49 protein-coding genes and 3 pseudogenes are annotated in these 51102 nt (G+C 72.3%); 26 read left to right on the forward strand and 26 right to left on the reverse strand.

Going from position 1 to position 51102, the window contains the following annotated elements; genetic code table 11:
* The first annotated feature begins 262 nt into the window (after nucleotides 1-262).
* Nucleotides 263-994 carry a leucine-rich repeat domain-containing protein gene (locus tag ACIRYZ_RS38505; RefSeq protein WP_402953215.1) on the forward strand — a complete coding sequence of 244 codons (732 nt, stop codon included), beginning with the start codon at nucleotides 263-265 and terminating at the stop codon, nucleotides 992-994.
* Between the two features lie 259 nt (nucleotides 995-1253).
* Nucleotides 1254-2543: a threonine--tRNA ligase gene (thrS, locus tag ACIRYZ_RS38510; RefSeq protein WP_402953216.1), complete on the forward strand. Its 1290-nt coding sequence runs from the start codon at nucleotides 1254-1256 to the stop codon at nucleotides 2541-2543.
* Between the two features lie 166 nt (nucleotides 2544-2709).
* On the opposite strand, the gene ACIRYZ_RS38515 is transcribed toward thrS, so the two are convergent.
* Nucleotides 2710-3120, reverse strand: a complete 411-nt coding sequence (locus tag ACIRYZ_RS38515) for a VOC family protein (protein ID WP_402953218.1) — start codon at nucleotides 3118-3120, stop codon at nucleotides 2710-2712.
* Nucleotides 3121-3227: 107 nt separating this feature from the next.
* Here ACIRYZ_RS38515 and ACIRYZ_RS38520 point away from each other — a divergent pair, with 107 nt between their 5' ends.
* Nucleotides 3228-3704: a MarR family winged helix-turn-helix transcriptional regulator gene (locus tag ACIRYZ_RS38520; protein ID WP_402953220.1), complete on the forward strand. Its 477-nt coding sequence runs from the start codon at nucleotides 3228-3230 to the stop codon at nucleotides 3702-3704.
* A gap of 2 nt (nucleotides 3705-3706) precedes the next feature.
* Here the strand turns inward: ACIRYZ_RS38520 and ACIRYZ_RS38525 are convergent, their stop codons facing one another.
* Entirely contained in the window at nucleotides 3707-4333 is a 627-nt protein-coding gene (locus ACIRYZ_RS38525) for a C40 family peptidase (protein WP_402953222.1), read from the reverse strand.
* 250 nt (nucleotides 4334-4583) lie between these two features.
* Here ACIRYZ_RS38525 and ACIRYZ_RS38530 point away from each other — a divergent pair, with 250 nt between their 5' ends.
* The 3 genes from ACIRYZ_RS38530 to ACIRYZ_RS38540 all read left to right on the forward strand — a co-directional run bounded on the left by ACIRYZ_RS38530 (nucleotide 4584) and on the right by ACIRYZ_RS38540 (nucleotide 7363).
* Nucleotides 4584-4988 (forward strand): RidA family protein, encoded by a 405-nt coding sequence (locus ACIRYZ_RS38530; RefSeq protein ID WP_393038921.1) that lies wholly within the window; start codon nucleotides 4584-4586, stop codon nucleotides 4986-4988.
* Between the two features lie 355 nt (nucleotides 4989-5343).
* Nucleotides 5344-6069: a ScbR family autoregulator-binding transcription factor gene (locus ACIRYZ_RS38535; protein ID WP_402953224.1), complete on the forward strand. Its 726-nt coding sequence runs from the start codon at nucleotides 5344-5346 to the stop codon at nucleotides 6067-6069.
* A gap of 502 nt (nucleotides 6070-6571) precedes the next feature.
* A complete protein-coding gene (locus ACIRYZ_RS38540) occupies nucleotides 6572-7363 on the forward strand; it encodes a putative protein N(5)-glutamine methyltransferase (RefSeq protein ID WP_402953226.1) in 792 nt (263 codons plus the stop codon).
* A gap of 126 nt (nucleotides 7364-7489) precedes the next feature.
* Here the strand turns inward: ACIRYZ_RS38540 and ACIRYZ_RS38545 are convergent, their stop codons facing one another.
* The 3 genes from ACIRYZ_RS38545 to ACIRYZ_RS38555 form a co-directional block, all read right to left on the reverse strand.
* Complete coding sequence (locus ACIRYZ_RS38545) at nucleotides 7490-7918, reverse strand: PPOX class F420-dependent oxidoreductase (RefSeq protein ID WP_402953228.1); 429 nt, start codon at nucleotides 7916-7918, stop codon at nucleotides 7490-7492.
* Nucleotides 7919-8517: 599 nt separating this feature from the next.
* On the reverse strand, nucleotides 8518-9141 hold the full coding sequence (locus tag ACIRYZ_RS38550) for a DUF4360 domain-containing protein (RefSeq protein ID WP_402953230.1): 624 nt from the start codon (nucleotides 9139-9141) through the stop codon (nucleotides 8518-8520).
* Nucleotides 9142-9490: 349 nt separating this feature from the next.
* A complete protein-coding gene (locus ACIRYZ_RS38555) occupies nucleotides 9491-9955 on the reverse strand; it encodes a hypothetical protein (RefSeq protein ID WP_402953231.1) in 465 nt (154 codons plus the stop codon).
* Between the two features lie 126 nt (nucleotides 9956-10081).
* Here ACIRYZ_RS38555 and ACIRYZ_RS38560 point away from each other — a divergent pair, with 126 nt between their 5' ends.
* Entirely contained in the window at nucleotides 10082-10858 is a 777-nt protein-coding gene (locus ACIRYZ_RS38560) for a hypothetical protein (RefSeq protein ID WP_402953233.1), read from the forward strand.
* 74 nt (nucleotides 10859-10932) lie between these two features.
* Here the strand turns inward: ACIRYZ_RS38560 and ACIRYZ_RS38565 are convergent, their stop codons facing one another.
* Together ACIRYZ_RS38565 and ACIRYZ_RS38570 are read right to left on the reverse strand one after the other, a co-directional pair.
* A complete protein-coding gene (locus ACIRYZ_RS38565) occupies nucleotides 10933-11064 on the reverse strand; it encodes a hypothetical protein (protein ID WP_402953234.1) in 132 nt (43 codons plus the stop codon).
* Entirely contained in the window at nucleotides 11061-11189 is a 129-nt protein-coding gene (locus tag ACIRYZ_RS38570) for a hypothetical protein (RefSeq protein ID WP_402953235.1), read from the reverse strand. Before ACIRYZ_RS38570 ends, ACIRYZ_RS38565 begins: the two co-directional genes overlap by 4 nt.
* Nucleotides 11190-11455: 266 nt before the next feature.
* On the opposite strand from ACIRYZ_RS38570, the gene ACIRYZ_RS38575 reads away from it, so the two are divergent.
* Nucleotides 11456-12268 carry a class I SAM-dependent methyltransferase gene (locus tag ACIRYZ_RS38575; RefSeq protein ID WP_402953289.1) on the forward strand — a complete coding sequence of 271 codons (813 nt, stop codon included), beginning with the start codon at nucleotides 11456-11458 and terminating at the stop codon, nucleotides 12266-12268.
* Nucleotides 12269-12368: 100 nt separating this feature from the next.
* Here ACIRYZ_RS38575 and ACIRYZ_RS38580 read toward each other — a convergent pair whose 3' ends face one another.
* Nucleotides 12369-12962 carry a TetR/AcrR family transcriptional regulator gene (locus tag ACIRYZ_RS38580; protein WP_402953237.1) on the reverse strand — a complete coding sequence of 198 codons (594 nt, stop codon included), beginning with the start codon at nucleotides 12960-12962 and terminating at the stop codon, nucleotides 12369-12371.
* Between the two features lie 167 nt (nucleotides 12963-13129).
* Between ACIRYZ_RS38580 and ACIRYZ_RS38585 the strand changes: the two genes are divergently transcribed.
* Entirely contained in the window at nucleotides 13130-14077 is a 948-nt protein-coding gene (locus ACIRYZ_RS38585; protein WP_402953239.1) for an alpha/beta hydrolase family protein, read from the forward strand.
* A 630-nt stretch (nucleotides 14078-14707) separates the two neighbouring features.
* Here the strand turns inward: ACIRYZ_RS38585 and ACIRYZ_RS38590 are convergent.
* The 3 genes from ACIRYZ_RS38590 to ACIRYZ_RS38600 form a co-directional block, all read right to left on the reverse strand.
* The gene (locus ACIRYZ_RS38590) at nucleotides 14708-15535 is read right to left on the reverse strand and encodes a beta-propeller fold lactonase family protein (protein ID WP_402953240.1); all 828 of its coding nucleotides are present in this window, start codon (nucleotides 15533-15535) and stop codon (nucleotides 14708-14710) included.
* 327 nt (nucleotides 15536-15862) lie between these two features.
* Nucleotides 15863-16192, reverse strand: a complete 330-nt coding sequence (locus tag ACIRYZ_RS38595; RefSeq protein ID WP_402953242.1) for a hypothetical protein — start codon at nucleotides 16190-16192, stop codon at nucleotides 15863-15865.
* Between the two features lie 290 nt (nucleotides 16193-16482).
* Nucleotides 16483-17274: an alpha/beta fold hydrolase gene (locus tag ACIRYZ_RS38600; protein WP_402953244.1), complete on the reverse strand. Its 792-nt coding sequence runs from the start codon at nucleotides 17272-17274 to the stop codon at nucleotides 16483-16485.
* Between the two features lie 115 nt (nucleotides 17275-17389).
* On the opposite strand from ACIRYZ_RS38600, the gene ACIRYZ_RS38605 reads away from it, so the two are divergent.
* The 3 genes from ACIRYZ_RS38605 to ACIRYZ_RS38615 all read left to right on the forward strand — a co-directional run bounded on the left by ACIRYZ_RS38605 (nucleotide 17390) and on the right by ACIRYZ_RS38615 (nucleotide 20040).
* Complete coding sequence (locus tag ACIRYZ_RS38605; RefSeq protein ID WP_402953245.1) at nucleotides 17390-17833, forward strand: MarR family winged helix-turn-helix transcriptional regulator; 444 nt, start codon at nucleotides 17390-17392, stop codon at nucleotides 17831-17833.
* A gap of 80 nt (nucleotides 17834-17913) precedes the next feature.
* Nucleotides 17914-18981, forward strand: coding sequence for a zinc-binding dehydrogenase (locus tag ACIRYZ_RS38610; protein ID WP_402953247.1), 1068 nt, complete (start codon nucleotides 17914-17916; stop codon nucleotides 18979-18981).
* Nucleotides 18982-19491: 510 nt separating this feature from the next.
* Complete coding sequence (locus ACIRYZ_RS38615; protein ID WP_402953249.1) at nucleotides 19492-20040, forward strand: YceI family protein; 549 nt, start codon at nucleotides 19492-19494, stop codon at nucleotides 20038-20040.
* Nucleotides 20041-20145: 105 nt separating this feature from the next.
* Here ACIRYZ_RS38615 and ACIRYZ_RS38620 read toward each other — a convergent pair.
* Nucleotides 20146-20574: pseudogene (locus tag ACIRYZ_RS38620) on the reverse strand (TetR/AcrR family transcriptional regulator); the annotation flags it as partial.
* A gap of 77 nt (nucleotides 20575-20651) precedes the next feature.
* Between ACIRYZ_RS38620 and ACIRYZ_RS38625 the strand changes: the two are divergent.
* Nucleotides 20652-21068, forward strand: a complete 417-nt coding sequence (locus ACIRYZ_RS38625; protein WP_402953251.1) for a hypothetical protein — start codon at nucleotides 20652-20654, stop codon at nucleotides 21066-21068.
* Nucleotides 21069-21167: 99 nt separating this feature from the next.
* On the opposite strand, the gene ACIRYZ_RS38630 is transcribed toward ACIRYZ_RS38625, so the two are convergent.
* Nucleotides 21168-22562 (reverse strand): MFS transporter, encoded by a 1395-nt coding sequence (locus tag ACIRYZ_RS38630; RefSeq protein WP_402953253.1) that lies wholly within the window; start codon nucleotides 22560-22562, stop codon nucleotides 21168-21170.
* 64 nt (nucleotides 22563-22626) lie between these two features.
* On the opposite strand from ACIRYZ_RS38630, the gene ACIRYZ_RS38635 reads away from it, so the two are divergent.
* Together ACIRYZ_RS38635 and ACIRYZ_RS38640 are read left to right on the forward strand one after the other, a co-directional pair.
* Nucleotides 22627-23421, forward strand: coding sequence for an ArsR/SmtB family transcription factor (locus tag ACIRYZ_RS38635; RefSeq protein WP_402953254.1), 795 nt, complete (start codon nucleotides 22627-22629; stop codon nucleotides 23419-23421).
* 31 nt (nucleotides 23422-23452) lie between these two features.
* Nucleotides 23453-23905, forward strand: coding sequence for a hypothetical protein (locus ACIRYZ_RS38640; RefSeq protein ID WP_402953256.1), 453 nt, complete (start codon nucleotides 23453-23455; stop codon nucleotides 23903-23905).
* Nucleotides 23906-23962: 57 nt separating this feature from the next.
* Here ACIRYZ_RS38640 and ACIRYZ_RS38645 read toward each other — a convergent pair whose 3' ends face one another.
* From ACIRYZ_RS38645 to ACIRYZ_RS38665, 5 genes are all read right to left on the reverse strand, one after another.
* Nucleotides 23963-25393: a pyridoxal phosphate-dependent decarboxylase family protein gene (locus tag ACIRYZ_RS38645; protein WP_402953258.1), complete on the reverse strand. Its 1431-nt coding sequence runs from the start codon at nucleotides 25391-25393 to the stop codon at nucleotides 23963-23965.
* A gap of 134 nt (nucleotides 25394-25527) precedes the next feature.
* Nucleotides 25528-26859, reverse strand: coding sequence for an RNA polymerase sigma factor (locus ACIRYZ_RS38650; RefSeq protein WP_402953259.1), 1332 nt, complete (start codon nucleotides 26857-26859; stop codon nucleotides 25528-25530).
* On the reverse strand, nucleotides 26832-27251 hold the full coding sequence (locus ACIRYZ_RS38655; RefSeq protein ID WP_393040592.1) for a YciI family protein: 420 nt from the start codon (nucleotides 27249-27251) through the stop codon (nucleotides 26832-26834). Before ACIRYZ_RS38655 ends, ACIRYZ_RS38650 begins: the two co-directional genes overlap by 28 nt.
* Before the next feature lie 205 nt (nucleotides 27252-27456).
* Nucleotides 27457-28713 (reverse strand): MFS transporter, encoded by a 1257-nt coding sequence (locus tag ACIRYZ_RS38660; protein ID WP_402953261.1) that lies wholly within the window; start codon nucleotides 28711-28713, stop codon nucleotides 27457-27459.
* 41 nt (nucleotides 28714-28754) lie between these two features.
* Nucleotides 28755-29348, reverse strand: a complete 594-nt coding sequence (locus ACIRYZ_RS38665; RefSeq protein WP_402953263.1) for an ArsR/SmtB family transcription factor — start codon at nucleotides 29346-29348, stop codon at nucleotides 28755-28757.
* A 308-nt stretch (nucleotides 29349-29656) separates the two neighbouring features.
* Here ACIRYZ_RS38665 and ACIRYZ_RS38670 point away from each other — a divergent pair, with 308 nt between their 5' ends.
* The 3 genes and pseudogenes from ACIRYZ_RS38670 to ACIRYZ_RS38680 form a co-directional block, all read left to right on the forward strand.
* Entirely contained in the window at nucleotides 29657-30157 is a 501-nt protein-coding gene (locus tag ACIRYZ_RS38670; protein ID WP_402953265.1) for a hypothetical protein, read from the forward strand.
* A 155-nt stretch (nucleotides 30158-30312) separates the two neighbouring features.
* Nucleotides 30313-31497 carry a transposase gene (locus ACIRYZ_RS38675; protein WP_402953267.1) on the forward strand — a complete coding sequence of 395 codons (1185 nt, stop codon included), beginning with the start codon at nucleotides 30313-30315 and terminating at the stop codon, nucleotides 31495-31497.
* Nucleotides 31452-32171: pseudogene (locus ACIRYZ_RS38680) on the forward strand (RNA-guided endonuclease InsQ/TnpB family protein); the annotation flags it as partial. The gene ACIRYZ_RS38675 and the pseudogene ACIRYZ_RS38680, both read left to right, overlap by 46 nt.
* A gap of 164 nt (nucleotides 32172-32335) precedes the next feature.
* Here the strand turns inward: ACIRYZ_RS38680 and ACIRYZ_RS38685 are convergent.
* Complete coding sequence (locus tag ACIRYZ_RS38685; RefSeq protein WP_402953268.1) at nucleotides 32336-32731, reverse strand: helix-turn-helix domain-containing protein; 396 nt, start codon at nucleotides 32729-32731, stop codon at nucleotides 32336-32338.
* Nucleotides 32732-32855: 124 nt separating this feature from the next.
* Between ACIRYZ_RS38685 and ACIRYZ_RS38690 the strand changes: the two are divergent.
* Nucleotides 32856-33445 (forward strand): annotated as a pseudogene (locus tag ACIRYZ_RS38690) (HD domain-containing protein).
* 110 nt (nucleotides 33446-33555) lie between these two features.
* Here ACIRYZ_RS38690 and ACIRYZ_RS38695 read toward each other — a convergent pair.
* The 5 genes from ACIRYZ_RS38695 to ACIRYZ_RS38715 all read right to left on the reverse strand — a co-directional run bounded on the left by ACIRYZ_RS38695 (nucleotide 33556) and on the right by ACIRYZ_RS38715 (nucleotide 41194).
* A complete protein-coding gene (locus ACIRYZ_RS38695; protein ID WP_402953270.1) occupies nucleotides 33556-36381 on the reverse strand; it encodes an RNA repair domain-containing protein in 2826 nt (941 codons plus the stop codon).
* Nucleotides 36381-38114 carry an RNA ligase family protein gene (locus ACIRYZ_RS38700; protein WP_402953271.1) on the reverse strand — a complete coding sequence of 578 codons (1734 nt, stop codon included), beginning with the start codon at nucleotides 38112-38114 and terminating at the stop codon, nucleotides 36381-36383. The genes ACIRYZ_RS38695 and ACIRYZ_RS38700 overlap by 1 nt, the downstream gene beginning before the upstream one ends.
* A gap of 88 nt (nucleotides 38115-38202) precedes the next feature.
* The gene (locus ACIRYZ_RS38705) at nucleotides 38203-39528 is read right to left on the reverse strand and encodes a M1 family metallopeptidase (protein WP_402953273.1); all 1326 of its coding nucleotides are present in this window, start codon (nucleotides 39526-39528) and stop codon (nucleotides 38203-38205) included.
* A gap of 41 nt (nucleotides 39529-39569) precedes the next feature.
* Nucleotides 39570-39902: a hypothetical protein gene (locus ACIRYZ_RS38710; protein WP_402953291.1), complete on the reverse strand. Its 333-nt coding sequence runs from the start codon at nucleotides 39900-39902 to the stop codon at nucleotides 39570-39572.
* 89 nt (nucleotides 39903-39991) lie between these two features.
* Nucleotides 39992-41194, reverse strand: coding sequence for a hydroxymethylcytosylglucuronate/cytosylglucuronate synthase (locus tag ACIRYZ_RS38715; RefSeq protein ID WP_402953275.1), 1203 nt, complete (start codon nucleotides 41192-41194; stop codon nucleotides 39992-39994).
* Between the two features lie 295 nt (nucleotides 41195-41489).
* Between ACIRYZ_RS38715 and ACIRYZ_RS38720 the strand changes: the two genes are divergently transcribed.
* Entirely contained in the window at nucleotides 41490-42272 is a 783-nt protein-coding gene (locus tag ACIRYZ_RS38720) for a class I SAM-dependent methyltransferase (RefSeq protein ID WP_402953277.1), read from the forward strand.
* A gap of 179 nt (nucleotides 42273-42451) precedes the next feature.
* On the opposite strand, the gene ACIRYZ_RS38725 is transcribed toward ACIRYZ_RS38720, so the two are convergent.
* Entirely contained in the window at nucleotides 42452-42958 is a 507-nt protein-coding gene (locus tag ACIRYZ_RS38725) for a nuclear transport factor 2 family protein (protein WP_402953279.1), read from the reverse strand.
* A 139-nt stretch (nucleotides 42959-43097) separates the two neighbouring features.
* Between ACIRYZ_RS38725 and ACIRYZ_RS38730 the strand changes: the two genes are divergently transcribed.
* Both ACIRYZ_RS38730 and ACIRYZ_RS38735 read left to right on the forward strand, forming a co-directional pair.
* Nucleotides 43098-43970: a LysR family transcriptional regulator gene (locus ACIRYZ_RS38730; protein ID WP_402953280.1), complete on the forward strand. Its 873-nt coding sequence runs from the start codon at nucleotides 43098-43100 to the stop codon at nucleotides 43968-43970.
* 219 nt (nucleotides 43971-44189) lie between these two features.
* Nucleotides 44190-45602 carry an amidase gene (locus tag ACIRYZ_RS38735; RefSeq protein WP_402953281.1) on the forward strand — a complete coding sequence of 471 codons (1413 nt, stop codon included), beginning with the start codon at nucleotides 44190-44192 and terminating at the stop codon, nucleotides 45600-45602.
* Nucleotides 45603-45730: 128 nt separating this feature from the next.
* Here ACIRYZ_RS38735 and ACIRYZ_RS38740 read toward each other — a convergent pair whose 3' ends face one another.
* Entirely contained in the window at nucleotides 45731-46840 is a 1110-nt protein-coding gene (locus ACIRYZ_RS38740; protein WP_402953283.1) for a mechanosensitive ion channel family protein, read from the reverse strand.
* 534 nt (nucleotides 46841-47374) lie between these two features.
* On the opposite strand from ACIRYZ_RS38740, the gene ACIRYZ_RS38745 reads away from it, so the two are divergent.
* The 4 genes from ACIRYZ_RS38745 (at nucleotide 47375) to ACIRYZ_RS38760 (ending at nucleotide 50710) form a co-directional block, all read left to right on the forward strand.
* Nucleotides 47375-48274, forward strand: a complete 900-nt coding sequence (locus tag ACIRYZ_RS38745; RefSeq protein ID WP_402953284.1) for a SigB/SigF/SigG family RNA polymerase sigma factor — start codon at nucleotides 47375-47377, stop codon at nucleotides 48272-48274.
* Nucleotides 48275-48392: 118 nt separating this feature from the next.
* Nucleotides 48393-48836: an STAS domain-containing protein gene (locus ACIRYZ_RS38750; RefSeq protein WP_393039786.1), complete on the forward strand. Its 444-nt coding sequence runs from the start codon at nucleotides 48393-48395 to the stop codon at nucleotides 48834-48836.
* Nucleotides 48837-48934: 98 nt separating this feature from the next.
* A complete protein-coding gene (locus ACIRYZ_RS38755) occupies nucleotides 48935-49405 on the forward strand; it encodes an ATP-binding protein (protein WP_402953285.1) in 471 nt (156 codons plus the stop codon).
* 216 nt (nucleotides 49406-49621) lie between these two features.
* Nucleotides 49622-50710 carry a WD40 repeat domain-containing protein gene (locus ACIRYZ_RS38760; RefSeq protein WP_402953287.1) on the forward strand — a complete coding sequence of 363 codons (1089 nt, stop codon included), beginning with the start codon at nucleotides 49622-49624 and terminating at the stop codon, nucleotides 50708-50710.
* Nucleotides 50711-51102: the final 392 nt, after the last annotated feature.

The following is a 51102-nucleotide window of genomic DNA, read 5'->3' on the forward strand; positions in this document are numbered from 1 at the left end:
GCCCCGACGAACCCCCTCCGCTGGACCTGCGGACGCCCTCCGGTCGTCGGCTGCACTACTGAGTGGCGCGCATCCGCTCCTCGATCCGTCGGCGAGCTGTCCGACGGTGCCGGCGGCATCCTCGGCCGGCAGCTCGGACTGGGCCGGGGCTGCCCGGCGCCACCGAGGAGGCCCGCGGTACGCTCGCCGAGTTCCCGGAGGACCTCCTCCACCGCTTTGTGGACGGGCTGTTCCACCCCGCATCGACCCGAGGGGCGCAGGAATGACGGACGTGACGCTCAACCTCTGGAAGCAGCCGCTCGGCGAAGTGCCGCCGGAGCTGTGGGACCGCACCGAGCTGACCGTGCTCATCCTCGCCGAGACCGGGATCGCCGAACTACCGCCCGGCATCGGCCGGTTGGCCCGGCTGCGCACCCTCGACCTCGGGCACAACCGACTGGCCGAGGTGCCCGCCGAACTGGGCGGACTCGCCGCGCTCGGGGACTTCCTCTACCTGCACGACAACGCGCTGACCGCCCTGCCGGAGGCGCTCGGGCAGCTCACCGCGCTGCGCTACCTCAACGTCGGCGAGAACCGGCTCACCGAACTGCCCTCCACCATCGGCGAGATGGCGGCCCTGGTCGAACTGCGCGCCCAGCGGAACCGGCTCACCGCCCTGCCGGAGTCGATCGGCGGTCTCGGCGTGTTGCGTGAACTCTGGCTGCGTGGAAACGAGTTGACCGCGCTGCCGGACTCCGTCGCCCGGCTCGCCGAACTGCGGGAGCTGGAACTGCGGGAGAACGCCTTCGCCGAGCTTCCGGCCGCGCTGGCCGGGCTGCCGCGGCTGCGCCGGCTGGACCTGCGCGGCAACCGGATCGCCGAACTGCCGGACTGGCTGGCCGATCCGACCGCGCTGCCCGCGCTGGAGAAGCTCGACCTGCGGTGGAACGAGGTACGGCCGCCGGCCCGACTGCTGGACGCGCTCGCCGCGCGCGGGTGCGTGGTGCTGCTCTGAGGCCGGTTCCGGTGCGGAGGGGTACGGGCGGGGAGCCGACGGGGAACCGGCGGAGAAGTGCGGCGGGGAAAAGATCAACAAGACCGCCGCAGGCCTGCTACCGTGGACGACATGAAGCGCGCTGCACTCGCCACGACGACGCCGGAGAGAGTCCCGGCGCGCTGACTGCTGACCTAGTCCGAAGCCCCGGGGCGAGTGCCCCGGGGCTTCGTCGTCTCCGGATCCACTCGCCCGCGGAACCAGAGTGGAGACGACCCCCATGAACAACCAGTCCCCGAACAGCCAGCCCCTGCACGACCAGCCGAAGCACGACCAGCCGAAGCACGACCACCGCAAGCTCGGTCGCGAACTCGACCTGTTCGACACCGACCCGCTGATGGGCTCCGGCCTGCCGTACTGGCTGCCCGACGGCGCCGCGATCCGGCACACCCTGGAGGAGTTCATCCGCGGCCGCGAGCGCCGGGCCGGCTACCGCCACGTGTACTCCCCGGTGCTCGGCAAGCGGGAGCTGTACGAGATCTCCGGACACTGGGACCACTACCGCGAGGACATGTTCCCACCCATGGAACTCGGCTCGGAGGAGATGGTGCTGCGCCCGAGCCTCTGCCCGCACCACGCGCTGATCTTCCGCTCCCGTCCCCACAGCTACCGGGAACTCCCGCTGCGGATGGCCGAGTTGGGCGGCATGTACCGCTCCGAGCTGTCCGGTGTGCTCGGCGGGCTGACCAGGGTCCGGGCGATCCAGCTGAACGACGCGCACGTCTTCTGCACCCCCGAGCAGGCCGCCGACGAGGCCGTCGCCGCACTGGAGTTGATCCGCGAGGCGCACCGCGCGCTCGGCATCGTGCCGGTCCGCTACCGGCTCTCGCTGCCCGGCGAGGGCGGCAAGTACGTTGCCGACCCGGCCCTCTGGAAGCGTGCCACCGCGCTGCTGACCGATGTGCTGGAGCGCTCCGGGGTGCCGTTCGAGGCGGCGGAGGGCGAGGCCGCGTTCTACGGTCCCAAGATCGACGTGCAGATCGCCGACGGCGCCGGGCGCGAGTTCACCCTCTCCACCGTCCAGATCGACTTCCACCAGCCCGAGCGCTTCAACCTGCACTACATCGGCCCGGACGGCGCCAAGCACCGCCCGGTGATGGTGCACCGCAGCGTGATCGGCAGCGTCGAGCGGGTGGTCGCCCACTTGATCGAGCTCTACGGCGGGGCGTTCCCGGCCTGGCTCGCGCCGGCCCAGGTCGTACTGCTGCCGATCTCCGACGCCGAAGTCCCGCAGGCCGAGCGGCTGCGGCAGCGCTGCCTGGACCTCGGACTGCGCGCCGAGATCGCCGGACCGGAGCACGGCAGCCTCGGCGCCCGGATCCGCGAGGCCCGGCTGGTGCCGTACCAGGCGGTGATCGGGGCCAAGGAGGCGGTGGACGACCGGGTCGCGCTGCGGCTGCGGGACGGTCGCCGACTGGAGCCGATGGCGGCCGAGGAGGCCTGGGCGCGGATCGGCGCGCTGGTCGCCGGGTGCAGTGCCGAGCTGTGGGAGAAGGAGTCCGCCGGGTGAACCGGCGGCATGCGTACGAGTAGTGCGGTGCGCGGGGTGTCGGCGGCACCGTGGGCGGCGGCCGTCCGTCGAATGGGTGCGGCGGCCGAGGTCCGCGGCCGCCGCCGGCCTCTCGCGGCTGAGCGATTCGAGGGCGGAGGTTCAGGGGCTGCCCGGCCCCCGGCCGTCAGTAGGACTGCAGCTCGATCAGGTGACCCTCCGGGTCGCGCAGATGGGCGCTGCGCAGGTTCGGGCCCCACTCCGGGCGGTCGGTGGCCGGGGCGGCGAGGGTTCCGCCGTGGTCGAGGCAGTGGGCGAGGGCCTTGTCCACGTCGTCGACCCGGAAGACCAGCATCGCGGAATCCTGGGCGGGTGCGGCGGGGCGGGCGGGCAGGTCGGTGGTGCCGAGGGTGGCGGCCATCGCGGAGCGGTCGAAGAGCACCAGGACGGCCTGGTCCTCGACGTCCCAGTTGGCGTACGGGCCCTCGGGCGTGCCCTTGATGAGGGTGGCGCCGGCGAGCTCGGGCAGGACCGCGCGGTAGAAGTCGAAGCACTCGGCGAAGCGGGTGACGAGCAGGCGGGGGTACAGGGCGTCCACGGCAGGAACTCCTGGGGTCGGAATGTGCGGGGCGATGAGGTGGTTCAAGTGGCGGGGCAAATTAGTGGGTCGAGACCCACTATAGGTACGGACCCTAGAATGCCGCCATGGCCTCCGATGACCCCACCCCGTCCGGCGGGCTGCCACCGACCCTGCTGGACCTCAGTACCTTCCTGCTCGCCCGGATCGGCCGGACCGCGCGCGGTCGGCTCGCCGAGCAGCTGGCCGAACGCGATCTGCGGCTCTGGGACTTGGCGGTGCTCGCCGCGCTGGCCGACTTCGGGCCGCAGGCGCAGCGGGACCTGGTGCAGCGGCTGGGCATCGACCCGAGCGACCTGGCGAAGGTCGTCGACCAGCTCGGTGCGGCCGGGCACGTCGAGCGCACCCGGGACCAGCGGGACCGGCGACGGGTCTCGGTGTCGGTCACCCCGGCCGGGCGGGCGCTGCTGGCCGAGCTGGCGGGGCAGGCACGGGCGGTGCAGGACGAACTGCTGGCGCCGTTGGGCGCGGGGGAGCGGCGGACACTGCGGGAGCTACTGCTGCGGGTGCACCACGGGCTGGAGGAGCGGCGCGGCGTCCTCTGACCTCAGGCGCTCGGTGGCCCCGGACGGCGGGCGCCGGCGAACTCGCCCGCCCAGCGCGGGACGTCGAGGACGTGCTCGACCCGGGCGATCAGCGTGCCGGTGCGCTCGGCGTGGATCATCGCGCCGTCGCCCGCGTAGATGCCGACGTGGTGCAGGGGCGCGTCGGGGCGGGAGAAGAACAGCAGGTCGCCGGGGGCCAGGTCGTCGCGCTCGACGGGTGCGCCGAGGTGGAACTGGGCGACGGTGTAGTGCCCGAGCTCGACGGTGCCGTGGCTGGCCCGGTACCAGCAGTAGAGGGACAGTCCGCTGCAGTCGAAGCCGATCGTGGTCTCGCCCAGACACTTGCCGTTGAGGTAGCCGTTCGCGTCGTCGCAGAAGCCGAGGCTCGGGCCCAGCCGGTCGCCGCCGCCCCAGGCGTACGGGACGCCGATCTGGGCCTCGGCCACGGCGGCGACCCGTTGGCCGAGGGCGGCGACGGGCTCGGACGGCGGTGCGGCCTGGGCGGCATGGGCCGCTGCTTCGGCCGTCGGGGTGAGGGCCGGGACGAGACCCGCTCCGAGGGCGAGGCCGAGCATCCGGCGCCGTCCGACTCCGGAGGCCTGGTCGCGGTTGGGCGGTTGGGACTCCATCGGTCGACTCCCCGGTGCTGCTGCGGTGTTGGTTTGGTGTGGTCGTCCGTGTGGGCGGGTGCGGCGGGGCGCACGTCGGACGGGCACCAGGATCGCGGTCCGGCGGGCCCGGGCGCCATCACCCGCAACGGTGAATCGTGAGCACAGGGGCCCTGGCGCCGCTGGGAGTTCGCCGTAAATGCGTTTGACCACCGTTTGTGAGGGGCCAACGATGAGCGCGAACGTTCGGCCACAACCATCGGAGGAACCCGTGAACAGCGCCGTCAAGCTGGTCCGTAACACGCGCCTGACCCCGGCCGTCGACTACGCCTACGCGGCGGCGGTCGACGCCCCGGCCCGCTCGCTGTGGCTGGCCGGGGCCTGCCCGCTGGACGAGGAGGGGCGTACGGTCGCCGTCGGCGACTACGAGGGGCAGGCCCACCAGGTGATGCGCAATCTGATAACCGTGCTGGAGGACACGGGTGCGGGGCTCTCCGACATCGCGCGGACCACCGTGTACGTGGCCTCCAGTGACCGGGCGGACCTGGTGAAGGTGTGGAACGTGTACCGGGAGTACATGGGGGAGCACGACGCCCCCAGCACGCTGCTCGGCGTCGCGGTGCTCGGCTACACCGACCAGCTGGTCGAGGTGGAGGCGGTGGCCGTGCTGCCGTGACGTGCCCCGGGGCGCCCGGGTTCAGGAGCGTGCGAGCAGGGCGACCAGCTGAGGCTCGATCCAGACGCGGAACACCCACTCTTGGAGGGGGAGTCGACTGAAAGAAACCGATCGTCCGGTTTCAAGGTGGAGATGGAGGGTGGAGGGAGGGCCCGCCGTCGGATCAGTGGCAGGCTCCGCATCGGCCCGTGCTGCCGGGATCTGACAGGTCGTGGGGAGAAATGGACAGGTGGGTGGGGGAAGAGGGGAGGTTGAGTCGATTCGCCGTCGTCGTCTTGTCGCCCGTGGGTCGCCCGCAGCTAAGATACGGGGTGTTTGGTTTTGTTTTGCGGGAGCTCAGGGCGGGGTGGTTGCGGTGGTGCGGCAGGAGCGTGCGCTTCGGACGCGTCGGCTGATCCTGGAGGCCGCGGCGTCGGTCTTCGACGAGTTCGGCTACGAGGGTGCCACCATCGGGGAGGTGGTCTCCCGGGCGGGCGTGACGCGGGGCGCGGTGTACTTCCATTTCGCCTCGAAGCGGGATCTCGCGCAAGGCGTCGTGGCGGAGCAGTTCGCCCAGGACGGTGTGCCCGAACGGAGCTGCAAGCTCCAGGAGTTCGTCGACACCGGGATGGTGGTCGCGCACCTGATGCCGCGTGACCCGCTGCTCAGCGCGGGCGCCCGGCTCTCGCTCGGCCAGGACGTGTTCGACGACATCGGCGGCGGCGCGATCCCCGGCTGGATCAGCCAGATGGAGAGGCTGTTGGTCGCTGCCAGTGAGCGCGGCGAGCTGCTCCCGCACGTCGTGCCGGCCGACACCGCGTGGCTGATCACCGCCGCCTGGACGGGCGTGCAGATCCAGTCGCAGAAGCTCTCCGGTCGCGCCGACCTGGAGCAGCGGATGTCCGGGCTGTTCCAGCACCTGATGCCGAGCGTCGCGGTGCCCGGAGTGCTCGGCTCGCTGCGAATGAGCCCGGACCGTGGCGCCCAGGTGGTCGCCGAGGTCGCCGCGGTCCGCGCGGCGGCGGAGGAGGGCGGCGAGGAGCCGGCGGAGCGCCAGGCCGGGGCCGCCGAGGCGGTCGCGAACGGAGTCGGGGTGGGCTGACCGGTTCGGTCCGAGGGGTCTGCGGCCCGACGGAAGTATCCCCGCGAAATAGGCAGTCGTGACGATCGGGATCGGTAGGAGAAGGGCGAACGCCGTCAGCGGGAGCGCGAAGACGGCGGCGCCCACGGCGACGCAGACCAGGGGGTGGCGTACGGGCAGCCGGGAGGCTCCGAGCGGGTCAAGGCGGAGGAGCTCGGTGCGCTGATCACCACGAGGGAGGAATTCGTGGCCCTGGTGGCCGACTTCCTCGGCTGAGTTGGTCCAGGGCGGTGGGAAAGGCTTGATCGCCGACGGCGTCGGTGCGGTAGGGTGGCGGACGCAGAATACGACCGCGACGCAGGGAGGTGAGACCCATTACCGGTATGTCCGAGCGGGTGCTCCCGGAGCGCGGCCGTGCGGGCGGCCCACGCGCGTAGCGCGGGTGCGCCGACGCGGCGTCGGCCCTGGCGGGAGCCCTGACGGAGTCCTCCGTTCTCCTCCTGTCCTGCCCAAGGGGTTCCCTTTGCCGGTCTTCTCCTCCGCCGCTCTCCGTTCCTCGGTCGTCTCCCGGCTGCGCGCCGCCGGTTGCGTGTTCGCCGAGGACGAGGCGCGGATCCTGCTCACCGCCGCCGCCACACCCGCCGATCTGGCCGCCATGGTCCGCGCCCGCGCGGAGGGGCGGCCGCTCGAACACGTCGTCGGCTGGGCCGAGTTCGCCGGTCTGCGGATCGCCGTCGACCCCGGCGTCTTCGTCCCGCGTCGACGCAGCGAGTTCCTGGCCGCCGCTGCCGCCCGACTCACCGGCCCCGGCGCGCTGGTGGTCGACCTGTGCTGCGGCAGCGGCGCACTCGGCGCCGCCGTCACGGCCACCGCCGGACACCCCGTCGAGCTGTACGCCGCCGACCTGGACCCGGCCGCCGTCCGGTGCGCCCGGCGCAACCTGGCCGGAACGGGCGCCCGAATCTTCGAGGGCGACCTGTTCGCCGCCCTGCCCGACGCGGTGCGCGGGCGGGTGGGGGTACTGATCGCCAACGTCCCGTACGTACCGACCGGCGACCTCGAACTGCTGCCGCCCGAGGCCCGGTTGCACGAGGCCCGGCCCGCGCTGGACGGCGGGGCCGACGGACTGGACGTGCTGCGCCGGGTGGCCGCCGAGGCACCGGGGTGGCTGGCGGCGGGCGGCTCGCTGCTGTTCGAGACCAGCGAGCGGCAGGCGGCGGGCGCACTGGCGGTGGCGCTGGCGGCGGGCCTGACGGCGGTGGTGAGCCGGGACGAGGAACTGGACGCGACGGTGGTCACCGCGACCCGACCGTGAACGACGAACGTCCCGGCCACCGCACCCCCGTGCCGGTGGCCGGGACGGGCCGGCATGCCTCGCTCCGCGGACACTGCGGTCGCAGAGCCCGCGTGCTCAGGCCCTGCCCTCTCAGGCCATGTGTTCTCAGATCCTGGTCCCGTACACGTGGTCGACCGGGATGGTGAGCAGCACCCGGCGGTCGGAGACCATCGCCTCGCGGTACTCCGCCCAGTCGGGGTGCTCCCCGGCGGCCCGGCGGTAGTAGTCGACCAGCGCCTCGACTTCGGGCCCGTGCGGGTCGGTGCCCGGCCCGGTGAGGGTGGCGACGCCCTCGGCGGTGACCCAGGACCGCCCGTCCGGTCCGGTCGCCTCCAGGCTGACCCGTGCGTCCCGGCGCAGGTTCGCCGTCTTGGCCAGCCCCTCCCGGGTGGAGATCAGGATGACGTTCGCCTCGCGGTCGTAGTAGGGCATGACGGGGGAGAGCTGGGGGCGGCCGTCCGCCTTGATGGTGGCGAGGATGCCGAGCCGGCTCTGCGCGAGGAGCGCGTACGGGTCGTAAGCAGTGGTGGTCATGAGGGCATCATCGGGCTTCACACGGTGTGAAGGTCAAGGCGCGACAGGCGTGTTGCGCGGCGGGGACGATCGGAGCGAAACGGCGGGGATCTGTGCGATCCGCCGATGGCGGCGGGCGCAGCGGGTTGGGGTCGGGAGGCGACAAGGAGTGATGATTCGTCACCGAGTGCGGGGGCGTTTACGGGGACGGTGCGCACCCGTAAGCCGCTGCGTGCGCCCGTGAGTCGTTGGATGCAAGGAGTTTGACGATCCGTCATGTCGGCGTCGCACATGCGGAAGGACGGGGTGGGTGAGGTGGAGGGGCCGGAGCTCATCCACCTCGCCGCCGAAGCGAGGGTTGGCTCGGCGAGGTCGAAGGACTCCGGATCGGCCTCGCCGGCGTCAATGACAAGCCCGCCCAGATCGACCGTCGGTCACGCCGCGCTGTTGACCTCGGAGTCCCATCCCAGCGAACCCCTCAAGAGACCAGGACCGCCAGTTCGGAGAATCCGCCGGCGCACTCTCCTCCAGTGATCACCGCACAGTGTTGCCACCGATTGCGAGACCCGTTGACCTGGACGCCCCCGCCGATCGCAGCGTCAGGAGATCACGGAAGGAGATCACCGCCGACACTTCTTCCAGGCCAGGTTGTACACGGTTTTGATACTGCCGTCGGTCGAATCCATCTCCAGGAAGCTGGTGGAGCTCGGGCTTGAGGTGCCGGGATCGACCCGCAGTTCGGTGTTGATGTTGAGGGTGCGTTCCTCCCCGCAGGGGGCGAAGACCCGGGCGGCGACGTCCACGGTGTCGGTCGTCTGCCAGTTGCCGGTGAACCCGCCCTTGAAGTGATGGGTCGATCTGGTGGGGCGGGCGTTGCCCAGGAAGTGGTAGCTGGCCCGCTCGGTCCCGGACGCACCCGGCGCCAGAGACGCGAAGCCGCTGTAGCTGGCGGACACGATCGCGTAGGTGTAGCCACCGGGGACGTGCACCAGCAGTTTGAGCTGACAGTCCTTCCGGTTATCGGTCGGCGCCGAGCCGGGCCCCACCTGGGCTAGGTAGTTACTGTAGGTGACGGTGAAGGCGGTGTTGTCAGGGGACACGGCCACGGAGGCCGTCCCCGTCGGGCAGCCGGAACCATTGGCCGTCACGCTGTCGATGACGATCCGTTCCGGCGGCGGGGTCGGGTTGCCGCCGAAGGCGGACGGGCCGAGCAATGATGTGGCGACACCAGCCGCGGCCAGCATGCGGAGCACCATGGGCTTCCCTTCAATCGTTCACGGATCCAGGGCGGGCGTCGCTTTCCGAGCTCGACCTCCGGATTTCACGTGGGCATCGCACCACACGTTGCGTGCCTGCGCACAGAAGGTGACGATCCAGTCACTCGAACAGCCTTCAAGATGGAGACCGCGTCCGACAGGCCGTTGGAGGGAACGCGCCGATCGACCTGGCTGCCCACTGCCCCAAGCGGGTCAGGCTGACGGAGGACTGAACTGTGACGCCGGAGGAGTACGAACGCTGGCACATCCGCACGTGTTCACGCTGCACCCTGGCCGACCGGCTTGCCGGCCTCGTGGGCGATGGCACCGGCCAGGTTCACCCGTCGGCGAGCGTCTGGGAAATCGGGATGTGCCACATCCCGTTGAAGCATGCCGGCGTCCGACGTCCGGCGTCAGCAGAAATTCGACCGTTGCAGTTGGTCTGCTTGTCAAGCGACGTAATGGTTCCGCGGGCCCGGACCTTACTTCCGTCTACCGCGACGACAGGTCCACCACTTTCCCCGTTGATAGAAGCGATATCGTTCGGGTCCGTGTGAACGACCTGGTCAGTGAACTTGCGCCAGACGCCATTAGGGCCTTGAATCTGCCGGTCGACCTGAAGGCCGCGCAGGCCGCAGTGCGCCCGGGCCATGTAATTATCGCTGTACCAGGCATCCCAGTTCTGTTCATCCTGTCCTGCGGTGATGCGGTCGACGACCTCCGGCTTGGCGGCTCCTCGCATTGTGGCCGCGCTGGTGCCACCGGCCGACGGCTTCTTCTTGGGTGCTTGGCTGGGCTGCACCGGAGCCGTAGTGGGTGCGTTACCCCCCGATATGGCGATGGCCGGCCTAACAAGTACCGTTTCCCGGTCCGCTTGACTTCGCACACGGCGTGCCGCAAGCATGGCCGTGACCGCCGGGGAGGGCCCGTGACGCAAAGTACCGTCCGCCAGACGTCGAAGCGCGGACGACGGAATCGCTTGACGGCCATAGCTGCCATAACCGTTCTCGGTGGCGGGTTCGCCATCAACACATGGATCAACCGGGGCCCGGAAACCAAGGTCTACGAAGGCCCCGTGGCCGGCTACCCACTGCTGGTCAGCTCCGACGGCCGGGCCCTGATACTCAGCATCGGCTGGGGCTGCGAGAAGCAACCCGAGCTCGTGGTACGCGAGTCCGCCAACGCGGTGAAGGTCTCCCTGCGGCACACAGTCCCCCCGGGGTTCTGCGACCCGGGCGGCATCGGACAGATCACCACCCACCTGAACAAGCCGCTCGGGACCAGGGCGCTGAACGACGCCGCAGGCAAGCCCGTCATCCACTTCGACGAGCGCAACCTCCTCCGGCCCGCGTTCCTGCCGGAGAACTACTACCCCGCCCCAGCAGGCAAGATGGTCTACCTGTCCGGTGTGGCCCCACTGTCGACCGACACCCCCGCCTGGGCCATCGGGTATACGCTGGGCACGGAGCCCGACGTACACGGGTACCTGATCATCAGTCAGACCCTCGGGAGCAGCACGCCACCGGACGGCCGGGTCGCCACAGTCAAGGGTCACCCCGCGACCATCACGCAACCGGACCCCAACGGCGGTCCCCGTTCGCTGACGTGGTCGGACGGGACCTATACCTTTATCGTCGCCACCGGCGCCCCACCACGGCTCTCGGACGCGGAACTCATCCACGTCGCCGAGAGCCTCGGCGGCTGACACTACAAGGACGACGTCCGGTGGGGTCGTTCACCGAACTGGCCTCACCAATACCGCAGTTGCGCTTGCACTGGTCAGAACGAAACGACTTCGTCGAGGCGGGTGATCCGGGCAACCTCCACCGTGCCGGCCTCCCCCGGATCCAGGGCCTGCCAGGTCCGGCCGACGGTGCCGGCGGTCGGAGCCTTCTTGGCGATGACGGTCACCAGGTCGCCGGGCTGCGGAAGTCGGCGCGGACAGCCGCGGACAGCGGGGTGACGAGCCGTACCAGGATGTGTTGGCCGCCGGCCGCCGTCAGCGCCGGGATATCCCGCCCGGACCAGGAACCCATCGCCACCGCGGTGCACCCCTCTGCCCAGCCCGAACCTCCAAGCCGGGGCAGCAAGCAACCAAGGCTGGCGAATTCAGATCGGCAGCAACCTCACTCGCGCCGGTGAAGATTGCCAATGGCATCCTTCGTGTGGTGGTCGTAGGCGGTCAGTGTGCGCATGACTGGCTGGCCGAGTATGAACCTGGCTCCCCTCATCGGGCTCCGTGGGATCGATCATCTAGGCTGGCGTGGTGACTGATGATCAGGAGCGGGCGCAGCCGTCGGGAGTGTGGGCCACGGCGGTGGGGGTGGCCAGGGTGCGGGCGCTGGAGACCGAGCGGGAGAACGCGCTGTTCCGCGACCCACTGGCACAGGCCTTCGCCACCGCCGGCGGCCTGTGGCCCTCCTCACCGCCGCCCGATGACGAGGCCGCGCGACGCCGCCGGCTGGCCGTGTCGTTCTCCATCGTCATCAGGACGAAGTTCCTCGACGACCTGTTGCAGCAGGCCTCCGCGTCCGGGGTCCGGCAGGTCGTGCTGCTCGGCGCCGGCATGGACAGCCGGGCCTTCCGGATGGACTGGCCCGAGGGCACCCGGCTGTTCGAGGTCGACACCGCCGCGCCACTGGACTTCAAGGCTTCGGTGCTGCGCCAGGAGCGGGCCGTCGCGCGCTGCGAGCGGATCACCGTCGCGGTGGATCTGCGGGAGGACTGGCCGGCCGCGCTGGCCGCCGCAGGGCACGACCCGGCCGTGCCGACCGTGTGGATCGCCGAAGGACTACTGATCTATCTGCCCGAGGACGCGGTGGAACTGCTGATGGCCCGGATCAGCGCGCAGTCGGCGGCAGGCAGTCGGATGGGGCTGACATTGGGCTCGCGCGGCGTGATCGAGCGCTTCGGCGCGGACGCCGCGCCGGGATCGGCGGCGTCCATGTGGGTCTCGGAGATGCCCTACGATCCGGTGGGCTGGCTGGCCGGGCACGGCTGGGAGGCCGACAGCCACACCCTGCGCGAGTGCGCTGCCGCCTACGGCCGCCCGATCAGCACCCCGCCGCAGCGCGAGGAGCGGCCCGGCGCACTGGTCTCGGCGGTCCGCCGGTAGAGCGCTGCGCGCTCGTGTCGGACGATTGCGGTGGCGGGGACCTGTCCACCCCGCACCCCGCGAACACCTGACCGCGCCTGGCGAACGGTTGCCGCCGAGGTCACGCCGACCGCGGACGCTGCAGTCCGTACAGAAGTAGTTCGATCAGGCGCCGGGGATCGTACTGCGGGTCACCGCCTCCGATGCACAGGTTGCCGATGCCGCGCATCAGTTCGTAGGCCTGGGTGCCCGCCCTGATCTCGCCTGCCTCGACCGCGGCGTCGAGCAACCGCGCGCAGACCGGCAGCAGGCGGTCGAGGAAGTAGCCGTGCAGCGCGGCGAAGCCGCTGCTGTCCGACTGCATCGCGTCGGCCAGTCCGTGCTTGGTGACCAGGAAGTCGACGAAAAGGTCGATCCACTGGCGCAGTGCGGTGAACGGGGAGTCGGCGCCGGCCAGCAGCTTCGGGCCCGCCTGCGCGCACTCCTCGATCTGCTGGCGGTAGACGGCCGTGATGAGATCGGCCCGGGTCGGGAAGTGCCGGTAGATCGTTCCCGTGCCGACACCCGCCTTGGCCGCGATCTGGCGGATCGGCGCGTCGACGCCGGAAGCCACGAACACCTCGGCGGCGGCCGCGAGCAGCGCCTGCTGATTGCGCAGCGCGTCGGCCCGCTTGCTCCGGGTCGACGGCTTCCCCGTGGGGCTCTCGCTGGACACGGCTCTCCCTCCGAATACTCATTGACAAAGCGGAACGATGTTCCGGATAGTAAGTGGGACAGCGTTCCGCTTCAGGTTAGCCGAAGCGGGACGCGGCTGACCATTGCCTGCCGTCACTCGGCCCGGGCCGGATGACGGCACTCACCGCAGAAGGAGAACCGCTCATCATGAGCGCATCCACCCACACCGCGCCTGTCCCCGTCCTGTCGTACAGCCCGGTGGTCCTGCCCGTGCCCGGACGTCCTGTGGAGCTCCAGATACGCGTCTCCGCGCCCGAGTACGGAACCGGCCTTCCCGTCATCCTGCTCTCCCACGGTCACGGCCCCTCGAGCAACCTCTCCTCGCTGAACGGCTACGCGCCGCTCGCCAACTCCTGGGCGGCACAAGGATTCGTCGTCCTCCAGCCCACCCACCTCACGTCCCGAACACTGAGCCACCTGGTCGCCGACGCCCCCGGCGCACCGGACTTCTGGCGCTCCCGCGCCGAGGACATGTCCCACATCCTCGACCGGCTCGACGTGATCGAACGCACCGTGCCGCAGCTCGCGGGACGGATCGACCGCACCAAGATCGCCCTCGCCGGGCACTCGCTCGGCGGCTTCACGGCTGCCCTCCTGCTGGGCGCCGGACTCAACGACCCCGACACCGGAAGCGTGGTGCACCTGGTCGAGCCGCGGATCAAGGCGGGCGTACTGCTCGCCGCGCCCGGCAGGGGTGGCGACGCCCTCAACGGGCCCATGGCCGAGCAGTGGCCGATCATCGGAGCCGTCGACTTCTCCACCATGACCGCTCCTGCTCTGGTCGTCGCAGGTGACAAGGACGACTCCCGGCACTTCACCGACATGGGGCCGGACTGGCACGCCGACCCCTACACCCTTTCCCCCGGCCCCAAGTCCCTGCTCACCCTGTTCGAGGCGGAGCACGGACTCGGCGGGATCGCCGGATACGACGCCGCCGAGACCACGGACGAGAACCCCGAACGGGTCGCCGCCGTCGGGCGACTCACCGCCGCGTACCTCCGCAGCCGGCTCCACCCCGGCGACACGGCCTGGCAGACCGCATGTGAGGCGCTGGCAACCGACCCCGATCCGGTCGGACGAGTCGAAGCCAAGTAGGCACCCAGGCGCACGGCATCGGAGGGTCTCGCTGAACGGCGGTCGATCGCTTCGGCAAGCATGACCGCCCCGGCAAAACGGACATTGCGCGTGCGATGGGGCGGTGTTGGGACGTGGGTGTCTCTGGGCTGTCGCAGCCCCGGGAGCCGGGCCGCTGGGAGGCCGGCCGCGCCGGGGCGCGACGTGGCTGCGCTGGCCGGCGGCCCGGTGGTGCTGTGGCGGGCCGCCGTGCCGGGAATGCTAGACCCGCGCGTCGACGGTGACCAGGGCTTTGGCCTGCAATCTTTCGGACGCGACCATGCCATCTGTGGTGGGGGGGGGCCCGGGGGCGGGGGCCCCCCCCCACCGCTGGTCGACGGCTCGGGGCGGCGCGGGCCCTCGGGAACGAAGGCGGCGATCCGTACGGTCGGCGGCCGCGCGGCGAGGTGCTCCGGTTTTCCGAACTCCGCGAACCGGCCGGGTGATTATTCGTCAGACACGTCCTGGCCCGGCGTACATCTCAAGCACCCGGTTTGTCGCAGGTCGGTTCGGTGACATTGCCTGGCTCCGGCTCATGCTTCCCGAGGGGCGAGACCGGTGCACTCGCATCCGGTGCACCCGCATCCGTTCGGCGTCGGCCGTGAGCCGGCGCTACAGCTCGATCACGGTCACGGTGTCCGCGAAGAAGTTGGTGACGTAGAGGCGCGTGCCGTCGGGACTCACCGCCACCCCACGAGGGCCGTCGGCGACCGGGATCGTTCTGGTCACCGTGCGGTCGGTGGTGTCGATCACCGAGACCGAGTCGAAGGGGAAGTGCGCCACGTAGAGCCGGTCCCCTGCGGGGCTCAGGGCCACGCCGTAGGGCCCCTGGCTGACGGGGACCGTGGCGATCACCTTCTCCCCGGCGATGTCGACGATCGACACCGTGTCCGCGAAGTAGTTGGCCGAGTAGAGGAGGTTCTCGTCCGGGGCCACCGCCACACCGGTGGGGAAGGCGATGCCGTGGATCTCGGCGAACTTCGGCTTGGCGAACTGGTCGGTGATCAGCACGGAGTCCTCCAGCGCCAGGGTCAGGTAGACGCGGGCTCCGTCGGGACTCACCGCCACCCCGTAGGGTGCGTGGCCGAAGCCGCTGTGCGTCGGGATGCCGCTGACGAGGTCGATCCGCACCAGCATCTCGGAGTCGGGGGCAGCCACGTGCAGGGCACGCCCGTCCGGGTTGGCAGCCAGGCCGTACGGCCCCTCGACCGCCTGGATCGTTTTGACCACGGCTGCGCGCGCTATGTCGATCACCGAAACGGTGCCGGACTTGAAGTCGGTCGTGTAGACGCGGGTCCCGTCGGGGCTCACCGCTACGCTGTGTGGGCTCTTGCCGGTCGGGATCCGTTTGGCGCCGACGGCGGACACCCGCAGCCCTTTCTCCTGTGCTAGCGCGATCAGCCGGTCCAGCGGCGCGTCAGCGATGTCTGAGGCAACCATGAGGTCTCCCTATGTCGCGGTGACAGAACGTGACGAGGTTGCGCGGCCTCCATACTTCAAGCGTGGGCCGTCGGCAACTCGTCCGCATCTCGGTCACTGGGCACAGACTTCTCAAGGCCTTTGTCGAAACACGTCGATGGTCCCGATGCTTCAGCAGACGGGCCAGGTGTTCAGTCGTGGGCCGTACTGCCCAGCTGATTCGAGCCTGGCTGGCTGAGTCGATGTCACTGATTTCGCTACCGGCTGGGACCGATGGCACCTGCCGACCGGCCCCAGACGCCCCGAGTACGGGGTCCGGGGCCGGTCGGTGCCCCCCTCAGGGCTCGGTCAGCCCTCTTCCCACGAGACGCTGTAGAGCGGGTAGGCGGAGTTCTGGAGCTTGTCGCCGCTGTTGCACCAGGCGTCCGAGATGTTCCCCGCGGTGACCCAGCTGCCGTAGTTGGTGTATGCGGTTCCTGCGTGGGAGCAGTACACGGCCGCCCGGAACACCTCGAAGTTCGGACACATCACCTGCCCCCCGGTGTTCGGCCCCATCACCGACCGGTAGCACGGCGCCTGCGCCGCCGCCGGCCCGGCCAGCGCCAACTGGGCCGCCCCACCCCCGGCAAGCACCATCCCGGCCGCCGCCAGGCCGACGAGACTCCTCCGTATAGCCATCTGCCACTCCCCTGAGCATGAGCTGATGTGGATACTCGCACAACAACAGTGCATCCTGGCTGACGCGTTCGTCAATGTTCTGAGCAACCATCAGGCTTCGCTTCCTGTGCGGAACTTGTCTGCGTCAGATGAGCCTGAGGGCTGTTGCTGATGGCATTCCTGCTCCGCGGCGCCGTGATCTGGATCAAAGACCTCCTGGATCAAAGACCTCCTGGATCAAGGACCTCACCAGGACCACTCCTTGATCACAACCAAATGTGCTCCCTGGCGGATCAGCTCGACGCGTTGGCTCAGGCCTGGCCCTGTGCCTGGCGCTTGTCCACGTACTCGGTGATGATCGAGAAGAACCGCGCCGGGTCCTCGAACGGCAGGCCGTGGCCGCCGGGGACCTGGAGGTAGTCGGCCTGGTGGATGGCGGCGGCCAGTTCGCGTTGATGGTGGGGCGGGATGATCTGATCGTCGGCGCTCGCCAGCACGAGTGTCGGCGCGGTGACCCGGCCCACCGCGTCACGCAGGTCGATTCGGGTGTCGAGTTCTATCTGCCCGAGGATGCGGTCATCGAGCATGGCCGTGAAACCCGCGGCCATTTCGGCGAACTGCGCGTCGTCGAGGGCGCCGAGGAGACCGGGCCCCATCGCGGTGAGGACCAACTGGTGGGCCAGTAGGGCCGGGTCGGTACGCAGCAGGCGCGCCCACAGTTCGAACATGAACGCCTCGCGCGGGCTCGTCCTGACCCATCCGGCGTGCAGGACGAGCGAGGTCACGGCAGCGGGGTGGCGGGCGGCCACGGCCGTGGCGACGACGGAACCCACCGAGTGGCCGACCAGGTGGAACCGTTCCAGTCCGGCGACCTGGGCGGTGGCGACGACCTGGTCCGCGAGTGAGTCCAGGTCGATCGGTGCGCGGTCGACGGGGGTGGTACCGGCGCCGGGCAGGTTCGGGGCGACGACGGTGTACCGGTCGCGCATCGCATCGATGAGGGCTCCCCAGTTCGAGGTCGCGTCAGCGCCGGTGCCGTGGATCAGGACCAGGCCCGGGCCGGACCCGGCGACGACGTGATCAAGCGGTTCACGGCTGGACAAGGGGTGCCTCCATGAGTGAGTGGCTGAGTGATGCGACCAAAGATAACAGAGGTCTGTCATGTATCAGGGCTCTGTCATGAGCCAGAGTGCGAGCTGGTGGCGTACGATCACCTTCATGGAGATGCCGGTCACGGAGCGCCTCGGGCTGCACATCAAGCGGGTTGAGCAGGAGCTGATGGCGGCCAAGCACGCGGCGCTCCGGCCGCTCGGGCTCACGGTTCCGCAGTACGTCGCGCTGTACACGCTCGACGACCAGCCGGGGCTCTCCGCCGCCGCGCTCGCCCGCGCCTGCCTGGTCACCCCGCAGACCATCGCCACCGTGCTCGCCAACCTGGAGGCGAAGGGCCTGATCGCCCGCCAGCCGCACCCCTGGCACCGCAAGGTGGTAGAGGTGCGACTCACCCAGGACGGACGCGGACTGCTCGCGGAGGCCGACGCCAAGGCCGTCGCCATCGAACGACGGATCGCCGACGGATTCAGCTCCGAGGAACGCGCCCTGCTGATCGACCTGCTGGCCCGCGCATCAAGTCAACTGACCGTCGCGCCACAGCAGGACTGACACCGCCGCCGGCCCCCGCTGCCGACGGGCGCGAGGGCGCGGGCTCGGCCGGCCGGCAAACTCAACGAGGGAGACAACCGGTGAAGGCTGCGCTGTTAAAGGAGTTCGGATCCCCGCTGGCCGTCGAGGAGGTGCCGGATCCCGTCCTGGGCACGGGGGAGGTCGTCGTCGACGTGGTGGCGGCGAGGATGCTGCCGTATGCGGGGGAGGTGTTCAGCGGTGAGCGGGGGTACCTGCTGGACCTTCCGGTGGTGCCCGGGAGCGGGGCGATCGGTCGGGTGCGGGCAGTTGGGCCTGATGCCACCCAACTTGCCGTCGGTGACTGGGTGTTCTGCGACCCCACGGTGCGGTCGCGGGATGACGCGCTGGCTCCCGATGTCATCCTGCAGGGGCTGACCGCGCTCAGCGACGGCGGGTTGCGGTTGCAGCGACACTTCCGGAACGGTGCGCTCGCCGAGCAGATGATGATCCCGACCGAGAACGCGATCCCGCTCGGGGCGGTCGACCCGGCGGACGCCGCGAAATGGTGCTCGCTCGGAGTGCTGCTGGTGCCGTACGGCGGACTGCTCGCCGCCAACCTGCAGGCAGGCGAGACGATTCTGGTCAGCGGGGCCACCGGGCACTTCGGCAGCGCGGCCGTTGCGGTGGCGCTGGCGATGGGGGCGGCCTGCGTGGTCGCGCCGGGGCGCAACGAGGCCGCGCTCAAGGAACTGACGAACCGGTTCGGGCCGCGGGTGCGAACGGTCCAGCTGACCGGGGACGAGGAGACGGACCGCGAGCGGATGCGGCAGGCGGCGCCGGGGCCGATCGACTGTGTCCTCGACCTGCTCTCCCCGGTGGCCGGGACGGCGGCGGTGCGGGCGGCGGCCATGACCGTGCGCGACGGTGGCCGCATCGTCCTCATGGGCGGCGTCGGCGGCGATCTGCCGCTGAACTACTCGTGGGTCATGCGCCACAACATCACCGTCCGCGGCCAGTTCATGTACCCGCGCGAGGCGAACGGCCGGCTGATCCAGCTGATCCGGTCCGGACTGCTGGAGCTGGACGCCTTCGACATCACCGAGTTCGCCCTGGCCGACGCCAACGAGGCCGTCGCCCACGCCGCAGCCAACGGCGGTCCGTTCCGTCTGACACTGGTCCGGCCGTAGGCAGTTGAGCCGTCAGCTCCGCAACGAGCATCCCACCGGCTTCCTTCCCGGAGGTCGTGTACCACCCGTAGGACCGGTACGGCGGCGGGCGACCGCCGCGAGGGTACGGCTGCCCGCCGCCCGCCGCCCGCTGGAAGTCTGATGAAGACGTTGGAGTCTGGCCCCACCGAGTGCGGTGGGGCCAGACTCGGTTCGGGGCGATGGGGGACGGGGCTGGGGAACTGGTCGGGCCGGATGTGCGGGAGGACTGTCGCCGGTGACCTGGGCGGGCCTGCTGGGCTGCCAGGGGTGGGTGACCGGCTCGGTGGCGTCGATCCCGCAGTCGGTGAGCGGGCCCGGGCCGCCGGGCACGTCTGGGTCGGAGGACACCGCGTCGAGGCAGAAGGCGCCGACCACCTTGGTGGTGGTCGGCGCCTTCGCCATCTGTCGCAGCTGCAAAAAAGTAAGTACCTGTGTTATCAATAGCTACGTACGAAAGCTCACTCCCTGCTCCACCGTAAGGCGATTGCCGTGACGAGTCACATCACCAACCCCGCTCAGCCCTCCACCAGACTGTCCGACCTGAGCGCCGGTCCCTGGGTCCTGGACGCGGCCAAGTCATCAGTGGAGGTCAAGCACAAGTCGATGTGGGGGCTGGCCACGATCAGGGCCGCCTTCACCAAGCTCAGCGGCGAAGGCGAGATCGGCCCCGACGGTTCCGCGCACGGCACGCTGACCATCGAGGCCGCGTCGATCCTCAGCAAGCAGGCCAAGCTCGACACCCACCTGCGCTCCGCGGACTTCTTCGACGTCGAGAGGTATCCGACGTTCACCTTCGCCGCCACTGGCGTCGTCGCCGACGGCGCCGGAACCGCCAAGGTCACTGGCCGCCTCACTGTGCTCGGGACGACCCGCCCGCTCACCTTCACCGCCCGCGCCACTGCCGTCGGCCCGGACGACGTGACCCTCAGCGGCGAGGTCGCCATCGACCGTAACGACTTCGGCATGGGCTGGAACAAGGCCGGAATGATCAAGGGCCTCACCACCGTCACCCTCACCACCTGCTTCACCCGCCGCTGACAGGCCGACCCGGGTGCCGCCCCGCAGGGGTTTGTCCGGAGATCCACAGACCCTCGGAGCGCCCTGCCGTGCGTGCGGTTGGGGGTTCGGGCGAGGGTCGACTGGCTTACCGGTTCGGCTTCGCGGCGGGGTGGGGTCGAGCTTTCCGTCGAGGTGGAGGAAGGCGAGGCCGTGGACCAGCGCCCACACGGCGGTGGACATCGCCTCTCGGTCGGTTCCGGGGAAGGTGTCGCGGACGATCGCGCCGACGTAGTCCCACATCGCGGCGGCCGCCGCGACCCGTTCGGCGTCCGCGGGGTCGCAGGGTTCGGCGAACATCACGCGGAACAGCGCGGGCCGCTCGACCGCGAAGCGGACGTAGGCGGCGGCGACGGCGGCCAGGTCCTCGGGCGTCCGCGGGGCGGGGTGTGCGGCGGTGAGGTGTTCGGCGAGTTCGCGGTAGCCCTGCGCGGCGACGGCGGACAGCAGCGCGTCGCGGTCGGCGAAGTGGCGGTAGGGGGCGGTCGCCGAGACGCCGGCCCGTCGGCGGCCAGCTGCCGGACCAGCGGCTGCTCGGCCTCTACCGCCGCTGGTCCGCGGGCGGCAGTGGCCTGCTGATCACCGGCAACGTCATGGTCCACGCCGAGGCGCTCACCGGCCCCGGCGGCGTCGTGCTCGACGCCTCCGCACTCCTGGATCCCTTCGTCGCGTGGGCCCGGGCGGCCAAATCCGGCGGCGCCGCGGTGTGGATGCAGATCAACCACCCGGGCCGCCAGGTGCCCTCCGGTCTGCCCGGCGTGGTCTGGGGCCCCACCGACCGCGGCGTCGACCTCGGCCGGCACAGCGGACGCTTCGGCCGCCCCACCGCCATGACTCCCGGCCAGATCGCCACCACCGTCGGGCGCTTCGCCACCACCGCCCGCCGCGCCGCCGAGGCCGGCTTCGACGGCGTGGAGATCCACGCCGCCCACGGGTACCTGCTCTCGCACGCCCGGCGCGGCGGTGCGGCCGCTGTCCGGTTCGACCGTGGTTTCGCCGCCGCACCGTGACCCTCCGACGCGTTCTGGGGAAGGCTGCGCCGGCGCTCAGCAAACAGGGCGGGACAGCGCCTTCCGGAGCATCCGGCACACCCGGTCAGCGGCTAGCCGTCAGGCGGGGGCCTGTGCGGTTGGCCGGCAGGAGTACGTCCATACGGCCGCGGCGGCCGCGGAGGCGAGGGCGATCACGTAGAGGACGGCGTGCAGTCCACTGGAGAAGGGGTGGACGGTGGTGACGAGTGTGCCGAAGGCGGCGACGCCGATCGCCGATCCGGACTGCCGGGCGGTGTTGAGCGCGGCCGCGGCGATGCCCACGCGGGCCTTGTCGACGGCGCCCAGGGCCGGTGCGGTGGCTGCCGGGGAGATGAATCCGCCGGCCAGTCCGATCACCACCATGGGCGCGAGCGCCAGCCAGTACGGCGAGGTACGGGTGGCGCCGAGCAGCCCCAGCGCCCCGAACGCGTAGGCGCCGAAGGCCGCGCACATCGACCAGCGCGAACCGAGCAGCCGCGCCACCCGAGCGGATCCGAAGCCGCCGACGGCGACGGTCGCGGTCAGCGGCAGCAGCGCCAGTCCGGCCCGGACCGGCGAGTAACCGCGGACCTGCTGGAAGTAGAGGCCGCAGACGAACAGCAGGCCGTAGAAGATCAGCGCCGAGGTCGCGGAGACCACCGTGGAGGCCGCGAAGACGCGGCCACGGAACAGCGACAGCGGGAGCATCGGGTGCGGGCTGCGGACCTCGGCGACGAGGAAGGCCGCCGCGGCCGCGGCGGACACCGCCAGCGCTGTCCACACCAGCGGCGCGCTCCAGTAGCGGCCCTGGATGAGGACGGTGATCGGCACACCGAGCGCGACGACCGCGCTCACCTGTCCGGGAAGGTCCAGACGCTGAGGCAGCGACCGGGCCGGCCGTTCCGCGACGCTGAGCGCCGGCCACACCCCGGCGAGTCCGATGGGCACGTTGACGAAGAAGACGCTGCGCCAGCCGAGCCAGGAGATCAGGCTGCCGCCGATCAGGGGTCCCGCGGCCATCGCGACTGCGCCGAGCGACATCCAGATCCCGATCGCTCTGGCCCGCGGCTCGGGCTCCGGATGGGCCTGGTCGATCAGTTTGAGGGCGGCCGGGACGAGGACCGCCGCGCCGACGCCCTGCACCGCACGCCCGGCGGCCAGCACCGGCAGGCCGGCCGCCAGGCCGCAGCCGGTGGACGCCGCGGTGAACAGCAACAGACCTGCCAGGTAGGCCCGGCGGGCGCCCCAGCGGTCCGCGAGGGTGCCACCGGTCAACAGCAGGCCGGCGAACGCGAGCGTGTAGGAGTTCACCACCCATTGCAGCCCGTCGATGCCGATGCCGATGCTGTCGGAGATGCCGTTCAACGCGACGTTCACGATCGACGCGTCCAGCAGGACGATGACATAGCTGACACCGGTCGCGGCCAGCACGCGTCGCCGCAGCCGGGTACCCGAGGTCGAGGGCAATGGTATGGCCAGGACTTTCTCGTTCATGCCGCGACGATGACAGCGATTCACTTCCACGCCGGTGGAAGCGGACCCGGGCGACAATGACCGCATGACCTCACCCACGCGCACCGGCGAACCGGACATCGCCCGTGTGGCGAGCCTGTTCGCCAACGGCACCCGCGCCCGCATCCTGATGGCGCTCGCCGGAGGTCGCAGCCTGCCGGCGAGCGCGCTGGCCGAGCATGCGGGCGTCACCCCCCAGGCCGTCAGCACCCAGCTGAGCCGGCTCAGCCGGGCCGGGCTGATCGCCGTCCGGCCGTCGGGACGCAACCGCTACTACGAACTCGCCGACCGGCGGATCGCCGAGCTGATGGAGAGCCTGGCCGCGCTCGCCCCGGCCCAGCCGGTGGCGCGAACGCTGCGCGCCAGCAACCGCAACGAGGCGCTGCGCCGAGCGCGCCTCTGCTACGACCACGCCGCCGGACGGCTCGGGGTCGCCATCACCGAGGCCCTGCTGAACAGCGGTGCGCTGGTCCCCGCGGGCGGGACACTGCAGACGGAGAACGCGGAGCACCCCTACCGGCTCGGCCCGGCCGCGATACCGGTGCTGACCGGCCTCGGAGTGCCGGAGAGCCACCTCACGGACGACCAGCGGCGTCCGCTGCTGCGCTTCTGCCTGGACTGGACCGAGCAACGGCACCACCTGGCGGGGCGTCTCGGCGCGGACCTGTTCAACGCCTTCACCACCGCCGGATGGATCACCCGGGCACCCCACACCCGCGCGCTGCACCTGACCCCGGCCGGTGAGGACGCGCTGGCCCGCCGGCTGGGTATGGGCGGCGCGGCCGATCCCGGCGGGATCAGAGCGGTTGGTGACCGTGGCTCGTTGAACGGGTGTGGCTGACGAAACGGACAACGGCCGGGCTCAGGCTCCGATGGTGTGGGCGCTGGTGGTGCGCGAGGCGGCGCAGGGGCCGCCGTTCGCGGAACTGATCGTGGAGGTTGGTGCGGACCTCTATACGGACCTGGTGGAAGCAGCGCTCGACAGCGGCTTCACGCTCGCAGCGGGTGCGCCTCCGGACACGAGCGGAGCCGTCGAGGTCGGCGAGGGCCGGGTGAAGCGCCTGGTGCTGGTCGGCGGGCGCCAGATGTGGGAGCCGGACACCCGCGTCGAGACGTCGCCAGGCTGGCTGGCAGCGGCCCAGGGCAGGAGTGCCGCCGTGGTGATCCTCGTACCGCCGGACACCTGGCCGCCCGGCCTGATCGAGTTGGCGCCCGAGGTGCGCCTGGACGTGTTCACCCGGCGGTTCGAACAGGAACAGAGGGCGGGACGCGTCCTGCACGGAACCGTATCGGTGCGGGTGGGGAACCCGCCGGACAGCGAGTAGATGTGCCGAAGCGCGTCACCCGTCACCGGATTGGACACTACCCGCAAGCTCAGCCGCTCATGGCCGAGAAGCTGACGTGGAGTCCGTTGCAGGTCGGTTCGACGCCAGCTTCCGGACCGCGTCCGCGAGCGCGGCCGCGGTGCGGCGGACGTCCCGGTCCGTGGTGCGCCAGTTGCTGAACGCCGCGCGCAGGGCAGGCCGGCCGGCGTAGCGGGTGGGGGTCAGGAAGGCCTCGTCGGAGAGTTCGGCGGCGAGGGCGGCGAGGCGTTCGGGGGTGGGGTCGGCGGCAAGGGTGAAGCAGACGACGTTGAGGCGGACCGGGGCGAGCAGCCGCAGGCCGTCGGTCGCGTCGACGGCCTCGCCGAGTGCGCGGGCGCCGGTGACGCAGCGCTCCACGATCTCCCGGTGGCCGGCCCGGCCGTAGGCGCGCAGGGTGAACCAAGCGGCCAGGGCGCGCAGTCGGTGGGAGTTCTCCGGGGTGAGGTGGACCAGGTCGGGGTGCTCGCCGATCGGACCGAGGTAGGCGGCGGCGTTCTGGAAGACCTTCGCCTGCAGGTCGCGGCGGCGGGTGAACTGCACGGCACTGTCGTAGGGCACGTTGAGCCACTTGTGCAGGTCCACGCAGACCGAGTCGGCCAGGTCCAGCCCGGCCGTCAGCTCGGCGTGTTCCGGGGAGAGGACGGCGAAGGCGCCGAAGGCGGCGTCCACGTGCAGCCAGAAGTCGTACCGCTCGCGCAGGCCGGCGATCGCGCGCAGATCGTCGAAGTCGACGGTGTTCACCGTGCCCGCGTTGGCCACCACGATGCACGGGCCGCCGGCCTCGGCGAGGGCGCCCTCCAGTGCGGCCACGTCCACGGCCTCGCGGCCGGGCAGGGTGGGCACGGTGGTCAGCGCCCGGCGGCCCAGGCCGAGAACGCTCAGCGCCTTGGACACGCTGGAGTGCGCGCTGCCCGACAGCACCGGCACCCGGCCGAGTGCGGCGACCCCGTCCTCGGCCACGTCCACGCCGAGCCGCTCGCCCAGCCACTCCCGGGCGACCGCCAGGCCGACGGTGTTGGACATGGTCGCGCCGCTGACGAAGGTGCCGCTGTGCGCGGGGGAGAGGCCGAAGAGTTCGCGCAGCCAGCCGACCGTCTCCCGTTCCAGGTGCTGACCGGCCGGGTCCAGCGAGGAGTTGGAGTTCTGGTCGGCGGTGGAGGTCAGCCAGTCGCCCGCCAGCGCGGCCGGGGTCGCACCGCCGGTGACGAAGCCGAAGTAGCGCGGCCCGGCGCTGGCCGACAGCCGTGGCTGCCAGCGCTCGCCGAACTCCGCCAGCGCCGCCCGCAGACCCTCGGCGTCCTCGTGCAGCGGCTGCGCCGGCATCAGCCGGTCCGGCTGCTGCGGGATCACCGGGCCGTCGAGGCCGGCGAGGAAGGCGACGGCCCGCTGCCGGGCCTCCTCCAGGAGGGTGGGCAACTGGTCGAGATCGGCGGCGAGTGCGGGGTGCATGGGGCTTCTCCGTTGATCGATTGTCAGCCCGAGGGTAGTGGGCGGGAGATGGGGTGTCGCGGGCCAATTCGACGCGGGTGGCCTGGGAGTTCGGGTGCGCGTGGGCAAGTGCGGCCGGAGCCGCCGGGCGGGCGTCAGGTCAATGCGGCCGCCTTGCGCAGCAGCACCGACCGCTCGCGGGCGTTGCGGCACAGCCGGGCGGCGAGCTCCAGCTCGGCCCGGGCCTCGGTGGTGCGGCCGAGGCGGGCCAGCAGTTCGCCGCGCACGCCCGGGAGCAGGTGCGAGCCCGACAGGCGGCCGGAGGCGAGCAGGTCGTCGACCATGGCCAGCGCCTCCTGCGGTCCGCTCGCCATCGCGACGGCCACGGCCCGGTTGAGCTCGACCACGGGCGACGGGGCCACCCGGCCGAGCGCCTCGTAGAGGAGCACGATCCGCTCCCAGTCGGTCTCCCGCACCGAGGGCGCCGTCGCGTGGCAGGCGGCGATCGCGGCCTGCAGACCGTACGGACCGAGGCCCCGCCCGACGGCCGAGGCCCGGCCGAGTGCGGCCAGGCCGCGACGGATCGCCGACCGGTCCCACAGCCGCCGGTCCTGGTCCTCCAGGAGCACCGCCTCGCCGTCCGGCCCGGTCCGTGCCGGGAAGCGTGCGGCGGTGAGCTCGAACAGCGCGAGCTGCCCGTGCACCTCCGGCTCGGTGGGCAGCAGGGCGGCCAGCATCCGGGCCAACCGGACGGCCTCGTAGGCGAGATCGGAGCGCAGCAGGTGGTCGCCGCTGGTCGCCGTCGAGCCCTCCGTGAAGATCACGTACAGGACGCTCAGGACGGCGCCGAGCCGCTCGCGCCGTTCCTCGGGCTGCGGCAACTCGAACGGCACGTGGGCGGCGGCGATGGTCTTCTTCGCCCGGGTGATCCGGGCCTGGACGGTCGGAGTCGGCACCAGGAACGCCCGGGCGATCTCCTCGCTGGACAGGCCGCCCACCACGCGCAGCGTGAGCGCCACCCGGGCCTCGGGCGACAGCACCGGGTGGCAGGCGGTGAACATGAGGGCGAGGACGTCGTCGTCGACCCGGTCGGGATCCCACGGCAGGTCGTCCGGCCGCTCGGGCGCAGCCGCCGCGCCCGAGCTGAACTCGCCGTCCGCCAGCTGCCCGGCGAGCGCGGCGTACCGCTCGTCCAGTGCCGACTTGCGGCGGAAGGTGTCGATGGCCCGCCGCCGGGCGGTCGCCAGCAGCCAGCCCACCGGACTGGCCGGCGCGCCGTCGCGCGACCAGGTGACGAGCGCCTCCGCCAACGCCTCCTGCGCGACGTCCTCGGCGAGCGCGAAGTCGCCCGTGTAGCGGGCCAGCGCACCGACGATCCGCGCCGACTCGATCCGCCAGACGGCCTCGACGGCCCGCCGCGCCGACTCGGCGATCGGCGGGCCGTCGGGAGCCTGGAATGTCACAGCTGGCCGGTCCGCTCGCGCCACGCCCGCTCCTTGACGATCCACTCGTTGTCCTGCGGGAACTCGTCGATGCCCGGCACGCGCCGGATCTCGCACTTCGAGCCGGGGATCGCCGGGAGCCGCTTGGCCCACTCGACGGCCTCCTCCTTCGAAGCGACGTCGAGCACGTAGAAGCCGCCGAACAGCTCCTTCGTCTCACCGTACGGCCCGTCGGTGACCACCGGGGTCTCACCGCTGTAGTCGACCACCACGCCCTGGGACGGGTCGTCCAGGCCCTCGGCGGCGACGAGCACGCCGGCCCGGATCAGCTCGTCGTTGAAGCGGCCGATGGTTTCGAGCATCTCCTCGAAGGGCGTCTCCATCATCTTCGCCAGGGACTCGTCCGTGCCCCGCATGATCAGCATGTACTTCGCCATCGTTGCTCTCCTTCTCCTTGATCGGGGGTCGTCTCCCGACCCTCTCAGTCCCAGGTCGAACGGCGATCTCGCGGATCGACACGGCGGACGGATTCGGACCGGATTTTTTTTCGCCGGACGCCCGGGACGTCCGTGGCGGAGCCGTAGTTGTGGCTGAGCCCCGCCCAGTCGATCGCGTCGAGTTCCTCCCCGATGGGCGTGGACTCTACCGCCGGGGCAGTTCCGCCTGCCGAACCGCCTTCGAGGCGAAGGCGAAGACCGCTCCCAGGCAGGAGAGGCCGCCGCAGCCGATGAACACCGGGGCCGCGCCCCAGGCGCCGATGGCGGCGCCCACCAGCGGGTAACTGAGCGGCGCGAGGCCGACCATGGTGAGCATCACGACGGAGGTGACCCGGCCGAGGTAGGCGGGGTCGGCGGTGGTCTGGATGAGGGCGCTGTCCAGGCTGCCGAAGACGCCCGCGCCCAGCCCGACCAGCGCCGCCAGCAGGGCGGCTGCCCACAGGCTGGGGACCAGCGCCATGGCGGCCGCGCCCGCACTGCCGGCCAGCAGCGTCGCCACCATGGTCAGGCCCGCCCGGGGCAGCCAACCGGCGATGGCGAGCAGGGCGGCGCTGGCGGCCGCCCCGGCGCCGAAACAGGCGACGATCCAGCCGTAGCCGGACGGGCCCCAGCCGCGTTCGGCGTTGAGGAGCACCATGCCGACGTTGAGGATGCCGGTGAGGCCGAGCTCGCAGACCGCTCCGGCGGCGACCAGCGGGCCGATCAGCCGGTGGCGGCGGATGTAGCGCAGCCCGTCCAGCAGCTCGGCGCGGGCGGTGCCGCGGCCCGGCCGGGGCTGCTCGGACGACGCTTCGAGCGGGTGGATCCGTACCGTCAGCAGCAGTGGCAGGGACAGGGCGAAGAGCAGGCCCGCGACGGTGAAGGCGGCGGCCGGGCCGCCGAGGCCCATGGCCAGGCCGCCGATCGGCGGGCCGGCGATCTGGCTCAGACGCATCGCCAGGGAGCGCAGGCCGGTGACCCGGGCGAGCTGATCCGGGCCGGTGATCCGAGGCGGCAGGGCGCCGACGGCTGGGACGAACAGGGCGTCCACGGCCCCGAACACCAGGGCCACCACGACCAGCAGCCAGAGCGCGGGCGTGGTCAGGGCGATGGCGGCGGCGACGGAGAGGATCAGGAGGCAGCGCAGGGTGTCGCTGCCGAGGATCACCCGGCGGGGGTCGAGGCGGTCGGCGACGACACCTCCGCCGAGCATCAGCGCGGCCCGTGGCAGCGCCCCGGCGGCCATCACCAGGCCGACCTCGGTGGGCCCGGCGGTCTTCTGGGCGGACCAGCCGAGGGCGAGGAAGTACACGCCGTCGCCGATCAGCGAGGCGGTGTAGGCGGTGAGCCAGCGCAGCACATTGGCGTCGCGGTGGGCGGGGGCGTCGGGGCGTATCGGCGGTGCTGTCTCCACGGTGGCCATGGCGGGCTCCAGCAGGTCGGTGACGGAAACGGACGTCCGCGTCAGGGGCGGAACGGAAAGCCGTACAGGTGGACGGACACGTGCTCGCGACCCTCGGTGTCGCCGGCGGCCTTGGCGGCTTTGCCGCGCTTGCGCCAGCGCCGGGCCAGTGCTTCGAGTTCGTCGCTCATCTCGGCCAGTTCGGCCGGGGTGAGGTCGAGCAGCCACTCGGCGCTGAAGGCGGCGTCGGTCCACTCCTTGCCCCAGGCGGCGCCCTGGTCCAGGTACGTGCGGTACTGCGCGGCGCGGCTGTCGACCAGGACGCGGTTGACCGCGCCGACGGCGGCCGCGCCCTCGGGAGTACCGGCGAGGTCCGACTCGCGGTAACCCCAGCCCTCCTCGGACGTCACCTCCCACCACCGCTCCCGTCCGTCGGCGCTCCGCGCGCCCGCTTCGGTCACGAAGCCGTGCTCGGCGAGCTTGCGCAGGTGGTAGCTGACCAGGGACGGCGCCTGGTCGACCTGCTCGGCGAGCTGGGAGGCGGTGGCGGTGCCCGCGGCGTAGAGCAGGCGGTAGAGCTGCATGCGCAGCGGGTTGGTGAACGCCTTCAGGCGGGAGAGGTCGGTGATCCGCTCGGGCTTGGGGTGCTGGGGCATGGCTTCACGGTAGGTCCGAAGGGAAAATTGCGCAATAAAATTTTCGGATCTGCCGCTGGGTGTGGCATGGGACTTGTGACCGGACACGGTTGTCGGCCACGGGACTCGCTACTTGGCCGCACCGACGTTCCGGCCGCAGTCAGTTGAGCAGTGACGCGATAGTTGGCACTCGGTCAGGCATGTTGGAACCGGGCGGCCCTTCTCGCGGAACCCTGAGCGGCCCTGTCGGCCCTGAGGGATGTGGGCGCCAGCGGCCTGGAATCAGTCAGGAGCTGGGATGTCAGCGCGGGGCGCTACGGTCTCGATCCATGGGTTTCTCCGGATCTTTCGTTGTGGCGCGGACCGAGCAGCCGGTGACCGAGCTGTCAGCAATACAGGCGGTTGGTGCCATGTCGTGGTGGTCTGCCAGGGATGGAGCCTGGCAGATCCTGCAACTGTCTCCGGGCGTTGCTCCGCATGACTCGATCGCGACCGAGACGGGAGCCCCGGCCCTCGTCATGTATGTCCACGACAGCGACGTCGTCAGCGTGGAAGCAGCCAGTCCCGACGGTCTGACCTGGCACTGCGCACTGTCTCCGGAGATGGCGCGAGACTACGGCGTCCCCGAGGAGTGGATCGGCAACCCCGACGAGGTAACCCACCAGGCCGTGACCTGGGCTGAGAAAGCCGGCCTTCAGGCCGACCCAGTGGCGGTGAGAGCCATCCTTGAGGCGGAATGTGACCCACTCGCCGAGGGCTTGGTGCTCGACCTGGTCCATGCCCTGGGGTTCAGGTTCGGCGCCGGCGAGAACCTGCTCACGTGCCAGTGACATCCCTCCAGGGGCCAGTGAGCGCCGGGCCTTCAGCGTGATCTTGCGAGGAGCCCCGGCCGTTTACGACTCCGTTGGGAAATCCGCAAACTGGTGCTGCCGGGCTGTCCAGACTGCCATGATCGGCCTGTTCGTCGATCGAGGGTGGGGGCTGGATGTCGCTGGAGCCACGGGGTGACGTGGGGGTGCCGGAGCTGACCGCGCGGGTGGTGCGGGCCTCGTTTCCGAAGGGCACGCCGGCGATCCGCATTCGTGAAGCGCTCGGGCCGCTGTTCGAGGACGAGTCGTTCGCGCAGGCGTTCCCTCAGCGGGGTCGGCCGGCAATCTCGCCCGGAGCGTTGGCGCTGGTGTCGGTGCTGCAGTACGCGGAGGGGCTCAGCGACCGGCAGGCCGCCGACCAGGTGCGGGCCCGGATGGACTGGAAGTTCCTGCTCGGCCTGGAACTGGATGACCCGGGTTTCGACTTCACGGTTTTGGGTGACTTCCGGGCCCGGCTGATCGAGTACGGCTTGGAGGAAAGCATCCTGGACCTGGTCCTGGCCAGGATCTCCGGGCTCGGACTCCTGCGGGCCGGTGGGCGGCAGCGGACGGATTCCACTCATGTCCTGGCCACGGTACGGGTGTTGAACCGGATGGAGTTCGTCGGCGAGACGTTGCGGGCGGCGCTGGAGGCCCTGGCCGCGGCGGCCCCGCAGTGGCTGTCGACGCTGGTCACGGCCGGCTGGGTCGAGCGCTACGGCGCCCGGATCGACTCCTACCGCTTCCCCAAGGGCGAGAACGTCCGCACCGAGTGGGCCGAGCAGGTCGGCCGGGACGGCTTCACCCTCTTGGAGGCCGCTTTCAGCCCCGGCGCGCCGACCTGGCTGCGGGAGATCCCCGCTGTTCAGGTCCTGCGCCGGGCCTGGGTGGAGCAGTACCACCGCGATGGGGAGGGGGTGCGCTGGCGGGAGGCGAAAGACCTCCCGCCGGCCAGACGCCGGCTGTCCTCGCCTTACGATCTCGACGCCCGTTACGGGCTGAAGCGGGGCTCGGGCTGGTGTGGCTACAAGACCCACCTGAGCGAGACCTGCGAGCCGGACGCCCCGCACATGATCACCCACGTGGTCACCACGGACGCCACCGTCGCCGATACCGAGGTCACCGAAGCTGTCCACGATGGCCTGGCAGAAAGGGAGTTACTGCCCGACGAGCATGCCGTGGATGCCGGCTACGTCACCGCCGGCCACATCGTCACCGCCCGCGACGAGCATCGGATCGACCTGCTCGGACCCGTTGGAGCGGACACGATGCATGAGCGCTCACGATGCTCCGCGAGCACCGCAAGGGCGAGTCGGATCTGATCGAGCGGGACGGCCAGTTCTACCTGATCGCCGTCTGCGAGGTGCCGGAGAAGCCGCTCAACGAGAACCCGGTCTCCTTCATCGGCGTCGACCTCGGCATCGCCAACATCGCCACCACCTCCACTGGGTACCGGGCGGCCGGACGCGGCCTGAACCGGCACCGCAAACGCCAACTCGACCTGCGCACCAAGCTCCAGGCCAAGGGCACCAAGTCCGCCAAGCGCCTCCTCAAGAAGCGCTCCCGCAAGGAAGCCCGGCACGCCGCCAACGTCAACCACGTCATCGCCAAGACCATCGTCACCACCGCTGAACGCACCGGAAGCGGGATCGCCCTGGAAGACCTCACGGGCATCCGCGACCGGGTACGGCACCGCAAGGACCAGCGGATCCAACTGCACTCGTGGAGCTTCCACCAGCTCGCCGCCTTCGTGGAGTACAAGGCCAAGCGCGCCGGGGTGCCGCTGGTGTACGTCGACCCGGCGTACACCAGCCAGGAATGCTCCCAGTGCCGCCACACCGACCGGAAGAACCGCGTCGACCAGGCAACGTTCGCCTGCCGGTCCTGCGGGACCGTCATGCACGCGGACGACAACGCGTCCCGCAACATCGTCCGCAAGGGCGAGGAAGCGTGGACAGCGGGGCGTGAGTCACGCGTCCCGGCCACCGCGACCTAGGTGGCTCAGACGTGGGGGGCCACGCGGCAGCCAGCCGCGCCCTACCCACAAGCCCGGTCCCTTCAGGGCCGGGCCAAGTTGACTATCGGTACCGGCGGATCCACATCAAGGACCTTGCTGGTGCCGGCAAAACTGAACGATCCGTGGCTGGTTCGGGGGAGGGGTCAGGGCGCCGAGTCGCCGGTGGTGGCGAAGCGGGTGCGGTACTCGGTGGGCGTGGTGCCCAGGTGGCAGGCGAAGGCGCGGCGCAGGGTCTCGTCGCTGCCCAGACCGCTGTGGCGGGCGGCGGAGGTGATGCTGTGTCCGTCGAGGAGGAGCTGCTGGGCGCGGTTGAGGCGAACGCGTTCGACCCAGCGGGCGGGGGTGGTGTGCAGTTCGGCGTGGAAGAGCCGGGTCAGGTGGCGGGTGCTGACGGCGGCGGTGGCGGCCATGGCGGGCAGGCTGTGGTCGGCGGCCGGGTGGGTGAGGACGGCGTCGGTGAGCGTGCGCAGGAGCTCGCTGCGGGCGGGCGGGGTGGCCAGGGCGGTGGAGAACTGGGACTGGCCGCCATGGCGCTGCATGAAGACCACGAGTTCGCGGGCGATGTCCCGGGCGGCGTCGGCGCCGTGGTCGTGTTCGACCAGGGCCAGCGCGAGATCGATGCCGGCGCTGATGCCCGCGCTGGTGTGGTAGCGGCCGTCGCGGATGTGCAGGGTGTCGGGTTTGCGCGCGGTGGCCTCCCCGCTGCTTTTCGACCACTCACGCCGGGTGTTTCTGTTCGGGGCGCTGCGCGGCGCCGAGCAGGGCGTGGACTTCGACCCCGAACTGCTGTGCGTGGGGCGATGTTCCACGACCTCGGCCTCACCGATCGCTTCGCCCGTACCGACCAGCGGTTCGAGCTCGACGGCGCCGACGAGGCCCGCGGCTTCCTGGCGGCCCACGGCGTCACCGGCGAGCCCGCCCAGCGGGTCTGGACCGCCATCGCCCTGCACACCACCCCGGAGATCCCGCTGCGCATGGCGCCCGAGATCGCCCTGGTCACCCGTGGCGTGGAGCTGGACGTGCTGGGCATCGGCTACCACGCCGTCAGCGATGAACAGCGCGCCGCGGTGGTTGCGGCGCACCCCCGCCCCGACTTCAAGAACCGGATCCTCGCCGCGTTCACCGAGGGCGTCAGGAGCCGCCCGGACACCACGTTCGGCAACGTCAAGGCCGATGTCCTGGCCCACTTCGTGCCGGGCTTCGAGCGGGGGGACTTCGTCGAGGTGATCAAGGGGTCCGACTGGGTGGAGTGACGCTCGACGCTCCGCGGTCGGGCGATACGAGGGCGTGCCCGGCGAGCGTCCGGTGCCCGCCTCCCCCCCCCGCCGAGGGGAGGCGGGCACCGCCCGGTCGGCCCAGGCGCTCAACCGCGGTCGTCCCGCGGCGGTTCGAGCGTCGGGACCGCGCCGCCCTCGGCGTAGTCGACGTGGACGCCCGCGAGGCCCCGGGACCAGGCGGTGGTGATCGGGGTGAACCGGGCCCGGGTCAGCGGGGTGGGGCCGAGGCCGATGGCGAAATGGGTGCGGCCGTCGCGGCCGCGGTAGGGGTGGGGCCAGGCGTGGAGGCGGGTGGCGCCGGCTTCCTCCAGCGCGGTGAGCAGGGCCCGGAGGCGGCCGCGGACGGCGCCGAGGGACTCCTCGCCGGTGGTGACCACGGCCCAGGCGGCGTGGCGGCGGTGCAGCGGGGGCGGGGAGAGCAGGGCGGGCCAGGGGTCGGGGCTCTCGGTGCTGAGTTCCCAGGCACGGTAGAGCTCCTCGGCGATCAGGTCGCGGGCGTCGGCGCCGACCTGGCCGGTGCAGCTGCGGACGGGGGCGGAGGGGGTGAGGACGGTCAGGGGAGCGGCGGCCCGATCCGTGGAGTCGCCCGTCAGACTGACGGGTCGGCGCCAGTCCCAGCAGGCCCAGGTCTCGGCGAAGCTCTGGAACAGGGTGGCTTCGGCGGTGTCGTCCGCGTCCAGGACGGTCCGCGCGGCCAGCACCGACCAGGCCAGCGACGGTAGTTGGCCGAACGGCGCGGAGTCCAGGCCGCGCGCCCGCGCCCAGGTCTTGACCTCCCGGGCCAGTCGCACGAAACGCCCGCGCCGCTCACCGACCGCCGTCAGGATCGCCTCGGCGTCCGTGACCGCGCTCAGCGCGGCCGCGGCCGCCTCGCCCAACTCGGCGCGCCGGGCGACGGCTTGGGACGGTTCGAGCTCGCCGGTGAACACCACGACCAGGTCGACGGTCAGCCCGCCCGCCTCCAGCCGAAGCCCGGGCACCCGGGCGCCGCGCACCTCGCGCACCCGGCCCGCCTCCGGCAGTGCGGCCGCCACCCGGGCGCGGACGCCCTCCAGATCGGCCGGGCCGGGCAGGGCCGCCACCAGGTCCAGGTCGCCCCCGTCCAGCTGGCAGCCCAGCCGCCGCGAGCCGACGGTGTGGACCACGCCCCCGGGCAGCGCCGCAGCGATCCGTGCGGCCAACTCGGCGGCGGCAGCCGTACGTTCAGCGGGCTCGGGCCGCAGCGTAGCCACCGGCTCCGCCGGCGGGACCCGCACCTCGCCCGTCCCCAGCTCGACCACCGCACGCACCCGCATCGGCTCGTCGCCCCGCCGGGAGAGCACCACCAGCTCGCCCACCTGCGCCGAGGCCCCGCCGAGCCGGGCCGCGCAGTCGGCGGCCACCCGCTGCGGGTCCGCGCTGCGCCCGAGGGTCAGGTGCGGGGTGTAGCCCCCGGCGCGGCCCCGGCAGCGGGGGAAGCGCCGTTCGAGGGCGTGCCGCAGCGCCGCCCAGGGCTCGGGCGAGGCGGCGGCCGGGTCCAGCCAGACGGTGGCGTCCTCACGGTGGCCGAAGGTGTGGACGCCGTCCAGACGGGCGGTGAAGGGGGAGACCTCGGCGGCGGCCGCGCCGAGCAGCGGCAGGGCGCGGTCGAGCTCGGCCTCCGGGACGAAGCCGAACAGCAGATTGACGTGCGGCGGCCAGCGGCGCTGCTGCGGGTCGTACGCGGTGCGCAGGCGCTGGATCGGAGGCCACAGCTCCTCGGGCGGCAGCCAGGCGACGGCGGTGCGCGCGGTCGGCGCGGCGTCGAGCGCCGCCGGGGAGGAGCCGCCGCCGAGGGCGAGGTCCACGGCCACGCCGTAGTGGTCGGAGGGGTGGAGCCCGCCGGCGGTCGGGCGGTCGCCGAGCAGGGCGGCCCCCGTCGCCCGGGCGTGCTCGCAGCGGTGCAGCACGCGGTCGAGGCGTGCGGCTCGGCCGGTGAGCGTGGAGACGGTGGCGAGCGGGTTGGCGCCCGGGTCGAAGGTGGGGGTGTCGTCGGCCGGACCGTGCACCTCGGTCCAGGCGTCCCGCAGCCCGAGCGCGGCGGCCGGGCCCGCCGGGCCGGAGCGGCCGTCGTTGAAGTCCCCGAGCAGCAGAAGCTCGCCCACGACTGCGCCCAAGCCCTCGGCCAGCGTGGCGAGTTCGCTCTGTCGGCGGGCCGGGCCGTCCGGCGAGTGGTCGCTGCTCAGGTGGACGGCGGCGACGGTCAGCGGTGCGTCGGCGGTCCGGACGGTGACGGCGATGACGGCCTTGTGCGGGCCCAGCTGGTGCCGTCCGGACTCCAGTACGGGGAGCCGGCTGAGCAGCAGCAGCCCGTGGTCGGCCACGTCCGGGCCGTTCGGGTCGGCGCCCAGGGTGTAGCCGTCCCGGACCCAGGGAGCGGCCAACAGCAGGGAGACCAGGTCCGGTTCGACCTCTTGCAGGGCGATGACGTCGGCGTCGGCGGCCTCCAGCGCGGCGAGCAGCAGCGGTCGGCGGAGGGCGGTGTCGATCCGGTCGGCGTCGTAGCGGTCCCACAGGGTGTTCCAGGTGACCACGCGCAGGCTGTCCGCGACCGCGGTACCGGCGTCGACACCGGGCTGCCAGCCGCCCTCCGGCCGCCAGGCGTGCGGGGCGGTGGCGGTGAAGAAGGGCGCGGGCAGGCGGCGCGGGTCGGTGCGGCGCCCGGCCTCGGTGGTGTCCAGGAGGTCCGTGCCGGTGGCGCGGTCCCACACCCGCACGCCGTCGGCCTCGACCCAGTGCACCCGGTGCCAGGGGATCTCGCCGGAGGCGGTGAAGGCCTCCAGCGGGACGCGCTCGGTGCGGTCGTCGCGCTGGCGCACGCCCAGGGTGAACCGGGCCGGGTCGAAGCGGGCATCCCAGCGGATGCGCTGGCAGACCTGTTCGATGGGGCGCATCAGTCCTCCACGGGGTCGAGCGAGTCGAGCGTGCCCGCCGTGTCCTCCACGCTGCCACCCGGGCCGACGTACCAGGTGCGGTGGGCCTGGCCGGGGTAGGGCGGGCTGTAGCGGTGCAGCTGGGCGGTGAGCACCTCGGGCGGCACCGGGTGCGGGCGCACGGCGTTGCGGCGCAGCAGTTCCTCCTCGCCGACCAGCAGCACCACCTGGGTGACCAGGGCGTCCCGGCGCCGGGCGACGGCGTGGACGTGGGAGCGCTGGTGGCGGTTGAGGGAGGTGGCGTCCCAGGCCACGGTGGCGGCCGGGTCGGCGAGCGCGGCGTCCAGTCGGTCCAGGCCCTCGCGCAGCACCTCGGGGTTGTCGCGCTGGTCGGCGCGCGAGCCGCGGGCGGCGCGCAGGTCGTCCAGGCTGATCCGGGTGGGGGCTCCGGGCAGCGCGGCGGCGAAGGTGCTCTTGCCGCTGCCGGCCGGGCCGCTCAGGTGGACCAGGCGGGGGAAGTGGCCGTTGCGCCAGCGCCACGCGGCGGCGACGGCCTCCTCCACGGTGGAGATCCGGCCGAGCGCGTAGGCCTCGCGGGCCTGCGCCCAGCAGCGGTCGGCGGCGTCGCGGTCGAGGTCGGCCAGCGCCTCGCGCAGACCGGTGCGCAGCCGGCCGAGCGGGTCCGGGCCGAGCAGCCCGGCGTCCTCGGCGTGCAGGGCGGACCAGGCGACCTGTTCGCGCTCGGCCCGGCCGGGGGCGGCGGTCGCGGCGACCGCGTGCAGCACGCCGAGGTCGGCGGCGCAGGAGAGCCGGACCAGCCCGGCGCGGCGGTCCTCGTCCGGGTACGGCTGGTGCAGCCCGGGATGCAGCCCGACCAGGTCGGCGACCCGCCGGGCCAGCGGCAGGCCGAGCCGCCCGGCCAGCCGCGGCGCGAGCTGCTCCCGGCGGGCGGTGCGCAGCGCGATGGCGAGCACACCGGCCAGCCGGGTGTCCCCGGTCCGGCCGAATTCGTCCAGTCGGGCGGAGACTTCGGCCAACTCATCGGCCTTGCAGGTCAGTTCGGGCATTCCCAAGGCCTCGGCCAGCAGCGGGAGTTCGGGCAGCTGGCCGGAACGCACCGCCCAGAGCGCGGCGTTCGGGCCGAGCCCGTTCTCCACCACGGCAGCGTGCATCCAGTGGGTGTCGGTGCGCACGTGCTGCGGGCGGACCCACTTGGCGATCCGCTCGCCGAACTCGGCGCGGGGGAAGCCCTTGACCGTCCGGACCACGTACCCCTCCTGCCGGTCGAGGTCCAACCGCAGTGCGCGCAGCGCCCGTTCGTCGTAGCGGCCGCGCCACAGCACCCGGGGCACGGGGATGCCGAGGCGGCGCAGGAAGCGGACGGTGTCGTCCCAGTCCAGGCAGTGGTCCCGTTCGGTCCAGACCGAGAAACCGTAGAACCAGCTGTCCAGGTCGATGTACGGGATGGAGTGCCGGGCGAACAGGTTCTCCCCGCAGATCCGCCAGCCCTCCGGGAGCCGGGCGCCGATCCGGCTCTGCAGGCCTTTGACCCAGGCCCGGGAGGGGTGGTGCGCGGAGTCCAGCGAGCGGGCGTGCAGGCCGTCGGGGTAGAGCGTGGTGTTCTCGCCGTCGAGCTTCTCGGTGACGACGACCTCCGCGCCGGCCAGTGCGGAGAGGTCCCCGGTCCGTACGTCGTCCGCCGCCGCCCCCGGTGACCAGGGGAGATGCGGCGTCCGAGGGTAGTGCACTCGCATGTCCGGCTCCCTGAACGTCCTTGATCCGGCGGACACTGTAGGAGTGCGTGGGAGGGCCGGGCCACTGATTAACCGAGCCGGCGCGGGTTCAGTCGATGCGGTGCTCGCGCCAGAAGGGCGTCAGGTCGACGGAGGTCGCGGCCTGGGCGGCGGCCTTGAAGTCGGCGGTGGTCGAGACGCCGTACCAGTGGGCGCGGGCGTAGCCGCGCAGCAGGGCGGACATCGGCTCCGGCCCGATCAGGCGGCGCAGTTCGTGCAGGGCGCAGGAGCCGTGGTCGTAGATGACCGCCTCGTAGCGGCCGGGGTGGGCGTCCCAGTAGCTCATCGGGTTGGTGAGGCGTTCGTCCGCGGACTGCCAGGGCGTGGTGGCGGTGCAGCCCTCGCCGGTGTTGCCGAGGGCGAGGTCCATGGCGTACTCAGTGAAGGACTCGTCCAGCCAGGGCGCGCGGTACTGGTCGTCGCCGACGATGCCGTACCACCACTGGTGCGCCAGTTCGTGGATGACGGCGGCGGGTCTGATCCGGTCGAGGACGAAGGCCGGGTACTCCATGCCGGCGAACGCGAAGCCGTTGTCGAGCACTAGGGCCAGATCGCCGTACGGGTAGGCGCCGTAGCGGGCGGAGTGGGCGTCGATGGTCCGCAGGGACAGGTCGAGCATCGCGCGGGCGTCCTCCGCCTTGATGTCGGCGGCCGAGTAGACGGCGATCCGGACGCCGTCGGCGGATCGGCCCGCGATCCGGCTGAACGGCCCTGCCGCCCAGGCGAATTCGCGTACCTGGTGGGCGCCCACCCGGGTGACCGTGCGGCCCGGCTCGCCGGGGGTGTCCAGGGCGCTGCCGGTGGCGGGGACCAGCAGCTCGGTGGGGTGGTCGAGGGTGACGGCGAAGTCGGAGGCGAGGCCGTAGAAGGACTCGCCGAGGTCGGTGTACGGGTCGAGGTGCCAGCCCGCCTCGTCCCGGACGGCGAGGACGGGCAGGGCGTTGCCGAGGAAGCTGAAGGCGCCGTCGCGGCCGAAGCGGTCGACGCCGTTCGGGACGTCGATGGAGAGGTCGAACTCGACACTCCCGGAAACACCTTGGGGCAGCGGGCGGGGCAGGGGCACGCGCAGCGCGGTGCAGGTGACCTCGGCGGAGCCGTTGAGGCCGGACACCCGCACCGGCGGGGCCGCGCAGCTGCCGTGGAAGTTGTCCCAGAGCCGCAGGTACACCTCGCGCAGCGGGTCGGGCGAGGTGTTGCTGAAGGCGATCCGTTCGTGGCCCTGCCAGTGCGCGCCGGTGGCGTCGCTGCGCAGCTGGACGGAGTAGACGGGCGTGCCGGGGGTGCGCGTCGGGTCGAAGGGCGCCCGGCCGGGCGGCCCGGCGGCCACCAACAGGAGCACGGCGAGGACGGAGAACAGGGGGAGGGGGCGTCGCATGCCGTGTACTCCTGTCGGTGGTAGGGGCTGTCGCGTGGGTCTCATGGCCTTGGTGGTGGGCCCGTGGACATCGAGGCACCCGCCACGTGGATGTCCCCCGAGGCGTTGTGCGAGGCCTGCCGGGCGGACACCGCGTCGCCGACACCGACCTTGAGAACGGCCTCGACCACGCCGGGGACACGCAGCGGCTCCGCCGTCGGGGTGATCCGGCGGACCGTGCCGGAGCCCGGCGGCGGCAGTACCAGGTCTCCCGCGCAGCGCCGCCGGTAGCGAAGGTCCGGACGGATGCCCCGGTAAACGTCCGAGTGCGGCCCACTGGAGCTCGGGCGGTGGGGGTTGCCAGACGCTGGTATCGGTGGCGTCGGCCGGATCAGCGGCTCACCTCAACGGGCAGCCGGCAGCGGGCACACGGCAGTTGGCGTAGGTCAGTAGGCGTAGGTCAGCGGGCGTGGAACGGCGGGACTCATCGGCGGGCGGGGGAGGCGGCCCCCAGGACTTCGACCAGGGCGTCGGCGACCTGCTCCGCGCCGCCCGTGCCGACCGCCGTGGTCAGCACCGTCCAGTTGGTGCCGGGCTCACCGGCCAGGTGTTTCAGCTTCTCGACCAGGCTCTCCCGTACGGCCGTTGCCGTCCGCCGGCGGTCGAGGTCGGCGGCGCGGGCGATCCCGCCGTAGATGAGGTCGAGGGCCTTCTCCTCGCCGTGGGCGCGCAGCGCGAGCGCCTCCTGCTCGGCGAAGACCGTGCTGGGCCAGGGCGTTCGGACGTCGGTGCCGAGCGCCTGGCTGTGGAAGCGGCCGCTGAAGATCTGGCTCAGGTTCTGTGGCGGCAGACAGAGCGTTGGCGTCCCGAGCCGCCCCGCCTCCAGAAGCGTGGTCAGCCCGGGGGAGGTGAGCAGCACGTCGCATTCGGCGAGGCGGTGCAGGAAGTCCTCGTGGGGGAGGGCACCCACGGTGGTGACGGCCGGGTGCACGCAGGAGTCGATGAGCTGCGCGGCCAACCAGGCGGGGAGGTTCCCCGCGACGTGCACCTCGGTGACCCCGCTCGCGGTCAGCGCCTCCAGGGCGGCGGGCAGCACGATGCGCGGATAGCTGGCCCAGTCGGCGAGTCGGGGAGCACGCAGACCACCGAGGCTGATCAGAGCGCGGCGGGGGTGCCGCGTCGGCGTGGCATCGCGGGTGACGCCGCCGGCGATCACCGCGTCCACCCAGCGGAGCCGGTGCGCGTCCGCCAGCACCCCCGCGGCCTCCGAGGGCAGCTCCACGCACCGCTGGGCGCAGTACACCTCAGTGTCCAGCGGGAGGTCGGGCCGGTCACCTTTCGCCCGGAGGAAGGGCAGGCTGTCCACGAACACCACCGGCACACCGTGGGCGCGCAATGCCTTCGCCAGCCCCCCGTCCAGCACCACCAGCGCCGCCCGCACGCGCTGTGCCCGGACGATCCGCCCGAGCTCCTCGCCCGACCCACCCTCCGGCAGGTCGAACCAGCGCTGCACCGGCTGCGCGGCCAGCACCGGCCGCCCGAGCCCGGATGCCAGCCCGATGAATCTGAGCTTCCCTCCGCCCCGGTCGCGCAGGGCGGACAGCACCGCGCTCAACTTCCCCGAACTTCCCCACCCGAACTCCACCCCGGCCACGGCTACGGTCCGGACGTCCGTCGCTGCCCTCATCCGTTCCCGGCCTCCCTCCCGAACAACTCCGGCGGCACGGCAACCGCGCCCCCACGTACCGGATTTCCTTCGCTCCGTATTCGTACCAGGCCGATCAGGCGGGGCGGTTTGACTACCTGTGGAAAATCGGAGGCTAACCACCCCACCAGGTGAAGCTGCCGATCGGAGAGTTGACGATGGGCGGTCAGATCATCGGTGCGACACGCGCGCAGGACCGTGCCTGCACCCCGTCAAGGCCCCAGCACGGTGCAATGGCCCCACCGCCGAGCCCGCACACCACAGGAGGCGCCGCCCGATGGAGCCGCCGGCCACCGAGACCACTCCACTCCGAGTCCTCGACGTCTCGGGCACCGACTACCGTCGGGCCTTCGAACTCTTCCTCGTCGGTACGGACGAGAAGCCCCGCACCCACGCCCGGCTGAGCGAGATCGCGTCCGCCCTCCCGTGCCGCCGCGTCCTGCTCGACCTGGGCGCCGGCGACGGCCGCACCACCGCCCACCTGGCCGGGTACTTCGACCGCGTGATCGCCGTCGAGCCCAGCGCCGCCATGCGCGAGAAGCTCCGCACCACCTGCCCCGAGGCGCTCGTCCTCCCGGAGCCGCTCGACCGGGTCCAACCGCCCGAGCCGGCCGACCTGGTGCACCTCTCCCACGTCCTCTACTACGTCCCGGAACCCGACTGGCTCCCCACCGCCACCCGGGCGCTGAACTGGACGGCCCCCGGCGGCGCCCTCCTGATCGTCCTGCAGAACCCCGACAGCCCCTGCATGCGGATGGCCGCCCACTTCACCGGTGTCCGCTACGACCTGCGCCCCCTCCGCGACCGCCTCCGCGCCCAACACCCGTCCCACGGCTACGCCCTGGAAACCCTCGCCCTCCACTACCGCACGCCCCGCCTCGCCGAAGCCGTCGACGTCGCCGAGTTCATGGTCAACGTCGCCGACCTCGCCACCCTCGACCCCCGCCCCACCCGAGCCGCCCTCACCGCTTACGTCCGCGAGCACTTCACGCAGTCCGACGGCACGTACGCCATCGGTCACACCCAGGACATGCTCACCGTCCGCCGCGCCCCGGCCTGACCCGCCGGCCCCCGCAGCCGGAGCGACACGACGTCGACCTCGATCAGTTGCCCGGTCGTCAGGTCGCAGGCCGCGGGGAGGAACAGCACCTCGCCTTCCAGGGCGATGCGTTGGCTTCAGGGCCACTCACCGACGCACCCCGGCCGCGAACCCCTGGCCCCGACCCGGTGGCGCGCAGGTCAGCCGAAGATCGCCGTGGGGTCGCCGGTGAACCAGGTGTTGTCGATGCGCAGTCGCCGGATGACCCAGCGGTCGCCGTCGCGGACCAACTCGACGTCGTAGGGGTTCTTCAGCAGCGCGTGCTCGGCGGGGTCGGCGATGAGCAGGTGCTGGGCCTCGACCAGGGCGGTGAGGCGTGCGGTGTCGCCGTCGATCGTGATCCTGGGGTTGGTGACCTGGTGGGTGGTGTCGACCCGGCCGGCGAACATGTCCAGGATGGTGTCGACGATGGTGTCCCGCCCAGACATCAGTGGCGGCTCGGCACCCCACTTCGCGGCGGCCGGGCGGAAGTCCAGTTCGGCGTCGGCGGCGAAGGCCGAGGCGAAGAGTTGCTTGTCCTTGAGGTCCTGGCCGAGGCCGAAGCGGTAGAGCGCGTCGGTGATCTCCGCCCGGTCGCGGAGCTCCGCGACGACCGCGGCGGTGTCGTGGGCGGGGGCGGTCAGGGCGTGGTCGCGGGTGACGTACATGATGGACTCTCCTCGGCAGGATGGGTCGGACGGTGTTCCAGCACCTCCGATCCTGCTGTCAGGCGCCAGGGGCATCAACGCGCGTCTGTGTCACGATCGTTAAGCCTCGGTTAACGATGGAGCGGGAGGAAGGGGCGGGATGCTGGAGCGGCATGAGCTGGAGGCGTTCCTCACCCTCGCCGAGGAGTTGCACTTCGGGCGCACCGCCGAGCGGCTGCGCGTCTCCACGGCCAGGGTCAGTCAGACGATCGCCAAACTGGAGCGCAGGGTCGGCGTGCCGCTGTTCCACCGCACCAGCCGCCGGGTGGAGTTGTCGCCGGTGGGGCGGGACCTGTACGAGGAACTCCGGCCCGCGTGGTCCCGGATCACCGGTGCGGTCGCGCGCGCGGTCGACGCCGGGCGGGGCCTGACCGGGGTGTTGCGGGTCGCCTTCCACGGGCCCGCGGCGGGCCAGTTGCTGGTCGGGGTCGCGCAGCGCTTCCGCGAGCGCCACCCCGACTGTGACGTCCGGATCCGCGAGGCCCGGCCGCCGGACGTCCTGCCGTGGCTGCGCGACGGTGAGGTGGATCTGGCGCTGACCTGCCATCCGGTGTCGGCGGACGAGGTCGACACGGGGCCGGTCCTGGTGCGCGAGGCCCGCATGCTCGCCGTGCCGGCCGGGCACCCGTTCGCCCGCCGCGAGGCCCTCTCCACGGCGGACCTGGCCCGCGCGACCGTCCTGCGGATCCCGGAGACGCTCCCGGACTCCGACCGGGCACCGGCGGGCCGGCACGTCTCCGGCGGCCCGACGGCCATGACGTTCAACGAGGCGCTCACGCTCGTGGGCGCGGGCGAGGGCGTCTTCGTTGTGGGGGCCCACGCCAGGAGGTACTTCGCCCGCCCCGACGTCGTCTACGTGCGCCTCACCGACGCGGCGCCGGTCGAATGGGGCCTGGTGTGGCCCGCGGGCGGCGCCACCGCCCGCGTACGCGCCTTCGGTGACGCCGCCCTCGACGTGGTGCGGGGGGTGTGACCGGCCGAGCCGCACCGCCTCGACGGTCCGTCACCACCCTCGTAGTAATGCGCTTGCATCGCTTCCCGGAATGGGATGTGATGCAAGTGCATCGAAACGACGGGCGGTCGATGTCGGCCGCTGCTGCCATGGCGTGGCACGACCCGTCATGGCGCAGCGAGGGAAAGGGGGCAGGGCGGCCCGCGCACCACCAAGGGGCGGCGGGCGGCCCGGCGAGCGATGGACACGAAACTGTGGAAGCTGAACGCCACCGAGTTGGGCGCGGCCGTCGCCCGTGGCGAGATCCTGGCGACCGAGGTGGTCGAGAGCCACCTGGAGCGCATCGCGGCGGTGAACCCGGTCGTGAACGCCGTCACCCAGCTGATGGCGGACAGCGCCCGCGAGGCCGCGCGCGAAACCGACCGGCGCCGCGCGGCCGGGGAGGAGCTGGGCCCGCTGGCCGGTGTGCCGTTCACCGTCAAGGAGAACATCCACGTGGCGGGGTGGGCGACCACGCACGGCGTGCCGAGGTTCCGCGATCACGTGGCCGAGACCGACTCCCCACCGGTGCGCCGGCTGCGCGCCGCGGGAGCGATCCCGATCGGCCACTCCAACATGCCCGACCTGGCGATCTCCTCGGACCCCGCGAGCCGGCTCTTCGGCCGGACGTACAACCCCTGGGACCGGTCGAAGACCCCGGGCGGTACCAGCTCCGGCGACGGGGTGGCGGTGGCCGTCGGGATGGCGGCGCTCGGCCTGGGCAACGACTCGGGCGGTTCGGTCCGCCTGCCCGCGGCCTTCAACGGAGTGGCCGGACTGAAGCCGAGCCACGGCCGCTTCGCCGCCGACCACCGCATCCTGGGCCAGGAGCCGATGCTGGCCTCCCAGCTCATCCCCGTCGACGGCCCGATCGCCCGCTCGGTCGCCGACCTGCGCGCGGCCTACGAGGCGCTGGCGGGCGCGGACCCACAGGACCCCAGGGCGGTTCCGGTACCCGCGTACGGGCCCCGCCCCACCGGTCCGCTCAAGGTCGGCATCGTGGCCGATCCGTCCGGAACCGGCGTCCACCCCGAGATCCGTGCCGCCGTCGACGAGGCGGCCGCCGCACTGGAGCGGGCGGGCTACGCCGTGGAGGAGGTGCGGATCCCCAAGCTGTTCGAATCCCTGGAGTGCTACGGCAAGCTCATCATGACCGAGTTCGGCGTGAGGTGGTCCCGGACCAGGGAGCTGCTCACCGAGAAGGGCGCCCAGAACATCGACCTGTTCATGGAGCGCACGCCGCACACCGATCTCGCCGAGTTCCTCCGGCAGACCGGCGTCCGGCTCGGCCTCCAGCGGGACTGGGCCGAGCTCCTGGAGACCCACCCGCTGCTCCTCGGGCCCACCTGCCCCCAGCCCGTCCCCGGGGCCGACGTGCTCCCGGCCGCCACCGACGCCGAGAGCCACGCCCGGATGATGCTGCCGGGAGCCCTGTGCACCGTGACCTCGCTGGTCGGCGTGCCCGCGGTGAGTGTGCCCACCGGGCTCGCGGAGGGCCTGCCGCAGGGACTCCAGGTCATCGGGCGGATGTACCGCGAGGACTTGTGCCTGGAGGCCGCCGAGGTGATCGAGCGCCACTTCGGCGTGCTCGCACCCATCGACCCGCGCTCGTAACCCGAGCGAGCGCGCGCCGGTGTCCGGCCCTGGCGACGGGGCAGGGCCGGACACCGGCGGATTCGGTGACGGGTTTTTCGGTGACGGGCTGTCGAACCATCGGACTGTCGGACTGTCGGACTGTCGGACTACGGGCCTTCGGGCGACGGGGTGCGGCGACCCGGCGCAGGCCCGGGGATGTCGGCGGCGTCCCGGGCGTCCGGGCGCCGCACCGGCGCCTCCGCCACGGGGATGCGCGGCAGCGCGTACGGGTGGTTGTCGCGGAGGTGGCCGATGAGGTGCTCGCGCAGCCGGCAGCGGAGTTCGAACGCGTCGTCGGCGTTCGCCGCCGTCGCCAGCGCCCGGACGACGATGGTGGTGGGGGTGGTATCGACCACCTGGAGGGCGCTGCCCTGGCCGTCCCACAGGTCGCTCTTGGCCAGGAAGTCGTCGAACTCCTCCCGCAGCAGCCCGACCGGGGCGTGGTGGTCGAGGTGGAGCAGGGCCGTGCCGGTGATCCGGCTGGAGCGGCGGGACCAGTTCTCGAAGGGGTGGCCGACGAAGTAGGACATCGGCATCACCAGCCGCCGTTGGTCCCAGGTCGCGATCACGACCGCCGTCAGGGTGATCTCCTCCACCGTCCCCCACTCACCGGCCACCACGACGACGTCGCCGATCCGGGCCAGGTCGCCGAAGGCCATCTGCACCCCGGCGAAGACGTTGGCCAGCGTGCTCTGCGCCGCCACGCCCGCCGCCACACCGACCAGCCCGGCGGAGGCCAGCAGGCTGGTGCCGACCCCGCGGACCACCGGGAAGGTCATCAGGACCGCACCCAAGGTCGCGACGGCCACGACCGCCTGGCAGATCCGGCCGAGCACACTGGCCTGGGTCCGGGCCCGCCCGGCCCACGCCGCATCGCGGCGGTGCACGGCGAGCCTGAGTGCGCTGTCCACGAGGAGCACCACCAGACGGGCGCACAGCCAGCCGCCGGAGGCGATCGAGAGGATCACGAAGAGGTGCCGCAGCCCCTCGCGGGCGGCCGGCGGCGCGTTGATCCACGGCCGCGCGGCTGAGAGCAGCAGGCTCGCCGTCAGCGCCAGGACCGGGCGGCGACACCTGCGCACCATGACCGGTACGCCGCTGCCGCTCCCGGGGGCGGCCAGCCGCCGCGCCACCACCTGCACCATTTGGTCGAGGCCGCAGGTGAAGAGGGCGGCCGCGACGCCGACTACGGCGAGGCGGAGCAGACTCCACCACATGCACCACACTCCTTTCTGCTGCCGGAGGGGAGGGCTCGGCCCGGGAGGGCGGATGCCGCCGGCAGCGGCTCAGTCGGGTGGTTCGGTCGGGTGGGGGTGGCCCGGCCGCGGCGCGGGTGGGTCGGGGTCCGGCCGGACGTGGGCGGGTGCCGGAGGCGGATCCGCCGGAGGCACGGGGGAGCCGGGTCGCGGCGGCGGGTCGGGCACCACGGGCGGGCCGGGTGGCCGGGTCGGCTTCGGCGGCACCGGGGGCTCCGGAAGCGGCGGTGGCGGCGGGAGACCGGGCTGGGCGGGGGCGATGGCCATGGGCGAGGGCTCCTCCCGATGGGATGCGATGCGGTGAGGCCGGTCCGATCCGGTGCGGCCCGGCGGGTCGTATCCGCTCGGCTGCCCCCGATGCCGCGGTTCATGCGCCCGCCGCGACGGCGTCCGCCCGAGCCGACCGTTCGCACAACCTTCACGCCGGGACCGGACATGGATCCGGTCCCGGCGGGTACCCGGGGACGGACCGTACGCCGAGGGGAAAGGACCGACATGGCCACGACCAGTGACGAACTCCTCCACCGGGCGACAGCCCAGGGTCAGGACGAGGCCTCGACGGTCGACGCGTCCGGCGCCCCGCGCGCCGTCGTCCCGGAGCTGGCCGGCATCGAGAACCCGCGGGAGGTCGCGCCCGCCGACGCGCGCGAGCTGACCAGGGTGCTGCTGGCCCGGCTGTCGACACTGGAGGAGGGCACCCGCGAGTACTCGTACGTGCGGGCCACGCTCATCGAGCTCAATCTGTCCCTGGTGCGGTTCGCGGTCCGCCGGGTGGGCAACCGGCGGGAGCCCCAGGAGGACCTGATACAGGTCGGCTCGCTCGGCCTGATCAAGGCGATCGACCGCTTCGACCCCGGCCACGGCGCGGAGTTCACCACCTTCGCCCTGCCGACCATCCTCGGCGAGATCCGCCGGCACTTCCGCGACACCACCTGGGCGGTGCACGTGCCGCGACGCCTGCAGGAACTGCGCATCACCCTCGCCAAGGCGCGCGACGTGCTGTTCCAGCGGCTGGGCCGCTCGCCGACCGTGTCCGAGCTCGCCGCGCACCTCGAGTTGTCGGAGGAGGAGGTGATCGAGGGGCTCGCCGCCGCCAACGGCCGCACGGCCGGGTCCCTGGACACCTCCGCCACCGAGGGCGAGGAGGAGCCGAGCCCGCTCGCCCAGCGCCTCGGCGAGGAGGACGCGCGGTTCGCGACGGTGGAGAACCTGATCGTCCTCAAGCCCCTCATCGCCGCCCTGCCGGAACGCGACCGGCTCATCCTGTCCATGCGCTTCGGCGAGGAGCTCACCCAGTCCCAGATCGGCGCCCGCCTCGGGCTGTCCCAGATGCACGTCTCCCGTCTCCTCACCCGCACGCTGAAGCACCTGCACGCGGACCTCACCGCCACCTGAGCCGCCCTCACGGCACCAGGAGCACACGTGACGCCGCGCACGCCGACCACGGCCTGGCCGTACTGCGGTCGGCGTGCGTAGGCTCGTGGAGGACCCCCGTGGAGGGAACACAACGACGATGCCAGCCGAGAAGACGATGCCCGCAGAGAACGAGCCCGCGACCGTGCCGCCGACCACCGTCCCCTCCGAACCCTCCCGGCCGGGTGCCCGCTCCGGGCCCGACCTGGCCGTGCGCAGCTGGCACACCGACACCCTGGCGGCCGTCTGCGCGCTGGCCGGCGACCTCGACATCGAGACCCTGGACCCCGCCAGGAGCACGCTCGACGACTTGGTGGAGCGGCATCCGCCACTGCTGGTCGTCGATCTCGGGCACGTCGACTTCTGCGACTCCTCCGGCCTGAACCTGCTGTTGCGGACGCGGATGGCGGCCGCGGCCGCGGACGTGGAGTTCCGCCTGTCGGCGCCCTCCGTCGCGGTGCGGCGGCTGCTGGAACTGACCTGCACGGACACCGTGTTCTCGCTCCATCCGTCCCTGGAGGACGCGCTCGCCGCACCGCTCTGACCACTCCCGCCGGCCGGAGGCACGCATAATCCGGCAGTGGTCGGGAAACCGAGCAGACGTAGCGGAACACAGCGCCGAAACCGAAGGGGAACCCGCACATGACGACCAGCCGGGCAACCCTCGACGGCGACCGGCCGGGCGCCGGCCCCACGCTGCCGCCCGGCGGCCAGCGCCGGCGTCTGCACCTGGCCAGGCTGCCGAAGCCCGTCGCCCGCGCCCGGGCGTACACCGCGCAGGCCGTCGCCGACTGGTCGTGGCCGACGGGCGCCTCCGGGGCCGAGGACGACGTCGTGCTCCTCGTCGCCGAACTCGTCGCCAACGCCATGCTGCACGCCGGCGGCCCCGTGGACCTCGTCCTCGACGCCTCCGAGACCCGCCTGCGGATCGAGGTCAGCGACCGGTCGACGGCCCTGCCCGAACCGCGCCGCCCGCACCGCCCGGGCCTGCCCGGCGGGCACGGACTCTTCATCGTCCAGCAGGCCGCCGCCCGCTGGGGCGCCCTGCCGCACGGTGACGGCAAGACGGTCTGGGCCGAACTCGACGCCCTGCCCCCACACCCGGGCGGCTGACCGGCCACCCAGCCCTCGGCACCGGCGCCCTCGTCCCGCCCTTCGCCAAGCGTCTCGATTCGTCCTCCACGCCGACCGCCCGCACCGTGATGCTCTCGGCACCGGGACCCGACGGGGCGCCCGCACGCGGAGTTCCACGCGTGGTCGCGGGCCCGGGCGAGGCGTAGCGTCGGCAGTGGTCGCGGGCGGGTCACCCCCTCATGCAGGAGAGCCGACATGCCAGGTACCGGGACACCTCCAACCGGCCCCCCGCCGGGTTCACCGCCCGGTCCGCCACCCGGCCCCCCGCCGGGTCCGCCACCCGGCCCCCCGCCGGGTCCGCCACCCGGTCCGCCACCCGGCCCCCCGCCAGGTCCGCCACCGGGCCCGCCGTCCGCGGCGTCCGTCCTGACCGGTCACACGGCGGCGGTGACCTGCCTCGCCCTCTCCCGCGACGGCCGTCTGCTCCTGTCCGGCAGCGAGGACCACACGCTCAGACTGTGGGACCTCGAAGCCGGGACGGAGCTGCGGCGCTGGGTCGCCCATGAGGACGGGGTGCAGTGCGCGGCCCTCTCCCCGGACGGCCGGCTCGCGGTGTCCGGCGGCGTCTGGGGACCGGCCGTCCTGTGGGACACCGACACCGGCGCCGAACTGCGCCGCTTCCACGGACAGGAACAGGGCTGCCTGGCCGCGGTCTTCTCCCCGGAGGGCCGGCTGGTGGCGACCGGCTGCGGGGACCACACCGTACGCTGCTGGGACCCGGCGACCGGGCAGGAGCTGCGGCGCCTCGCGGGGCACACCGCGGACGTCACCGCCGTCGCCTTCTCCCCGGACCGCCGACAACTGCTGTCCGGCTGCGCCCAGTACGAGCTCGGCGCCGACCAGGTGCGGTTGTGGGACCTGGACGCGGGCATGGAACTGGGCCGGTTCGGTGAGGGGCTGTTCGCGGTCACCGCCGTCGGGTTCGTCGTCCGGGGCGGCCTCGCGGTCGCGACCACCATGGACAACGTGCTGCACGTGTGGGACCCGGTCACCGGTGCCGAGACGGGCCACTTCGAGGTCGGCGCGGGCAACCTGCGTTGCCTGGCGGTGTCCCCGGACGGCTGCCGAGTGCTGACCGGCAGCGGCACCGACTACTACGACGCCGACCTGCTCGCCGTCCTCGGTGTCGACAACCGGGTCCGGCTGGTCGACCCGGCGAACGGCCGGGAGCTGGCCCGGTACGAGGGTCACACCGGAAACGTCAACGGCGTGGCCTTCACCGCGGACGGCCGGCGCGCGGTCTCGGCGAGCGCGGACCGCACGATTCGCCACTGGGAGGTGTAGCTCTCGGTCACCGGTTGCCCTCGGTCACCCGCCGGTGGAATCGTGGCAGGAGAAGGTCGGATCGGAACCCGCGATGGCCGAACGGGCACGAGGACAGCAGCGCACCTCGACCGTGGGCAGCCCAGTGATCCGGGCCTCCGCCGGGCCCGGTGGGCGAGGTGTCGGGCCCTGTGCGCGCTTCTCGGCCTCCTCCCGGTCACCCCTGTCCTGGCCCGGGCGTACGGCCTGGTGCCGTTGCGTGGCCCTGCACAACGGCGACCAGGTGCCGTACACCCTGCCCGCCGCCGTCGGGTCGCCCCGGACGGAGGGCTGAGATGACCACCGCCACCGCCCGGCAGACCGTCCCCACCATCGGCGACGTCGTCCGGCGGCTGCCCGGGTGGCTGCGCGAG

The sequence above is a fragment of the Kitasatospora sp. NPDC101155 genome, assembly GCF_044768305.1.
Lineage (GTDB): Bacteria > Actinomycetota > Actinomycetes > Streptomycetales > Streptomycetaceae > Kitasatospora.

What these genes read in the sequence shown, in the direction of transcription:
- ACIRYZ_RS38725 (WP_402953279.1), bottom strand. Translation starts at nt 42,958, where the DNA reads ATGTACGTCACCCGCGACCACGCCCTGACCGCCCCCGCCCACGACACC.
- thrS (WP_402953216.1), top strand. Translation starts at nt 1,254, where the DNA reads ATGAACAACCAGTCCCCGAACAGCCAGCCCCTGCACGACCAGCCGAAG.
- ACIRYZ_RS38655 (WP_393040592.1), bottom strand. Translation starts at nt 27,251, where the DNA reads ATGGCGAAGTACATGCTGATCATGCGGGGCACGGACGAGTCCCTGGCG.
- ACIRYZ_RS38635 (WP_402953254.1), top strand. Translation starts at nt 22,627, where the DNA reads ATGACCTCACCCACGCGCACCGGCGAACCGGACATCGCCCGTGTGGCG.
- ACIRYZ_RS38595 (WP_402953242.1), bottom strand. Translation starts at nt 16,192, where the DNA reads ATGGCTATACGGAGGAGTCTCGTCGGCCTGGCGGCGGCCGGGATGGTG.
- ACIRYZ_RS38665 (WP_402953263.1), bottom strand. Translation starts at nt 29,348, where the DNA reads ATGCCCCAGCACCCCAAGCCCGAGCGGATCACCGACCTCTCCCGCCTG.
- ACIRYZ_RS38755 (WP_402953285.1), top strand. Translation starts at nt 48,935, where the DNA reads ATGACGACCAGCCGGGCAACCCTCGACGGCGACCGGCCGGGCGCCGGC.
- ACIRYZ_RS38590 (WP_402953240.1), bottom strand. Translation starts at nt 15,535, where the DNA reads ATGGTTGCCTCAGACATCGCTGACGCGCCGCTGGACCGGCTGATCGCG.
- ACIRYZ_RS38525 (WP_402953222.1), bottom strand. Translation starts at nt 4,333, where the DNA reads ATGGAGTCCCAACCGCCCAACCGCGACCAGGCCTCCGGAGTCGGACGG.
- ACIRYZ_RS38685 (WP_402953268.1), bottom strand. Translation starts at nt 32,731, where the DNA reads ATGCAGCGCCATGGCGGCCAGTCCCAGTTCTCCACCGCCCTGGCCACC.
- ACIRYZ_RS38695 (WP_402953270.1), bottom strand. Translation starts at nt 36,381, where the DNA reads ATGCGCCCCATCGAACAGGTCTGCCAGCGCATCCGCTGGGATGCCCGC.
- ACIRYZ_RS38570 (WP_402953235.1), bottom strand. Translation starts at nt 11,189, where the DNA reads ATGGGTTCCTGGTCCGGGCGGGATATCCCGGCGCTGACGGCGGCCGGC.
- ACIRYZ_RS38630 (WP_402953253.1), bottom strand. Translation starts at nt 22,562, where the DNA reads ATGAACGAGAAAGTCCTGGCCATACCATTGCCCTCGACCTCGGGTACC.
- ACIRYZ_RS38715 (WP_402953275.1), bottom strand. Translation starts at nt 41,194, where the DNA reads ATGAGGGCAGCGACGGACGTCCGGACCGTAGCCGTGGCCGGGGTGGAG.
- ACIRYZ_RS38550 (WP_402953230.1), bottom strand. Translation starts at nt 9,141, where the DNA reads ATGCTGGCCGCGGCTGGTGTCGCCACATCATTGCTCGGCCCGTCCGCC.
- ACIRYZ_RS38545 (WP_402953228.1), bottom strand. Translation starts at nt 7,918, where the DNA reads ATGACCACCACTGCTTACGACCCGTACGCGCTCCTCGCGCAGAGCCGG.
- ACIRYZ_RS38640 (WP_402953256.1), top strand. Translation starts at nt 23,453, where the DNA reads ATGGTGTGGGCGCTGGTGGTGCGCGAGGCGGCGCAGGGGCCGCCGTTC.
- ACIRYZ_RS38740 (WP_402953283.1), bottom strand. Translation starts at nt 46,840, where the DNA reads ATGTGGTGGAGTCTGCTCCGCCTCGCCGTAGTCGGCGTCGCGGCCGCC.
- ACIRYZ_RS38505 (WP_402953215.1), top strand. Translation starts at nt 263, where the DNA reads ATGACGGACGTGACGCTCAACCTCTGGAAGCAGCCGCTCGGCGAAGTG.
- ACIRYZ_RS38670 (WP_402953265.1), top strand. Translation starts at nt 29,657, where the DNA reads ATGGGTTTCTCCGGATCTTTCGTTGTGGCGCGGACCGAGCAGCCGGTG.
- ACIRYZ_RS38645 (WP_402953258.1), bottom strand. Translation starts at nt 25,393, where the DNA reads ATGCACCCCGCACTCGCCGCCGATCTCGACCAGTTGCCCACCCTCCTG.
- ACIRYZ_RS38720 (WP_402953277.1), top strand. Translation starts at nt 41,490, where the DNA reads ATGGAGCCGCCGGCCACCGAGACCACTCCACTCCGAGTCCTCGACGTC.
- ACIRYZ_RS38675 (WP_402953267.1), top strand. Translation starts at nt 30,313, where the DNA reads ATGTCGCTGGAGCCACGGGGTGACGTGGGGGTGCCGGAGCTGACCGCG.
- ACIRYZ_RS38605 (WP_402953245.1), top strand. Translation starts at nt 17,390, where the DNA reads ATGGAGATGCCGGTCACGGAGCGCCTCGGGCTGCACATCAAGCGGGTT.
- ACIRYZ_RS38660 (WP_402953261.1), bottom strand. Translation starts at nt 28,713, where the DNA reads ATGGCCACCGTGGAGACAGCACCGCCGATACGCCCCGACGCCCCCGCC.
- ACIRYZ_RS38700 (WP_402953271.1), bottom strand. Translation starts at nt 38,114, where the DNA reads ATGCGAGTGCACTACCCTCGGACGCCGCATCTCCCCTGGTCACCGGGG.
- ACIRYZ_RS38750 (WP_393039786.1), top strand. Translation starts at nt 48,393, where the DNA reads ATGCCAGCCGAGAAGACGATGCCCGCAGAGAACGAGCCCGCGACCGTG.
- ACIRYZ_RS38760 (WP_402953287.1), top strand. Translation starts at nt 49,622, where the DNA reads ATGCCAGGTACCGGGACACCTCCAACCGGCCCCCCGCCGGGTTCACCG.
- ACIRYZ_RS38705 (WP_402953273.1), bottom strand. Translation starts at nt 39,528, where the DNA reads ATGCGACGCCCCCTCCCCCTGTTCTCCGTCCTCGCCGTGCTCCTGTTG.
- ACIRYZ_RS38625 (WP_402953251.1), top strand. Translation starts at nt 20,652, where the DNA reads ATGGTCCACGCCGAGGCGCTCACCGGCCCCGGCGGCGTCGTGCTCGAC.
- ACIRYZ_RS38745 (WP_402953284.1), top strand. Translation starts at nt 47,375, where the DNA reads ATGGCCACGACCAGTGACGAACTCCTCCACCGGGCGACAGCCCAGGGT.
- ACIRYZ_RS38520 (WP_402953220.1), top strand. Translation starts at nt 3,228, where the DNA reads ATGGCCTCCGATGACCCCACCCCGTCCGGCGGGCTGCCACCGACCCTG.
- ACIRYZ_RS38585 (WP_402953239.1), top strand. Translation starts at nt 13,130, where the DNA reads ATGAGCGCATCCACCCACACCGCGCCTGTCCCCGTCCTGTCGTACAGC.
- ACIRYZ_RS38735 (WP_402953281.1), top strand. Translation starts at nt 44,190, where the DNA reads ATGGACACGAAACTGTGGAAGCTGAACGCCACCGAGTTGGGCGCGGCC.
- ACIRYZ_RS38730 (WP_402953280.1), top strand. Translation starts at nt 43,098, where the DNA reads ATGCTGGAGCGGCATGAGCTGGAGGCGTTCCTCACCCTCGCCGAGGAG.